General features: G+C 66.3%; 52 protein-coding genes (1 of these 52 running past the window's edge). 32 read left to right on the forward strand and 20 right to left on the reverse strand.

Going from position 1 to position 57137, the window contains the following annotated elements:
* The first annotated feature begins 41 nt into the window (after positions 1-41).
* The 3 genes from IP69_RS11745 to IP69_RS11755 all read left to right on the forward strand — a co-directional run bounded on the left by IP69_RS11745 (position 42) and on the right by IP69_RS11755 (position 3892).
* The gene (locus tag IP69_RS11745) at positions 42-1478 is read left to right on the forward strand and encodes an amidohydrolase family protein (RefSeq protein WP_054143015.1); all 1437 of its coding nucleotides are present in this window, start codon (positions 42-44) and stop codon (positions 1476-1478) included.
* A gap of 84 nt (positions 1479-1562) precedes the next feature.
* Positions 1563-2744 carry an acyl-CoA dehydrogenase family protein gene (locus IP69_RS11750; protein ID WP_054143016.1) on the forward strand — a complete coding sequence of 394 codons (1182 nt, stop codon included), beginning with the start codon at positions 1563-1565 and terminating at the stop codon, positions 2742-2744.
* 101 nt (positions 2745-2845) lie between these two features.
* Positions 2846-3892 carry a histone deacetylase family protein gene (locus tag IP69_RS11755; protein WP_054143017.1) on the forward strand — a complete coding sequence of 349 codons (1047 nt, stop codon included), beginning with the start codon at positions 2846-2848 and terminating at the stop codon, positions 3890-3892.
* Positions 3893-4017: 125 nt separating this feature from the next.
* Here the strand turns inward: IP69_RS11755 and IP69_RS11760 are convergent, their stop codons facing one another.
* Complete coding sequence (locus IP69_RS11760; RefSeq protein ID WP_054143018.1) at positions 4018-5571, reverse strand: acetolactate synthase large subunit; 1554 nt, start codon at positions 5569-5571, stop codon at positions 4018-4020.
* A 245-nt stretch (positions 5572-5816) separates the two neighbouring features.
* Here IP69_RS11760 and IP69_RS11765 point away from each other — a divergent pair, with 245 nt between their 5' ends.
* The 7 genes from IP69_RS11765 (at position 5817) to IP69_RS11795 (ending at position 12679) form a co-directional block, all read left to right on the forward strand.
* Positions 5817-6779 (forward strand): ABC transporter substrate-binding protein, encoded by a 963-nt coding sequence (locus tag IP69_RS11765; RefSeq protein ID WP_054143019.1) that lies wholly within the window; start codon positions 5817-5819, stop codon positions 6777-6779.
* A 176-nt stretch (positions 6780-6955) separates the two neighbouring features.
* Positions 6956-7729: an ABC transporter permease gene (locus IP69_RS11770; protein ID WP_054143020.1), complete on the forward strand. Its 774-nt coding sequence runs from the start codon at positions 6956-6958 to the stop codon at positions 7727-7729.
* 12 nt (positions 7730-7741) lie between these two features.
* Positions 7742-8521, forward strand: coding sequence for an ABC transporter ATP-binding protein (locus IP69_RS11775; protein ID WP_054143021.1), 780 nt, complete (start codon positions 7742-7744; stop codon positions 8519-8521).
* A 133-nt stretch (positions 8522-8654) separates the two neighbouring features.
* Positions 8655-9443: a FadR/GntR family transcriptional regulator gene (locus IP69_RS11780; RefSeq protein ID WP_054143063.1), complete on the forward strand. Its 789-nt coding sequence runs from the start codon at positions 8655-8657 to the stop codon at positions 9441-9443.
* Between the two features lie 116 nt (positions 9444-9559).
* The gene (locus IP69_RS11785) at positions 9560-10531 is read left to right on the forward strand and encodes a sialic acid TRAP transporter substrate-binding protein SiaP (protein ID WP_054143022.1); all 972 of its coding nucleotides are present in this window, start codon (positions 9560-9562) and stop codon (positions 10529-10531) included.
* A gap of 154 nt (positions 10532-10685) precedes the next feature.
* Positions 10686-11264 carry a TRAP transporter small permease gene (locus IP69_RS11790; protein ID WP_054143023.1) on the forward strand — a complete coding sequence of 193 codons (579 nt, stop codon included), beginning with the start codon at positions 10686-10688 and terminating at the stop codon, positions 11262-11264.
* Between the two features lie 8 nt (positions 11265-11272).
* Positions 11273-12679 carry a TRAP transporter large permease gene (locus IP69_RS11795; protein WP_054143024.1) on the forward strand — a complete coding sequence of 469 codons (1407 nt, stop codon included), beginning with the start codon at positions 11273-11275 and terminating at the stop codon, positions 12677-12679.
* Positions 12680-12736: 57 nt separating this feature from the next.
* On the opposite strand, the gene IP69_RS11800 is transcribed toward IP69_RS11795, so the two are convergent.
* The 6 genes from IP69_RS11800 to hutI all read right to left on the reverse strand — a co-directional run bounded on the left by IP69_RS11800 (position 12737) and on the right by hutI (position 18822).
* On the reverse strand, positions 12737-13159 hold the full coding sequence (locus IP69_RS11800; protein WP_054143025.1) for a type II toxin-antitoxin system VapC family toxin: 423 nt from the start codon (positions 13157-13159) through the stop codon (positions 12737-12739).
* Complete coding sequence (locus IP69_RS11805) at positions 13159-13428, reverse strand: type II toxin-antitoxin system Phd/YefM family antitoxin (RefSeq protein WP_054143026.1); 270 nt, start codon at positions 13426-13428, stop codon at positions 13159-13161. Before IP69_RS11805 ends, IP69_RS11800 begins: the two co-directional genes overlap by 1 nt.
* A gap of 56 nt (positions 13429-13484) precedes the next feature.
* A complete protein-coding gene (hutU, locus tag IP69_RS11810; RefSeq protein WP_054143027.1) occupies positions 13485-15155 on the reverse strand; it encodes a urocanate hydratase in 1671 nt (556 codons plus the stop codon).
* A complete protein-coding gene (gene hutG, locus IP69_RS11815) occupies positions 15155-15958 on the reverse strand; it encodes an N-formylglutamate deformylase (RefSeq protein ID WP_054143028.1) in 804 nt (267 codons plus the stop codon). Before hutG ends, hutU begins: the two co-directional genes overlap by 1 nt.
* A gap of 99 nt (positions 15959-16057) precedes the next feature.
* Positions 16058-17593: a histidine ammonia-lyase gene (hutH, locus tag IP69_RS11820; protein WP_054143029.1), complete on the reverse strand. Its 1536-nt coding sequence runs from the start codon at positions 17591-17593 to the stop codon at positions 16058-16060.
* The gene (hutI, locus tag IP69_RS11825) at positions 17590-18822 is read right to left on the reverse strand and encodes an imidazolonepropionase (RefSeq protein WP_082359248.1); all 1233 of its coding nucleotides are present in this window, start codon (positions 18820-18822) and stop codon (positions 17590-17592) included. The genes hutH and hutI overlap by 4 nt, the downstream gene beginning before the upstream one ends.
* 102 nt (positions 18823-18924) lie before the next feature.
* Between hutI and IP69_RS11830 the strand changes: the two genes are divergently transcribed.
* Positions 18925-20292, forward strand: coding sequence for a formimidoylglutamate deiminase (locus IP69_RS11830; protein ID WP_054143030.1), 1368 nt, complete (start codon positions 18925-18927; stop codon positions 20290-20292).
* A 5-nt stretch (positions 20293-20297) separates the two neighbouring features.
* Positions 20298-21050 (forward strand): histidine utilization repressor, encoded by a 753-nt coding sequence (gene hutC, locus IP69_RS11835; RefSeq protein WP_054143031.1) that lies wholly within the window; start codon positions 20298-20300, stop codon positions 21048-21050.
* Positions 21051-21117: 67 nt separating this feature from the next.
* On the opposite strand, the gene IP69_RS11840 is transcribed toward hutC, so the two are convergent.
* Positions 21118-21378: a hypothetical protein gene (locus IP69_RS11840; protein ID WP_054143032.1), complete on the reverse strand. Its 261-nt coding sequence runs from the start codon at positions 21376-21378 to the stop codon at positions 21118-21120.
* 475 nt (positions 21379-21853) lie between these two features.
* Here IP69_RS11840 and IP69_RS11845 point away from each other — a divergent pair, with 475 nt between their 5' ends.
* From IP69_RS11845 to IP69_RS22140, 5 genes are all read left to right on the forward strand, one after another.
* Positions 21854-22249, forward strand: a complete 396-nt coding sequence (locus tag IP69_RS11845) for a PRC-barrel domain-containing protein (protein WP_054143033.1) — start codon at positions 21854-21856, stop codon at positions 22247-22249.
* 235 nt (positions 22250-22484) lie between these two features.
* Positions 22485-23378: a transglutaminase family protein gene (locus IP69_RS11850; RefSeq protein ID WP_054143034.1), complete on the forward strand. Its 894-nt coding sequence runs from the start codon at positions 22485-22487 to the stop codon at positions 23376-23378.
* Positions 23379-23455: 77 nt separating this feature from the next.
* On the forward strand, positions 23456-24355 hold the full coding sequence (locus IP69_RS11855; RefSeq protein ID WP_054143035.1) for a diacylglycerol kinase family protein: 900 nt from the start codon (positions 23456-23458) through the stop codon (positions 24353-24355).
* Between the two features lie 56 nt (positions 24356-24411).
* A complete protein-coding gene (locus IP69_RS11860; RefSeq protein ID WP_156323420.1) occupies positions 24412-25104 on the forward strand; it encodes a phosphatase PAP2 family protein in 693 nt (230 codons plus the stop codon).
* An 81-nt stretch (positions 25105-25185) separates the two neighbouring features.
* Positions 25186-25338 (forward strand): hypothetical protein, encoded by a 153-nt coding sequence (locus IP69_RS22140; RefSeq protein ID WP_197279832.1) that lies wholly within the window; start codon positions 25186-25188, stop codon positions 25336-25338.
* A gap of 24 nt (positions 25339-25362) precedes the next feature.
* Here IP69_RS22140 and phaZ read toward each other — a convergent pair whose 3' ends face one another.
* On the reverse strand, positions 25363-26577 hold the full coding sequence (phaZ, locus tag IP69_RS11870; RefSeq protein WP_054143038.1) for a polyhydroxyalkanoate depolymerase: 1215 nt from the start codon (positions 26575-26577) through the stop codon (positions 25363-25365).
* A 176-nt stretch (positions 26578-26753) separates the two neighbouring features.
* Between phaZ and IP69_RS11875 the strand changes: the two genes are divergently transcribed.
* Together IP69_RS11875 and IP69_RS11880 are read left to right on the forward strand one after the other, a co-directional pair.
* Positions 26754-27410, forward strand: a complete 657-nt coding sequence (locus IP69_RS11875) for a glutathione S-transferase family protein (protein ID WP_054143065.1) — start codon at positions 26754-26756, stop codon at positions 27408-27410.
* Between the two features lie 116 nt (positions 27411-27526).
* The gene (locus IP69_RS11880; RefSeq protein WP_054143039.1) at positions 27527-28972 is read left to right on the forward strand and encodes an aldehyde dehydrogenase family protein; all 1446 of its coding nucleotides are present in this window, start codon (positions 27527-27529) and stop codon (positions 28970-28972) included.
* A 395-nt stretch (positions 28973-29367) separates the two neighbouring features.
* On the opposite strand, the gene IP69_RS11885 is transcribed toward IP69_RS11880, so the two are convergent.
* The 6 genes from IP69_RS11885 to IP69_RS11910 all read right to left on the reverse strand — a co-directional run bounded on the left by IP69_RS11885 (position 29368) and on the right by IP69_RS11910 (position 39089).
* Positions 29368-29622, reverse strand: a complete 255-nt coding sequence (locus IP69_RS11885; protein ID WP_349236294.1) for a type II toxin-antitoxin system ParD family antitoxin — start codon at positions 29620-29622, stop codon at positions 29368-29370.
* A 194-nt stretch (positions 29623-29816) separates the two neighbouring features.
* Entirely contained in the window at positions 29817-30830 is a 1014-nt protein-coding gene (locus tag IP69_RS11890; protein ID WP_054143066.1) for a zinc-binding alcohol dehydrogenase family protein, read from the reverse strand.
* A 94-nt stretch (positions 30831-30924) separates the two neighbouring features.
* Positions 30925-32097, reverse strand: a complete 1173-nt coding sequence (gene pobA / locus IP69_RS11895) for a 4-hydroxybenzoate 3-monooxygenase (protein ID WP_054143041.1) — start codon at positions 32095-32097, stop codon at positions 30925-30927.
* Positions 32098-32232: 135 nt separating this feature from the next.
* The gene (locus IP69_RS11900) at positions 32233-33111 is read right to left on the reverse strand and encodes a transglutaminase family protein (protein WP_054143042.1); all 879 of its coding nucleotides are present in this window, start codon (positions 33109-33111) and stop codon (positions 32233-32235) included.
* Positions 33108-35672, reverse strand: coding sequence for a circularly permuted type 2 ATP-grasp protein (locus tag IP69_RS11905; RefSeq protein WP_054143043.1), 2565 nt, complete (start codon positions 35670-35672; stop codon positions 33108-33110). Before IP69_RS11905 ends, IP69_RS11900 begins: the two co-directional genes overlap by 4 nt.
* A gap of 9 nt (positions 35673-35681) precedes the next feature.
* The gene (locus tag IP69_RS11910; RefSeq protein WP_054143044.1) at positions 35682-39089 is read right to left on the reverse strand and encodes a transglutaminase family protein; all 3408 of its coding nucleotides are present in this window, start codon (positions 39087-39089) and stop codon (positions 35682-35684) included.
* 242 nt (positions 39090-39331) lie between these two features.
* Between IP69_RS11910 and IP69_RS11915 the strand changes: the two genes are divergently transcribed.
* From IP69_RS11915 to eda, 8 genes are all read left to right on the forward strand, one after another.
* Positions 39332-40936, forward strand: a complete 1605-nt coding sequence (locus IP69_RS11915) for an ABC transporter substrate-binding protein (RefSeq protein WP_054143067.1) — start codon at positions 39332-39334, stop codon at positions 40934-40936.
* Positions 40937-41046: 110 nt separating this feature from the next.
* Complete coding sequence (locus IP69_RS11920) at positions 41047-42111, forward strand: ABC transporter permease (protein WP_082359249.1); 1065 nt, start codon at positions 41047-41049, stop codon at positions 42109-42111.
* A 7-nt stretch (positions 42112-42118) separates the two neighbouring features.
* The gene (gene nikC, locus IP69_RS11925) at positions 42119-43009 is read left to right on the forward strand and encodes a nickel transporter permease (protein ID WP_054143045.1); all 891 of its coding nucleotides are present in this window, start codon (positions 42119-42121) and stop codon (positions 43007-43009) included.
* Positions 43006-43866: an ABC transporter ATP-binding protein gene (locus IP69_RS11930; protein ID WP_054143046.1), complete on the forward strand. Its 861-nt coding sequence runs from the start codon at positions 43006-43008 to the stop codon at positions 43864-43866. The genes nikC and IP69_RS11930 overlap by 4 nt, the downstream gene beginning before the upstream one ends.
* Positions 43867-44023: 157 nt before the next feature.
* Positions 44024-44776, forward strand: a complete 753-nt coding sequence (locus tag IP69_RS11935) for an ABC transporter ATP-binding protein (RefSeq protein ID WP_054143047.1) — start codon at positions 44024-44026, stop codon at positions 44774-44776.
* Positions 44777-44914: 138 nt separating this feature from the next.
* Positions 44915-46417, forward strand: coding sequence for a glucose-6-phosphate dehydrogenase (gene zwf, locus IP69_RS11940; protein ID WP_054143048.1), 1503 nt, complete (start codon positions 44915-44917; stop codon positions 46415-46417).
* Positions 46417-47118 (forward strand): 6-phosphogluconolactonase, encoded by a 702-nt coding sequence (locus IP69_RS11945; RefSeq protein ID WP_082359250.1) that lies wholly within the window; start codon positions 46417-46419, stop codon positions 47116-47118. Before zwf ends, IP69_RS11945 begins: the two co-directional genes overlap by 1 nt.
* A gap of 39 nt (positions 47119-47157) precedes the next feature.
* Complete coding sequence (gene eda, locus IP69_RS11950) at positions 47158-47802, forward strand: bifunctional 4-hydroxy-2-oxoglutarate aldolase/2-dehydro-3-deoxy-phosphogluconate aldolase (RefSeq protein WP_054143050.1); 645 nt, start codon at positions 47158-47160, stop codon at positions 47800-47802.
* 99 nt (positions 47803-47901) lie between these two features.
* Here the strand turns inward: eda and IP69_RS11955 are convergent, their stop codons facing one another.
* The 4 genes from IP69_RS11955 to IP69_RS11970 all read right to left on the reverse strand — a co-directional run bounded on the left by IP69_RS11955 (position 47902) and on the right by IP69_RS11970 (position 51801).
* Positions 47902-49008 (reverse strand): NAD(P)/FAD-dependent oxidoreductase, encoded by a 1107-nt coding sequence (locus IP69_RS11955; RefSeq protein ID WP_054143051.1) that lies wholly within the window; start codon positions 49006-49008, stop codon positions 47902-47904.
* A gap of 23 nt (positions 49009-49031) precedes the next feature.
* Positions 49032-50204, reverse strand: a complete 1173-nt coding sequence (locus IP69_RS11960; RefSeq protein ID WP_054143052.1) for a M20 aminoacylase family protein — start codon at positions 50202-50204, stop codon at positions 49032-49034.
* A gap of 70 nt (positions 50205-50274) precedes the next feature.
* Complete coding sequence (locus IP69_RS11965) at positions 50275-50664, reverse strand: cupin domain-containing protein (RefSeq protein ID WP_054143053.1); 390 nt, start codon at positions 50662-50664, stop codon at positions 50275-50277.
* A 168-nt stretch (positions 50665-50832) separates the two neighbouring features.
* The gene (locus IP69_RS11970; protein ID WP_054143054.1) at positions 50833-51801 is read right to left on the reverse strand and encodes a pyridoxal-phosphate dependent enzyme; all 969 of its coding nucleotides are present in this window, start codon (positions 51799-51801) and stop codon (positions 50833-50835) included.
* 136 nt (positions 51802-51937) lie between these two features.
* Between IP69_RS11970 and argE the strand changes: the two genes are divergently transcribed.
* Positions 51938-53170, forward strand: coding sequence for an acetylornithine deacetylase (gene argE / locus IP69_RS11975; RefSeq protein WP_349236295.1), 1233 nt, complete (start codon positions 51938-51940; stop codon positions 53168-53170).
* A gap of 24 nt (positions 53171-53194) precedes the next feature.
* On the opposite strand, the gene IP69_RS11980 is transcribed toward argE, so the two are convergent.
* The gene (locus tag IP69_RS11980) at positions 53195-54442 is read right to left on the reverse strand and encodes a hypothetical protein (protein WP_054143055.1); all 1248 of its coding nucleotides are present in this window, start codon (positions 54440-54442) and stop codon (positions 53195-53197) included.
* 217 nt (positions 54443-54659) lie between these two features.
* On the opposite strand from IP69_RS11980, the gene IP69_RS11985 reads away from it, so the two are divergent.
* The 4 genes from IP69_RS11985 to mobA form a co-directional block, all read left to right on the forward strand.
* On the forward strand, positions 54660-55175 hold the full coding sequence (locus tag IP69_RS11985) for a DUF2478 domain-containing protein (protein ID WP_197279833.1): 516 nt from the start codon (positions 54660-54662) through the stop codon (positions 55173-55175).
* Between the two features lie 22 nt (positions 55176-55197).
* The gene (locus IP69_RS11990) at positions 55198-56091 is read left to right on the forward strand and encodes a formate dehydrogenase accessory sulfurtransferase FdhD (protein ID WP_248306806.1); all 894 of its coding nucleotides are present in this window, start codon (positions 55198-55200) and stop codon (positions 56089-56091) included.
* Positions 56092-56207: 116 nt separating this feature from the next.
* A complete protein-coding gene (locus IP69_RS21875; RefSeq protein WP_156323423.1) occupies positions 56208-56639 on the forward strand; it encodes a hypothetical protein in 432 nt (143 codons plus the stop codon).
* On the forward strand, positions 56636-57137 hold the 5' portion of the coding sequence (gene mobA / locus IP69_RS12000) for a molybdenum cofactor guanylyltransferase MobA (RefSeq protein ID WP_054143057.1). It continues 122 nt past the right edge of the window; only the first 502 of its 624 coding nucleotides appear in the window; its start codon is at positions 56636-56638; its stop codon lies beyond the right edge, outside the window. Before IP69_RS21875 ends, mobA begins: the two co-directional genes overlap by 4 nt.

The raw sequence follows: 57137 nt of genomic DNA on the forward strand, positions 1-57137 counted from the left end.
CTGCTCATGCCACGCCGCGACAACACCGCCGGAGCCAACCCATGCCGATCACCCTCATCGCCAATGCCAGCTGGATCGTCGCCTATGACGCCAAGGCCAAGGGCCATGTCTATCTGCGCGATGGCGACGTCGCTTTCGACGGGGACCGGATCATCCATGTCGGCGGGAGCTATCAGGGCCAGGCCGACGCCACCATCGACGGGCGCGGCAAGATGGTCATGCCGGGCCTGGTCAATATCCACTCGCACCCGTCCTCGGAGGCAATGACCAAGGGCTGGAACGACGAACTCGGCAGCCCAAAAATGTACGGCACGGCGCTCTACGAGTTCATGCCGCTGTTCCGCTGCGATGCGCGGGGCATCAAATCCTGCGCGCAGGTGACCTACTCCGAACTGCTGATGTCGGGCGTCACCACGCTGGTCGACATGTCGGTCGCCTGGGATGGCTGGCTCGAAACCTTCAAGGCCTCGGGCCTGCGGGCGGTGCTTGCGCCGATGTATCGCTCGGCGCGCTGGTACACCGACAACGGGCATCTGGCGAAGTACGAATGGGACGAGAAGGCCGGTGAGGCTGCGATGGCCGCGGCCATGAAGCTGCTCGACCAGGTCGCGGCCGATGATTCAGGCCGGCTTTCCGGCATGGTTTCGCCCTCGCAGATCGACACCTGCACGCCCGAGTTGATCCAGGCGAGCTTCGACGAGGCCGAGGCCCGCAAGCTGCCCTTCCAGATTCATGCCGCCCAGAGTGTCGTCGAGTTCCACGAGATCACCCGCCGCCACGGCATGACGCCGGTGGAATGGCTGGAGGAACTCGATGTGCTCGGGCCGTTCTCGATCATCGGCCACGGCATTTTCCTTGACCATCACTCCTCGGTGAAATGGCCGGCGACGGATGATCTCGGCTGCCTCGTCGAGACCGGCACCAACGTCGCCCACTGCCCGATCGTGTTCCAGCGTCGCGGCATCGCGATGCAGAGCTTCGGGCAATATGTCGCCGCCGGCGTCAATGTCGGCATCGGCACCGACACCTACCCCCATCACATGCTGGAAGAGCTGCGTGCCGTCTGCATCGGCTCGCGCATGATGGCGGAGGACGTCTACGATCTCAGAACCTCGGATGCCTTCAACGCCGCGACGCTCGGCAGCGCCAAGGCGCTCGGACGCGATGACATCGGCCGCCTCGCCAAGGGCGCCAAGGCCGATATCGTGCTGGCGGACGTCACCCATCCGATGATGCGCCCGCTGCGCGATCCCATCCGCAGCCTGATCTACGCGGCGGGCGAACGCGCGGTGACGACTGTCATCGTCGATGGCGTCACCGTCGTCGACAACGGCAAGGTCCTGACCATGGACTACCCGGCCGCAGCAGCCGAACTGGAGGAAGCCCAGCGCCGCGCCGAGCCCAACGTCAAGGAGCTCGACTGGGCCAAGCGCGACCATCTCGAAATCTCGCCGCTGACCTTTCCGACCAAGAGCTGAGCGCCGGGCCACCGCTTCTTGATCTCGCCACAGCGGACACCTACCGTCCGCAAAACGAATGATCAGGGAAACGCGGAGAGCGGCATGTCGGCAGTCGAAAAGATCGGCGTGGAAGGAACGGGCGCCCGCTCGCCCTATTTCACCGAAGAGCATGAGGCGCTGCGCGATCAGGTCCGTCGTTTCGTCGAGACCGATATCAAGCCCCATGCCCTGGCCTGGGAGGAGGCCGGGTTCGTGCCCCGCGATGTGCTGCGCAAGATGGGTGCGCTCGGCTTCCTCGGCATCCGCTACCCGGCCGAATATGGCGGCTCCGAGATGGACACGATGGCGACCGTCGTCTTCGCGGAGGAACTCGGCCGCTCGACCTTCTCGGGCGTGGCCATCACCGCGCTCGTTCACACCGACATGGCGTCCGTCCATATCGCCAATGCCGGCAGCAAGGCCCAGCGCGACAGGTTGATGCCCGCGATCATCGCCGGCGAGAAGATCGTCGCGGTCGCGGTCACCGAGCCTGATGCCGGCTCCGACGTGAAAGGCATCCGCACCACGGCCCGGCGCGAGGGCGACAGTTACGTCCTCAACGGCGCCAAGGTCTACATAACCAACGGCGTCCATGCCGATCTCTACTGCGTCGCCGCCAAGACCGACCTGTCGGCCAAGCCCTCGCAATCGGTCTCGATCTTTCTGGTCGAGAAGGGCACGCCGGGCTTCCGCGTCGCGCGCGAACTCGACAAGCATGGCTGGCGCTCCTCCGACACGGCGGAACTCGTCTTCGAGGATTGCCGCATCCCGGCCGAGAACCTGCTCGGGCAGGAGGGGCGCGGCTTCTACGCGATCATGAGCAATTTCCAGAACGAACGCACCGTGATCGGCGCGATGGCGATCGGCGAGGCGCAGGCGGCGATCGACCTGACGCTGGACTACGTCAAGACGCGCAAGGCCTTTGGCGCACCCCTCTGGGACAAGCAGGTGATCCGCCAGAAGCTCGCCATGCTGGCGGCCCGGGTCGAGGCTGGGCGCCAGCTCGTCTATCACGCCGCCTGGCTCGACGCGCAGGGGCGCGACGCCACCCGCGAGGTCTCGATGGTCAAGGCGCTCTGCGGCGAGTTGGTCAACGAGGTGATGTATGCCTGCCTGCAGTTCCATGGCGGCATGGGCTATATGCGCGAAAGCACGATCGAGCGCATGACCCGCGACGCCCGCGTGCAGTCGATCGGCGGCGGGGCCACCGAGGTCATGCTCGAGGAGGTCGCCAAACGCATGTGAGCGCGGCTTTGCGAGCGGTGACGGATCGCCATTGAGACGCTAGCCTTGTCTGTGAGCCTGGTGCGTGAATGCGCCGGCGGATCAGAGGACAACCGGCCAGCATGCGCGCTTTCTATCATCCCGATCAGTCGCTGCACGATCCCAAGCAGTATCTGCGCTTTGGCGCCGTCGTCGCGCCCAAGGACCTGCCGGAGCGTACGGCGCGCCTGCTGGCTGCGCTCGCGAAACACGGCATCGCGCCCGAGCGGCCGGCCTCGCATGGTACCGCGCCTGTCCTTGCAATCCATGATGCCGGATTCGTCGCATTCCTGGAAACCGCCTGGGCGCGCTGGCAGGAATTGCCGGCTGAGCGTGGTCCCGAGGTCTGGCCCAGCACCTTCCCCTATTGGAGCGGCCGCCCCGATGAGGATGTCCGCCCGCCCTGCCGCCCCACGGGCTTCATCGGCCAGCTCGGCTGGTATCTTGGTGACATGTCGGTGCCGATCGGCGAGCATTGCTGGCATTCGACGCTGCTCTCGGCCGAGACGGCGGTGACGGCGGCCGACGCGATCCTGGCCGGCGAAAAGGCTGTCTATTCGCTCTGCCGCCCCTCGGGCCACCACGCCCGTGCCGACCGCGCGACGGGCTTCTGCTACCTCAACAACACCGCGATCGCCGCCCAGCGACTGCGCTCGAAATTCAAGAAGGTCGCGATCCTCGACGTCGATGCCCATCATGGCGACGGAACGCAGCAGATTTTCTATCGTCGCGACGACGTGCTGACGATCTCGGTCCATGCAGACCCGTCGAACTATTACCCGTTCTATACCGGCTACGAAGACGAGCGCGGCAACGGGCCGGGCGAAGGCTTCAACCTCAACCTGCCGCTGGCGCATGGTGCAGGCGGCGCCGAGATGGCTGCGGCCGTCGACCGGGCCGGAAAGGCGATCCGCGAGTTCGGCGCCGACGTGGTCATCGTCGCGCTGGGCTACGACGCCCACAAGGACGACCCGATCGGCGTCCTCAAGCTGGACGCCGCCGATTTCGGCACCATCGCCAGCAAGGTGAAGAGCTTTGGCCTGCCGACGCTGGTGGTGCAGGAGGGCGGCTACGCGATCGAGGCGATCGGCGAGTGCCTGGATGCGTTTCTGGGTGGGTTCAAGTCGTAGCCAAAGGCGTCATGGTCGGGCTTGACCCGACCATCTCGTGGCCAGAGGAGCCTGCCAGTTCAGGGAACTCATTCGCCAAGAGATTCTCGGGTCGCCCGATGGTCGCCCGAGAATGACGCGTCGGCTCAGATCACCGCCTCGATCAGGAACGGGCCTTTGCGCGAAAGCGCCCCCTTGAATAGCTTGGTGAACTCCTCGGCTGTTGTCGCGCGTGCCGCTTCCACGCCCATACCGCGCGCCATCGAAACCCAGTCCAGCGCCGGCTCGTCGAGATTGAGCATCAGCGTCGCATTGCGCCCGAAGTCGTTGACGCCGACGGCGCGCATTTCGCCATGCAGAATCGCATAGGTCCGGTTGGCGAAGATCACCGTGACGATGTCGAGCTTCTCGCGCGCCTGCGTCCACAGGCCCTGAACCGTGTACATGCCCGAGCCGTCGGCCTGCATGCCGATGACCTTGCGGTCGGGGCAGGCGACCGCCGCGCCGACGCACATCGGGATGCCTTCGCCGATCGCCCCGCCGGTGAGCTGGAGATAGTCGTGCTGCGGCGCGTTGTGGCATTGCTGGTAGAAGACGCGCCCCGACGAGACCGATTCGTCACAGATGATCGCGTTCTCCGGCAAAAGCCGCGCCACGATGGTGCAGACCTTGTCGGCGTCGAGATCGCCTGTCGGCAGCGCCGTTTCGGTCTGGGCCCTGGCAATGAAGGCAGGTTCGACCTTCGTCGCGCCGGTTTCCTCGGCCAGCGCATCGAGCGCGCCGACGAGATCGTCGCCCATCACGCCGAGCGTGGTGACGATGCAGCCATCATGGATCAATCGGCCGGGCTTGCCCGGATAGGCGAAGAAGCCGACCGGGATCTGCGCGCCGACCAGTACCAGCAGGTCGATGTCCTTCAACTGCTCGAGCGCCATGTCGACGGGGTAGAACACCTTGGGGATCGCGACGCGCCCTGCGCCGCGCTCGATCCGCCCGTTCGACATCTGTCCATACATCTTGCAGCCGGTTGCCGCGCAGATCCGCGCCGCCGTCTCCAGTGGCCCCTCGCGCAGCGATGCGCCGGTCATCATCAAAGCCGCCCGTGCGCCATGCTTGCGCAGCGCGGCCGCGACTTCGCGCATGGTCTCGGCGGCAACCGTCTTGAACGCTGGAACGGGTGTCGCATTCACTTCGGCCGGCTCGACACTGCCCCAGGCGCAATCGCCCGGCAGGATCACCGTCGCGACGCCCGGCAGTGACATCGCGGCGGCATAGGCTTCGCCGATTGCGGGCCCGACATCCTCCGGCGTGGTGATCCGGTGGACGTAGTGAGACATCGGCCGGGCCAGGCTTTCGATGTCGCTGGTCAGCGGCGCATCGTGCTGGAGATGGTAGGTCGCGTGGTCACCGACGACATTGATCATCGGGGTCCAGGCGCGCCTGGCATTGTGCATGTTGGCCAGCGCATTCGCCATGCCGGGCCCGCAATGCAGCAGGGTCGCGGCCGGCTTGTCGGCCATGCGCGCATAGCCATCGGCGGCGCCCGTTACCACGCCCTCGAACAGGCCGAGCACGCAGCGCATTTCCGGCTTGCGGTCGAGCGCCGCGACGAAATGCATCTCGGAGGTGCCGGGATTGGCGAAGCAGACATCAACGCCGTTGACGAGCAGCGTGTCGCAGAGGCGGTCGGCACCGTTCATTCTGATGATTCCTGGACGAAGGACAAACAGGTCGTTGAAAGGGCGCTCAGGGGAAGGGATGTTCCCGCGCCTGTCAAACGAGAGAATGTCATAGCCGTCCCCAGTCACGCTGATCGACTGCTTGACGGATTTGCATATGCATTTAACCTCGGCTGGAACGAAGGTTGCATCCGGCTGCGCCATGCGGTGCGATGGATGTCAGTCCTCGCACCGAAGCCGGACATCACAAGGGGAAGGGTCGCGTCATGACGACATCGAAGCGTTTGGGAACAGTGGCGGGTCTGGGTCTGGCCGCGGCACTTCTGGCCGGCGGCGCGCAGGCGCAGACCAAGGTCAATATCGGCATCTCCGGCTGGACCGGCTTCGCGCCGCTGGTGCTGGCGAAGGAGGCCGGCATCTTCGCCAAGAACGGCCTGGATGTGACCATCAAGAAGATCCCGCAGAAGGACCGCCACCTCGCCATCGCCTCGGGCGACATCCAGTGCGCGGCGACGACGGTCGAGACCTGGATCGGCTGGGATGCCGCGGGCGTGAAGACCAAGCAGATCTTCCAGCTCGACAAGAGCTATGGCGCCGACGGCATGGTGACGCGCAACGCGACCGCCTCGATCAAGGATCTGAAGGGCAAGACGATCGCGGCGTCCGCGCCCGGCACGTCGCCCTATTTCGCGCTGGCCTGGTTCCTCAAGGAGAACGGAATGTCCGTGAAGGACGTCACGGTGGTCAACATGGAGCCCGGCCCGGCGGCGCAGGCCTTCATCGCCGGCCAGAACGACGCCGCCATGACCTATGAGCCCTATCTCTCGGCCGTGCGCGAGAAGCCCGAGGCCGGCAAGATCATCGCCACCACGCTCGACTATCCGATGGTGATGGACACCTTCGGCTGCACCCCGGCCTTCCTGGCGGCCAATGACGCGGGTGCCGCCGCGCTGACGAAGAGCTATTTCGAGGCTCTCGACATGATCAAGGCCGATCAGGCCAAGGCCTTCGGCATCATGGGCGCGGATGTGAAGCAGTCCGGCGAGCAGTTCGGCAAGTCGGCCGCTTTCCTGCGCTGGTCGGACGCGGCGGGCAACAAGGCCTTCTTCTCCGGCGAATGGCAGGCCTTCTCGGCCAAGGCTGCCGATCTGCTGCTCGAGATCGGCCTGATCAAGACCAAGCCCGATTTGGCTTCGCTGGTGGAAACAAAATACGTCGCCGGCAAATGAGCTGATTCCCACGCGTCATGCCCGGGCTTGACCCGGGCATCTCGTCCCCAACCACTCCACGTCATCCCGGACAAGCCGCGTAGCGGCGCTGATCCGGGATCCATGCCTGAAGCGTTCAGGCATGGATCCCGGGTCTCCCTACGGTCGCCCGGGATGACGCAGCGGATCATCGTCTGATGAAACCCCTCCAGCCGGTCTCCGCGTCCTCGCGCGTCGCCTACGGCATCGCCTTCTTCGCGCTGTTCGTGGCGCTGTGGTCGGTTGCGACCTTTGGTGGCTATGTCCAGAGGCTGTTCCTCGCCGACCCCATCACGATGGTGCGCGAGGGCTACAACCTGATGGTCGAGTACGGCTTCGCCTACGACATCGGCATGACGATCTGGCGCGTCGTCGGCGGCTTCGTGCTGGCGGCTCTCGTTGCCCTGCCGCTCGGTATCGCCATGGGCGCCTACAAGCCGATCGAGGCGCTGCTCGAGCCCTTTGTCTCCTTCGCGCGCTACCTGCCGGCCTCGGCCTTTATCCCGCTGCTGATTCTCTGGGCAGGGCTGGGCGAGGCGCAGAAGCTGCTCGTCATCTTCATCGGCTCGGTCTTCCAGTTGATCCTCATGATCGCGGTCGCGGTCGGCGGGATCCGGCGCGACCTGGTCGACGCCGCTTATACGCTGGGCGCGACCGACACCTCGGTCGTGCGCCGCGTGCTGTTGCCCAACGCCGCCCCCGAGATCGCCGAGATCCTGCGCCTCGTGCTCGGCTGGGCCTGGACCTATGTCATCGTCGCCGAGCTGATCGGCTCGTCCTCGGGCATCGGCCATATGATCACCAACAGCCAGGCGCTGCTCAACACCGGGCAGATCATCTTCGGCATCATCGTCATCGGCCTGATCGGGCTGGTTTCGGATTTTCTGTTCAAGGCGGTCAACCAGCGCCTGTTTCCTTGGGCGCAGAGGTAGTTGGGCGCATAGATGAGCAAGCTTCTTGTGGAGAATGTCGGGAAAGTGTTCCCGGCCCAGCGCGGCGGCCAGCCGACGCGCGCCCTGATGCCGACCTCGCTCAGCGTCGGCGACAACGACTTCATCGCCATCCTTGGCCCCTCAGGCTGCGGCAAGTCCACTTTGCTGCGCATCATCGGCGGGCTCGAGACGGCCAGTGAAGGCCGCATCATGCTCGATGGCGTGCCCGTCTCGGGACCGGGTGCAGATCGCGGCTTCGTCTTCCAGAGCTACACGCTGTTCCCCTGGCTGACGGTCGGCCAGAACATCGCCTTCGGCCTGCGCGAGAAAGGCGTGTCCGAGCGCGAGCGGATGGATATCGCGCGCCAATGGGCCGACCGCGTCGGCCTGTCGAGCTTCGTCGACCATTTTCCCAAGCAGCTCTCGGGCGGCATGCAGCAGCGCACCGCGATCGCCCGCGCGCTCGCCAACGACCCCAAAATCCTGCTGCTCGACGAGCCTTTCGGCGCGCTCGACAACCAGACCCGCGCCCTGATGCAGGAAATGCTGCTCGGCATCTGGGAGCGCGAGCGCAAGACCGTTCTCTTCGTCACCCACGACATCGAGGAGGCGATCTTCGTCGGCTCTCGCGTCGTGGTGATGAGCGCGCGGCCCGGCCGCATCAAGGCTGACATCGCGGTCGATCTGCCCCATCCGCGTCCCTACACCATCAAGACGAGCCCGGAATTCGTCGCGCTGAAGGAGAGGCTGGTCGAGGAGATCCGCGCCGAGGTGATGGCGAGCGAGCATTGAGCGAAGGGGCTGATCGTCAGGCTGATTGACAGGCCTGCGCGATGATGGTTGTCTCTAGGTCAATTGGCCTGACCAAATGGCCAAATCGAGCGCCCGATCACGGGAGCCGGGGATGGAAAACCGGGAGCAAGCTGTGCCGCTCGAGGCTGTCGGGTCGCCACGTCTGTATCGTCAGATCGCCGACCAACTGCGCCATCTCATCGATCGGCGCGAATATCCGGTGGGCGGAAGGCTGCCGCCTGAACGCGAGCTGGCGGAGAAGCTCGGCGTGTCGCGCCCCTCCGTGCGCGAGGCCCTGATCGCGCTCGAGGTCGAGGGCCGGGTCCGGATCCGCATGGGATCGGGCGTTTATGTCATCGACCGGCCAGCGGGGGATCTCGCGATCGCGGCCCTGACCGACGAGGCTCCAGAGGGCCCGTTCGAGGTTCTCAAAGCGCGCGAACTGATCGAAAGTGCCGTCTGCGCCGAAGCCGGTGCCACTGCAGGTTCCCAGGATATCGCCATACTCGACGACATTCTCGCGCAGATGGAAAATCCGGAACTGACGGGAGACGATCTCGTTGCGCTCGACCGCGCTTTCCATGTCGGCATTGCCGCGGTGCTCGGCAATGCCGTGCTGGCGCGCTTCGTCGGCATGCTGTTCGACCAGCGCATCAACCCGTATTTCCGCCAGCTTGCGAGCCATTTCGAGAACGCCGAATCGTGGAGCGAGGCTCTGAGCGAGCATCGCGAAATCCGCGACGCCATCGCCGCGGGACGGGGCCACGCGGCGCAGGCCGCGATGCGCCGCCACCTGCAGCGCTCGCAGGAGCGGTTCTCACAGAGCTTCGGCGAAGGGCCGGCTCCGGGGGTGCAGGCGGCGAGACGAGGTCAGGCAAGCGAGCGGGAGAGTGTCGTGACCCGGCTCATCAGGAAAAACTGACGCGACAAGACGGCAGGACGAAAAGCTGCAAAAGAAGACAGCAGGCTACAGACCACCATAAGCAGACCAAGAAAACGACCAGCCAACAAAACCGATCCCATGGGAGGGACAACGCGATGAAGACCTATCTGACGATGGCGGCCGTGGCCGCGAGCCTGATCGTCGCCGGCGCGCCGGCGCAGGCGCAGACCAAGCTGAAATGGGCCCATGTCTACGAGACCTCCGAGCCCTTCCACACCGAATCGGTCTGGGCGGCCGAGGAGTTCAAGAAGCGCACCAATGGCCGCTACGAGATCACCGTCTATCCGGCCTCGCAGCTGGGCAAGGAAACCGACATCAACCAGGGCCTGACGCTGGGCACGGTCGACATCATCATCTCCGGGTCGAGCTTCGCCGCGCGCGCCTTTCCGCCGATCGGCGTGACCTACTACCCCTTCACCTTCCGCAGCCCCGAGCATCTGCTCGCCTACACCAAGAGCGATGTCTTCACAGATATGGCCAAGGGCTATCAGGAGAAGAGCGGCCACCAGATCGTCTCCGTGACGTATTACGGCACGCGCCACACCACCTCGAACAAGCCGATCAAGAGCTGCGCCGACATGAAGGGCCTCAAGATCCGCGTGCCCGACGTGCCGGCCTATCTCGCCATGCCGCGCGCCTGCGGCGCCAACACCGCGCCGATCGCCTTCGCCGAGGTCTATCTCGCGCTGCAGAACGGCACGGTCGAGGCGCAGGAGAACCCGCTGACCACCATCGAGGCCAAGAAGTTCTACGAGGTCCAGAAGCACATCGTCCTGACCGGCCACATCGTCGACCATCTCAACACGGTCGTCGCCAAGCAACTCTGGGACAAGCTCTCGCCCGAGGACCGCAAGATCTTCAGCGAGGTCGCCCAGGAGGCGGCTGCCCGCGCGACGAAGCAGATCCAGTCTTCCGAGGTCAAGCTCGTCCAGTTCTTCAAGGACAAGGGCCTGACGGTCACCGAAGTCGACAAGGCGGACTTCCTGGCGAACGTGCAGAAGAACGTCACCTTCGAGCAGTTCGGCTACCGCAAGGCCGACTGGGACCGCATCCAGGCGGTCAAGTAAGCCACCAATCTGCCTCCTCGCGACGGTGTGTTCGTCATGGCGAGGAGGCAAAGCCGACGAATCCATCCAGGGCCGCTGAGCGAGACCTCTGGATGGCTTCGCTGCGCTATCAATGACGGCCATGCCGTCGCCCGACCGACGACTGGACCAGCCTATGACCGCGACGCCTGAAATCCACACCCCCGTCACCGGCGAGGAACTCGCCCATGTCTTCGACGAGGCGGCGCCGCCGGCGGATCTCTCCGTCTACGGCGTCGAGGACTGGATCACGCTGGCCGCGTTCTGGGTCATGGTCGGCTGTGTCATCCTGCAGTTCTTCACCCGCTATGTGCTCAATAACTCCTTCGCCTGGACGGAGGAGATCGCGATCAACGCGCTCGTCGTGGTGGTCTTCCTGGGCGCCTCGCTCTGCGTGCGGGCCTCGCGGCATATCCAGGTCGATTTCCTCTACCGCTACATGTCGCCTGGCCTGGGCCGGATCATGGCGACCTTCGTCGATGTCGTGCGCATCGGCTTCTTCGCCTACGGAACCTGGCTGATGTACAAATACGCCTCGCTGATCCCCGACGAGATGATGACGACGGTCGATCTGCCGAAATCGATCGTCTTCAACGCGGTCGTTCTCGCCTTCGCGCTGATGACCCTGCGGGCGCTCCATGTCGCCTGGCAGAATGCGCGCCGCGGCTATTCCGTGCTGGAAAAGCCGGAAGCCTTCGACGGCTCGGAGGCCTGAGACCTGACATGCTGATCCTGCTCGGTTCCTTTCTCGGTCTGATGATTCTCGGCGTGCCCGTGGCGATCGCCATGGCCGTCGCCTCGCTGGCCTTCATCATCATCTCGGGCACCGTGCCCGACGTCATTCTCGCCCAGCGCATGATCGCGGGCGTCGAAAGCTTCCCGCTGCTCGCCGTGCCGTTCTTCATCCTGGCCGGCAACCTGATGAACATCGCCGGCGTCACCGGGCGCATCTATGCCTTCGCGGTCGCGCTCGTCGGCTGGATGCGCGGTGGCCTCGCGCAGGTCAACATCATCGGCTCGGTGATCTTCTCGGGCATGTCGGGCACGGCCATCGCGGACGCAGCCGGCATCGGCACGATCGAGATCAAGGCGATGAAGGACCATGGCTACCCGACCGAGGTCGCCGTCGGCGTCACGGCGGCCTCGGCCACGCTGGGGCCGATCATCCCGCCCTCGCTGCCCTTCGTCATCTACGGGATGATGTCGAACACCTCGATCGGCGCGCTGTTCCTCGCCGGCGTCGTGCCGGGCGTGATGATGACGCTGTTCATGATGATCACCGTCGCGATCTTCGCGCGGATCTACAAATGGGGCTCGGACGCCACCTTTTCGCTGCGCGAAATCGGGACCGCCGGCATCGAGATCGCCGTCGTGCTCGGCTTCCCGCTTTTGGCCTATGGTCTGCTCTGGGCCGGACTGCCGGACAACCTCGCCATCGGCCTGGCGCTCGCCGTGCTGCTCGGCCTCGACTACTATTTCGACTTCTCGGCCGTCATGGCGCTGATGACGCCGGTCATCCTGATCGGCGGCATGACCATGGGCTGGTTCACGCCGACGGAGGCCGCCGCTGCGGCGGTGATCTGGTCGCTCTTCCTCGGCCTCGTCCGCTATCGCTCGATGACCATGCGCAGCCTGACCAAGGCGACCTTCGACACCATCGAGACCACGGCCTCCGTGCTCTTCATTGTCACGGCCGCCTCGATCTTCGCCTGGCTGCTGACGGTCTCCAACACGGCTCAGATCCTCTCGGACCTGATCCTCAGCCTGACCCAGGACAAATGGGTCTTCCTGATCCTGGTCAACATCCTGCTGCTGTTCATCGGCTGCTTCCTCGACACCATTGCCGCCATCACCATCGTGGTGCCGATCCTGCTCCCGATCGCGCTGAAGCTCGGCGTCGACCCGATCCATTTCGGGCTGATCATGGTGCTGAACCTGATGATCGGGCTGTTGCACCCGCCGCTGGGCATGGTGCTCTTCGTGCTATCGCGCGTCGCCAAGCTCTCGGTCGAGCGCACCACCATGGCGATCCTGCCCTGGCTGGTGCCGCTCTTCGCCGCGTTGATCGCGATCACCTTCATCCCCGAGCTGACGCTGTGGTTGCCGCGGCAGATGGGGATGGTGCGGTAGGGGCAATCCCGCGCTGCTCCGTTAGAGCTGGGGCCACAGGGGACCAGATCCGTTCGCTTAGCGGCCTGGAAGAGCCGGGTCGGGGTCCCAAGGGTTCAGCACCGCGATGGGAATATCCCAGAAGTCGCGAACGTTGCGCGTCACCAAGGTGAGATCGTGGATACGCGCTGTGGCACCCAACAGCGCATCCGGCGCGCTGCGGCTGCGTCCGGCCGCGATCCGCCCCCAGGCGAACGCGATGTCGAGCGTGATCGGCAAAATCCGGTTGTCATAGGCCTCGTGAAGCCCATCCAGCCAATGCAGCAGGCGGCGGGAGAACTGAGGATCGCGGTGCATCTGCATCTCCGCACCCTTCATGATCTCGCCGAGCGAAATCACGCTGATATAGATAGCCGTGGGATCGACGCTCGCCATCCAGGACATGGCTGCGGGTGTTTTGCGACGAACCTCCGACAGGACGTTTGTATCGACCAGATACATCAGAATTCGATATCGCGGCCGGGATCAGGCGAACGTCGGTTGACAAGTTCGACGAAATCGTCGGGCCAGGGATCGCCTTCCATCAGAAATTCCGCGAGGTTCTTCTTCGGCTTGATCCCCTTGGCGGCTTTCAACTCGTCGAACTCGACCTTGGAGATCACGACCGCTGTCGGCTCGCCGCGCACGGTGACCTCCTGCGGCCCCTCGCTGAGCGCGAGTTTCACGACTTCGCTGAACTTCGCCTTGGCATCCTGCAGCGCCCAAGCCATTAGCTGATTCTCCGACTAGTCAGACTAGTCAGATACTAGCGCCGCCGGTCAGGACGTCAACCGATCCCCATCCCCGGCAACCGCAACCCCTTCTCCTTCGCGCACTCCACCGCGATCTCGTAGCCTGCATCGGCATGGCGCATGACGCCTGTCGCCGGGTCGTTCCAAAGCACGCGCTCCAGCCGCTTGGCGGCCTCCGGCGTGCCGTCGGCGACGATGACGACGCCCGAATGCTGCGAATAGCCCATGCCGACGCCGCCGCCATGATGCAGCGAAACCCAGGTCGCGCCGCCGGCCGTATTGAGCAGCGCGTTGAGCAGCGGCCAGTCGGAGACCGCGTCCGAGCCGTCCTTCATCGCCTCCGTCTCGCGGTTGGGCGAGGCGACGGAGCCAGAGTCGAGATGGTCGCGGCCGATCACGACCGGCGCCTTCAACTCGCCCTTCGCCACCATCTCGTTGAAGGCGAGGCCTAAGCGGTGCCGGTCGCCCAGCCCGACCCAGCAGATGCGCGCGGGCAGACCCTGGAACTGGATGCGCTCGCGCGCCATGTCGAGCCAGTTGTGCAGATGCGCGTCGTCGGGCATCAGCTTCTTCACCTTGGCGTCGGTCTTGTAGATGTCCTCCGGATCGCCCGAGAGCGCCGCCCAGCGGAACGGCCCGATGCCCCGGCAGAACAGCGGGCGGATATAGGCCGGCACGAAGCCGGGGAAGTCGAAGGCATCGGTGACGCCCATATCCTTCGCCATCTGGCGGATGTTGTTGCCATAGTCGAGCGTCGGCACGCCCATCCGGTGGAAGTCCAGCATGGCGCCGACATGCACCGCCATCGACTCCTTCGCCGCCTGGATCGTGGCGGCCGGATCGCGCTCCTTGCGCTCCTCCCATTCGGCCAGCGTCCAGCCCGCCGGCAGATAGCCGTTGAGCGGATCATGCGCCGAGGTCTGGTCGGTGACGACATCGGGGCGCATGCCGCGTTCCACCATGTCGGGAAACACCTCCGCCGCATTGCCGAGCACGCCGACCGAGACGGCTTTGCCGGCCTTATGCGCGCGCTCGACGATCTCCAGCGCCTCGTCGATGCTGTCGGCCTTCTCGTCGAGATAGCCGGTGCGCAGACGGAACTCGATCGAGGACGGCTTGCACTCGACCGCGATCATCGAGGCGCCGGCCATGGTCGCGGCCAGCGGCTGCGCCCCGCCCATGCCGCCGAGCCCCCCGGTCAGAATCCACTTGCCCTTGAGCGAGCCGCCGAAATGCTGCCGACCAACCTCGACGAAGGTCTCGTAGGTGCCCTGAACGATGCCCTGCGTGCCGATATAGATCCAGGAGCCGGCCGTCATCTGGCCGTACATCATCAGCCCGAGCTTATCGAGATGGTGGAAATGCTCCCAGTTCGCATAGGCCGGGACGAGGTTGGAGTTAGCGATCAGCACGCGCGGCGCGTCCGGATGCGTCTTGAAAATGCCGACCGGCTTGCCCGACTGCACGAGCAGCGTCTCGTCGGCCTCCAGCGACCGCAGCGACGCACAGATCCGGTCGAAGTCCTCCCAGGTCCGGGCGGCACGGCCGATGCCGCCATAGACCACGAGCTCGCCCGGCTTCTCTGCGACGTCCGGGTCGAGATTGTTCATCAGCATGCGCAGCGGCGCTTCGGTCAGCCAGCTTTTGGCGGAAAGCTCCGTGCCATGGGGTGAGCGGATGACGCGGCTGTTGTCGATGCGGGTCATTAACGGCTCCGTTCGTGCTGGGCCGCGGCGTCCAGCGCGGCGGCGATGATGGCGGAGAGGGCGGATTTCAGGGGCGCGGCTATGATTGCATCGAAGGCCCAGGGCGCTTCTTCGGCGGCGAGATAGGCCGACAGCGCCTTCTCCATCTGGAGCGCATGGACGTGGGCGTCGGGCTGGCCGTAATGGCGCGTGATCCAGCCGCCCTTGAAGCGGCCGTTGACGACATGGGTGAGGGGCTGCGCCGCCATCGCCGCCGCTGCGGCGGCCTCGACGGCGGGCGCGCAGCTCGCGCCCGAATTCGTGCCGAGATTGAGCGTCGGCAGCGTGCCGGGAAACAGGCGCGGTATCACTGACTTGATTGAGTGGCAGTCCCACAGCACGGCATAGCCATGGGCGGCCTTTACCCGTGCGATCTCGGCTGCGAGCGCCTCGTGATAGGGCTGGAAATAGGCGACGCGGCGCCGCTCGATCTCGGCCGCGTCAGGTGGTGTGATCCAGATCGGCGCGCCGTCGAAGGTCGTCGTCGGCACCAGCTCGGTCGTCGCCTGCCCCGGATAGAGCGAGACGCCGGACGGATCGCGGTTCAGGTCGATGACATAGCGCGAGAGCTGCGCCTCGACGATCGTCGGCTGGAAGCGCTCCGCGAAGGCATAGACCTCGCGCATATGCCAGTCGGTGTCCTCGACCAGCCGCCCGCGCTCGTTCAGCGTGGCCTCGACTTCAGAGGGCAGCCCGATGCCGGGATGCGGCATCGAGAGGATGAGCGGGGAGGGGCCCCGGGTGACGGTGACGATCGAGGTCATGCATTCATACTCCGTCATGCTCGGGCTCGACCCGAGCATCTCCTGCCCGAGATTCTCGGGTCTGCGCTGCGCTCCGCCCGAGAATGACGCGCGCGAGCCTCACGCCGAAAACTCCGCAAACGAATCCAGCCCCGCCGCCCGGCCCACAGCCCCCGAAAGCACCAGCTCCGTCGCCGCCGCGAGATCCGGCGCGAGATAGCGGTCCTCTGTCAGCGGCGCGATCTTGCCGCGCAGCAAGGCGAGCACCGGCTCGAGCCTTGGGCTCGTCGTCATCGGACGATGATGCTCGATCGCTTCTGCCGCCGCCATCAGCTCGACGCCGATGATGCTCGCGGCGTTCGCCGCCATGTCGAGCAGGCGATAGGCGCCATGCGTCGCCATCGAGACATGGTCTTCCTGATTGGCCGAGGTCGGGATCGTGTCGACCGAAGCCGGATAGGCCTTCTGCTTGTTCTCCGACGCCAGTGCGGCCGCCGTCACCTGAGCGATCATGAAACCGGAATTGAGCCCCGCATCACGCGCCAGGAAGGGCGGCAGGCCGCTCATCACGGGGTCGACCAGAAGCGCGATCCGCCGCTCGGAGAGATTGCCGATCTCGCACAGCCCCATGGCCAGCATGTCGGCGGCGAAGGCGACCGGCTCGGCGTGGAAGTTTCCGCCCGAGACGACCTCGCCCGGCCCCAGCACCAGCGGGTTGTCGGTGACCGCGTTGGCTTCGATGGTAAGCGTCGTCGCTGCATTGGCGAGCAGGTCGCGCACCGCCCCCATCACCTGCGGCTGGCAGCGCAGCGAATAGGGGTCCTGAACCTTTGAATCGCCGAAGCGGTGGCTGTCGCGGATCTCGCTGCCGGCAATCAGTTCGAGCAGCAGCGCCGCGACGCGGATCTGGCCGGGCTGCCCGCGCAATTGCTGGATGCGCGGGTCGAACGGTGTGTCGGAGCCCTTCAGCGCATCGACCGAGAGCGCGCCGGCGACCAGCGCAGAGTCGAACACCCGCGCCATGGCGGTGAGCCCTGCCAGCGCCAGCGCGGTCGAGACCTGCGTCCCGTTGATCAGCGCCAGCCCCTCCTTGGGCCCGAGCGCCAGTGGCGCCTGGCCGATCCGCGCGAGCGCGTCCGCAGCCGGCATGACCTCGCCCTTCAGCCTGATCTCGCCGACGCCCATCAGCGCGGCGGTGAGATGGGCGAGCGGTGCGAGGTCACCGGAGGCGCCGACCGAGCCCTTGGCCGGAACGACCGGCAGGGCGTCGGCCGTGAGCGCGCCGAGCAACGCCTCGACCACAACCGGTCGCACGCCCGACGCGCCACGCGCCAGGCTCGCTGCCTTCATCGCGAGGATCAGCCGCACCACACCATCCGGCAGGGCAGGCCCGGTGCCGACCGCATGCGACAGGATAAGATTCCGCTGGAGCGTCGCGAGGTCGCCATCCGCGATCCGCACGCTGGCGAGCTTGCCGAAGCCGGTGTTGACGCCATAGGTCACGGTGCCCGCCGCGACGATGTCGTCGACGATCGCCTGGGCGGCACGGATCGCATCCGCACTCGTCTCCGACAGCGCAATCGAGGCGCCGTCGATCACGTCGCGCCATTGCGTCAGGGCGGCATGGCCGGGATCCAGGAGAAGGGGCGTGCTCATTGTCCGTTCCAGATCCGGGCGTGAAGCGGGTTGAAGCCGATGCGGTAGGCGAGTTCGGCCGGGCGCTCGATGTCCCAGATCGCGAGGTCGCAGGCCTTGCCGGCCTCCAGCGTGCCGATCTCGTCGGCGAGGCCGAGCGCCTGCGCGGCATGGCGGGTCAAACCCGTCAGCGCCTCCTCCGGCGTCAGGCGAAACAGGGTGCAGGCCATGTTCATCACCAGCAGCGGCGAGGTCAAAGGCGAGGAGCCGGGGTTGGCGTCGGTCGCCAGCGCGATCGGCACGCCATGCCGGCGCAGAAGGTCGATCGGCGGCTTCTGCGTCTCGCGCAGGAAATAGAAGGCGCCGGGCAGAACGACCGCGACCGTGCCGGCCTTGGCCATCGCGATCACGCCGGCCTCGTCGAGATATTCGAGATGATCCGCCGACAGGGCGCCCATGCCGGCAGCCAGCGCCGCGCCGCCGAGATTGGAGAGCTGCTCGGCATGGATCTTGATCGCCAGGCCCATGGCTTTGGCCGCTTCGAAGACCGCCCGCGTCTCCTCTGGCGAAAACGCGATGCCCTCGCAGAAGACATCGACCGCATCCGCCAGCCCCTCAGCCACGATCGCGTCGAGCATCGGCCCGGCGACGAGCGCGGTATAGTCGCCGGAGCGACCCTTGAATTCGGGGGGCACGGCATGAGCACCGAGGAAGGTCGTGCGTACCCGCACCGGCCGCTCGCGCCCGATCCTGCGCGCGACACGCAGCGTCTTCACCTCGGCCTCGATCTCCAGCCCATAGCCGGACTTGATCTCGACCGTAGTGACGCCCTCCGCCAGCAGCGCCGCGAGCCTCCGGTCGGCGCTGGCGAACAGCGCGTCCTCGCTCGCCGCCCGCGTCGCGGTCACCGTGGAGAGAATGCCGCCGCCGGCGCGCGCGATCTCCTCATAGCTCGCGCCCTGCAGGCGCAGCTCGAATTCATGGGCGCGGTCGCCGCCATAAACGAGATGGGTGTGGCAGTCGATCAGCCCCGGCGTGATCCAGCGTCCGCCGCAATCGATCGTCTCGGTGGAGTGGAAGGCCGGCGCCTCGGCGCGAGGCCCGGCATAGAGGATGCGCCCATCGCGGGCCGCCACGACGCCGTCCTCGATCGCGCCATAAGGAGCAGGGATGGCAGGCGACATCGTCGCCAGCCTTGCCCGGGTCCAGAGCCTGTCGCAGGTCGGGGTCTCAGCCGACATCGTCGCCATGTCGCGTCCTCTCGACTATCCTTGATTGCCGAGTATGCTAGCTAATTGCATATGCAAATGACAAGCCCCTAATTGCATAGGCAATTAGACAGGAGAGACGCCGTGACCCTGACCCTGCATCTGCAGCAGGCCCTGTTGCCAGACGGCTTTGCCGAGAATGTGAGATTGACTGTCTCGGGGGGGACGATCGCGACCGTCGAGCCCGGCGTCGCGGCCCAGCCCGGCGACATCAGCCTTTCGGGCCTTGCGCTCCCTGGCATGCCCAACCTGCACAGCCACGCCTTTCAGCGCGGCATGGCCGGCCTGTCGGAGCGTCGCGGCGCCGGCGAGGATTCGTTCTGGACCTGGCGCGAGGTGATGTATCGCTTCCTCGACCGGCTTGATCCTGACGACGTTCAGGCGCTGGCCGCGCAGGCCTTCGTCGAGATGCTGGAGGGCGGTTTCACGGCGCTCGCCGAGTTCCACTACCTTCACCACGACAAGGATGGCCGCCCCTATGCGGACATCGCCGCGATGGGCGGCGCCATCGCCGCTGCGGCCGAGGAAACCGGGCTCGGCCTGACGCTGCTGCCGGTGCTCTACCGCTTCGGCAATTTCGGCCAGGCGCCGTCGGTCCACGGCCAGCGCCGCTTCGTCAACACGCGCGATTCCTATCTGAAGCTGGTCGAGGCCAGCGAGGCGGCGATCCGCGATCTGCCCGACGCCAGGCTGGGCCTTGCCCCGCATTCGCTGCGTGCGGTCGCACTCGACGATCTGGATTGGCTCTCGGCGCTTCGCCCGGATGCTCCTCTCCACATCCACGTCGCCGAGCAGATGCGTGAGGTCGAGGATTCGATCGCCATCATGGGCCGCCGTCCCGTCGCCCTGCTGGCGAACACGGTTGCGCTCGACGAACGCTGGTGCCTGATCCACGCCACCCATCTCGACGATGCCGAGCGTGATGCGATTGCGGCCAGCGGCGCCGTCGCGGGCCTGTGCCCCATCACCGAAGCCAGTCTGGGCGACGGCATCTTCGACGGCGTGCGCTACCGGGCCTCCGGCGGTCGCTACGGCGTTGGCAGCGATTCCAACATCCAGATCGATGCTGCGTCCGAACTGCGCCTGCTGGAATATTCGCAGCGCTTCCGCGACCGCCGCCGCGCGCTGATGGCCGAGCCGGATGCCTCGGCGGGCGTCGCGCTATGGCGCGCGGCTGCCACAGGCGGCGCGCAGGCCTGTGGCCGCGCGCTCGGCGCGCTCGCGCCCGGCCTGCGCGCGGATCTGGTAACGCTCGATCCGGAGAATCCTGCCATCATCGGCAAGACAGGAGAGGCGGCGCTCGACAGCGCGGTCTTCGCGACCAATGCGCTGCCCGTGCGCGACGTCTTCGTCGGCGGCCGGCAGGTGGTGGTGGAGGGGCGGCATCCTGCCCGCGCGACAGTGAAAGCGCGTTTCGCCGCCGTCATGCGCAAGCTGCTCGCGGCGCTGTAGCAGCCATGACCCAGGAAACACGGCTCGATGCGGTGAAGCTGGATGGTTCTGGGCCGATCTACGACCAGATCCGGCGCGCTGTCCGCGATCTGATCCTGAACGGAACCTGGCCGCCGGGAACCTCGGTTCCTCCGGAGCATGCCCTCATGGAGCAGCTCGGCGCCTCGCGGATGACCGTGCATCGCGCGCTCGTGCAACTGGCGCGCGAAGGCCTGATCACGCGCCGCAGGCGATCAGGCACGATCGTCGCAAGCCCGCCGGCGAGCCACGCCATGCTGGACATCCTGTCGATCCCGGCCGAGGTCGAAAAGCTCGGGCGCCGTTATGATTACACGGTGCTGTCACGAGCGAACGGCCGACCAACGGCGGAACTGTCCCTGCGTTTCGGCCTGAAGCGCGGCGAAAAGATCATCCATCTCGTCGCGCTGCATCGCGCCGATGGCAAGCCGCATGTGCTGGAGGAGCGGGTCATCCATCTGGCGACCGTGCCGGCTGCCGCGCAGGAAACGTTCGAGACCACGCCGCCCGGCGATTGGCTCCTGGGCCATAGCCTGTGGTCCCAGGCGGAGCATGCCATCAGCGCCATCCCGGCCGAGCCCGATGATGCCCAATTGCTCGACATAAAGCCCGGCGAAGCCTGCCTGCTGATCGAACGCAAGACTTGGAACCAAGACGCACCCGTGACGGCGGTGCGCCTGCTATACCCAGGCAACAGACATCGCTTCATCGGTCGCTTCGGGCCCTATGGTGAGGTGTGAACCTCGCCTCTGGCTTGGACAAAGAACACCGGGCGGCCCGGAAAGGCCGCCCGGCTCAGTCGAATGATCAGCAATCGTAGCGGAAGCGGCGGCCATACTCGTCGCGGCCAACGCAGGTGCGCGGCGCCGTGGCACCACCGATGATCGCGCCGCCGGCGCCGCCGATCGCGGCTCCAGCCAGCGCACCGCCGGCGCGGCCCGTCGCCAGACCGCCGATGACGGCACCCGTGCCGGCGCCGATCAGCGCGCCGCCGCCGATGCGTTCTTCCTGCGCCGTGCAGGCGCCGAGCGAGGCCGCGATGGCCGCGATGATCATGATCTTTTTCATTGGATTGTTCCCTGGCGCTTCGTGATGTGTGAGCAACAGCCGCGCATTCATAGCAGTTGAAGGCGTCGAGCGGTGCGGAGATCCGACCGTTGTCTCCAAACGTCCAAGCCGGGGGAAAGTTCCCGTCGCGGCGCCGTGGCAACTCGAACCTTGAGCCACATGCCGCATCTGCTGTGAAAAACCGCCGGCTCATGCCCAAGCCAACGGCGCCTGCTCACCCAGGGACCTTCCACCGTTTTGCATGAACGGAACTTGAATGCGGGCAGCGGCGCTGCATCCGGCTGGGCGGTGCAGGTGCTGAGCGATTTATCGGGCCTGCCCCCAAAGCTGGATCGCAGTCCCCATCAGTACGCACGCCCCGAACTCGACCCCTGATGCGGCGAACGGCGATTTCGTCGGAACCTTCTCGGGCCAGGCAACGTTGTTCCGGCAATCCGCAGCATGACAGGCTGCATACTTGTCGGAGGCAGTGATCATGACCCTGATCGACACACCCCACGAACTCGATGGCGATCGCTCAGCAAACCCGCTGATCGCCGGCGCGCGCGTCGCTGGAACCGACGTCTACAACGCAGCAGGCGATCATCTGGGCGAGATCTACGACGTCATGCTGGATAAGCGCACCGGCAAGGTTGCTTATGCGATTTTGTCTTTTGGCGGTTTTCTGGGGCTGGGTGAGAAATATCATCCAATTCCCTGGGGAATTCTCGATTACGATGCCGCTCGCAGCGGCTATGTCGTCCCGCTGACCAAGGACAAGCTTGAGGCCGCGCCGATGTATGACAGTCAAGGCGAGCCCGATTGGGACGACAGAGCTTATGGCAAGCGCGTCCATGACTATTACGGCACCATGCCCTACTGGATGATGTAGGAGCAGACCAGTCGCAGGTCGCGGCGGTTGCTATCCCCCCAGCCGAACCGTCGTGATGGCGGGATGCGGGCCGAAAGGCCCGCATCTTCCGTTTTATAAGAGGGTTGGTCCAACGGATTCGCCCTCGCCACCGCTGACGTTCCGGCCAAGCCGGAACGAGGCACCGGCAGACCCCGGAACACTGTGTCCGGCATCGAAGGCGGAAGGCCACTCGATGCGAACCCGTGAGAGCGTCATGCGCATTCGCTACGGCTACAACATCGAGATCGTTTGCCAGCAGGATCTGCCGTTGATCACCTTGCTGGATGTGCATCCGTCGCGCCGACACGACCTCGTTGCACCCGATGACATGCAGGTGACTTCGCTTCTCGAGCCGTCCCGCCCCGTGCCATCATCGCAGTATATCGACCAGTTCGGCAACATCTGCCGCCGCATCACCGCGCCGGCCGGCGGTATCGCGCTGCGGGCCGAAGGTATCGTTCAGGATTCAGGCGAACTCGACCCGATCAACCCCACGGCCGGCGAAGTGCCGCCATCGCGCCTGCCCGACGATGCTCTGGTTTATCTGCTGGGCAGCCGCTACTGCGAGACCGACAAGCTGTCGGCCCAGGCCTGGAGCCTTTTCGGCCATATCGCACCCGGCTGGCCGCGGGTTCAGGCGATCGTCGATTTCGTCCATAACCACTTGACCTTTGGTTATCATTTCGCCCGCAGCACCCGCACCGCCGCCGAAGCCTTCGACGAGCGCATCGGCGTCTGTCGCGACTTCGCCCATCTCGCTGTGGCGTTGTGCCGCTGCGTGAACATTCCGGCACGCTACTGCAACGGCTATCTCGGCGACATCGGAGTGCCGCGCGATCCGGCGCCGATGGACTTCAACGCTTGGTTCGAGGTCTATCTCGGCGGCCGCTGGTACACCTTCGATGCCCGGCACAACATGCGCCGTATCGGGCGCGTGGTGATCGCCAGGGGGCGCGATGCGACCGACGTTGCGATGGTCAGTTCTTTTGGACCTCATACGCTGCAGCGCTTCGAGGTGATCACCGAAGAGGTCGAGGAGGCTCATGGACAGGTGACGTCGCCGGCCTTTCATGGCACTCAACAGCAAATGGGTTCGGCCAGCGCCTGACGCGATCGATCGGATCGTGCCAGATTGGGGTCGCGTCGCGTTAATCCGGCCCGGATGGGCCCTCTCTTGCGGCCATCATGCGCTACACCGTCATCGTTAATGCCAAAGCCGGCACCGTCCTTGAAGCTGGGGCCGATGCGTTCTCCGCCCGTATCATCGCGGCCTTCGATGCCAATGGCTGTTCGGCCAATGTGCACATGGTGCATCCGCGCGAGCTCGACAGTGCTCTGTCGCTCGCGATCGAGGATGGCGATTGTATTCCGGTCATCGCCGGCGGTGACGGCACCATCAATGGTGTGCTGCCGGTCCTCATGGTCGCGGGTCGTCCGGTTGGGGTGCTGCCTCTCGGCACGGTGAACGTGCTTGGTCGCGATCTCGGCCTGGCGGGCGCGATCGAGCAGCAGATCGCCGCCCTTTGCCAGGGCGAGCCGGTGGTGATGGATGTCGGCAGCGTCAACGATCGCCTGTTTCATTCATTGTCGGGCATGGGTTTCTTCAGCCTGATGGCCCGAGAGCGCGAGCAGGCGCGCCGGCGTTTTCCGTTCAGCCGGGCGCTGGCCTTCGCTGTGGCGGCAACGCGCTCGATCCTCTTCACGCGTGCGATCACCGTCGATGTCGGAATCGGGCCTGATCGGCGCGTGGTCGAGGCCGATGCGGTGCTGGTCACGGTCAACGCCTTCGAGGGGGCCGACTGGCGCAGGCCTGCATTGAATGGCGGTGTTTTCGAGGTTCACATTCTGAATGCGGGTGGGCTCTATTCCCGGTGCAAGGCGGCTTTTTCGATCGTATCGGGAGCCTGGCGGACCTCGCCCAATCTGGAATCCTTCACTGGATCGCAGGTGACCCTGACGCGCCGGGACAAGCGCAGCGGCCACATCACCTTCGACGGTGAGGTCGAGCGCAAGCGCGGTCCTCTCGAGTACAAGCTGTTGCCGGGCGCGGTCACGCTGATCGCGGCCCGCGACAGGGTTGCCTGATCAGCGCGGTTTTCGCGCCGTCTTTCGTTACAGTCTGTCCCGGGGTGGTCGTTCTCTTGTTTCAGTCGCGCATCTTCATTCCGGTCGCCGCCGGGGTCGCCTTCCTGGCGCTGGCGCTGTTCATCGGGTCCGGCCGCAACTTCGCCTTCGATCGCAGCCTGGTGCTGCTCTTTCGCGAGGCAGGCAATCCGTCGGTTCCCATCGGCCCGGCCTGGCTCCGCGAGGCCATGCGCGACATCACGGCCTTTGGCAGCTTCGTCGGCCTGGGTTTGATGACGATCGCGGCCAGCTTGACGCTGTGGCTGTGCCGTCACCGGCCGCTGGCGCTGGGTCTGATCTTGACGGTGCTCTCCGCGACGCTGGTTTCGACCGGGCTGAAGATCTGGATCGGCCGCGACCGGCCGGATATCGTCGAGCATGCGGCCCTGACCTTCACCGCGAGCTTCCCGAGCGGCCACGCCTTTTTGTCGGCGGCAACGCTTCTGAGCATCGCGGGTTTCGTCGGGCTGGCGGCACGTCGCGATGATATCACCCGGCTCTGCGTCATCCTCGCCTGGGTGATGCTCGTGGTGATCGGCGTCAGCCGCGTCTATCTTGGCGTGCATTGGCCGACCGACGTGATCGGTGGTTGGTGCCTTGGTATCGCCTGGGCAGGCCTGGCGGTGGCGGTGCTGGGCCGCAGGATGGCCCAGGCCGAAGCGCGGGCGGCGAAATCTCCCGCAAGCGTCGCTGGCCTCCCTCGATCGTGATGCTGCGGTGCGGGAACATTCGGCCTGATGGCGGGTTTTGAACGCGCCGCGCTCGACGCGGTTTTCAGTCGGAAGCCTTCCATGCCCGCATCGCGTAACCTTCTTGTTGCCCTCGTCGTCCTTCTCGTCGCGGGCCTCGCCGCCACGGGCTATGCGCTCTATCAGGAAAAGAAGCAGCCCGAGGGTGTCGAGATCTCCGTCGGCAAGAATGGCCTGTCGATCAAGGAGAAATAAGCGTCCAGGCCGTCCGGTCGCCGCTTAACTGTTGGCGAGGATCATGTTGCGGACGATCGGGTAGATCTGTCCATCCCATTTGCGGCCCGAGAACACGCCGTAATGTCCGACGCCGGCCTGCATGTGGTGGCGTTTGCGAAACGGCTTCAGACCTGAGCAGAGCTCGTGGGCCGCCGACGTCTGCCCGAGTGCGCAGATGTCGTCGCGCTCGCCTTCGACCGTCAGGAGCGCGGTTTTCCGGATCGCTCCGCAATCGACGATCTCGCCGCGATAGGTCAACGTCCGCGCCGCCAGACGCGCCTCCTGGAAAATCCATTCGACGGTTTCGAGATAGAATTCCGCCGGCAGATCGAGCACGGCAAAATATTCGTCGTAGAAGGATTTGATCTTCTCCGCCTCTTCCGTTTCGCCGGCCGCGATATGGGTGAACAGGTCGATATGGGCGTTGACATGCCGCTGCATGTTCATCGCCAGGAACGCACCAAGCTGGATGAAGCCGGGATAAACCTTGCGACCGCCGCCCGCATAGCGCGAGGGAACGGTCGCGATCAGGTTCTGGCGGAACCACGCGATCGGCTTGTCCATGGCAAGCTTGTTGACCGTCGTCGGGTTGACCCGCGTATCGACGGGCCCGGCCATCAGCGTCATGCTGCGCGGCTGGAACGCGTTTCCCGCTTGCGCCATCACGGCAGCGGCGGTGAGCACCTGCACGCAGGGCTGACACACCGCGACGACATGCGTCTGGTCGCCCAGCGTCTCGATGAAGCGGATCAGCGTATCGACATAATCGTCATAGCCGAAGGGGCCGGCCTCCAGGCTGACGTCGCGGGCATTGTGCCAGTCGGTGATGTAGACGTCGTGATCGCGCAGCAGCGTCGCGACCGTGTTGCGCAAGAGCGTGGCGAAATGGCCCGACATCGGCGCGACCACCAGCACCTTCGCCTGGGGTGTGTCGCTATCCTTCCTGAAGCGCAGCAGGCTGCCGAACGGGAGGTGCAGCACGATTTCCTCGGTCACGGGGACATCGCGGTTGCCCTCGCGCACGCTGTCGATCTGGTAGGAGGGCCGTTCATGCGTCAGGCCGGCGCGCGTCACCATCTCATAGGCAGCTGCTGTCGCACGGAAATCCACGGGCTGCCCCGTCATCGCCCGCGCGCCGAGCGCCGCCAGCGCCGAATGGGCCAGCATGCGCGCGGGGTTCATCAGGTCGGACTGGGCCTGGTAGGCAAGATAGAGCATCGGCGTGCGACCTCGGCTGGACGGAACGCCAGCCGCCGCCGGGCATGGTTCGGCGGCGCTGTCGTCCTGACGCTATGTTGCACTGCAAAAGCTCGGTTCCGCAAGATTGTTCTATTGTTGTGGCGTCAATGGAATGCCTCTTGCTAGATTTGGAACGGCCGCAGAGGATGCCTGTCATGACACTCGCTACCCTGACCATCAGCAGCAAGAACTACTCGTCCTGGTCGCTGCGCGGCTGGCTGCTCTGCGTCATGGCCGGGCTCGAGGTCGAGGAACTCATGCTGTCGGCCGATGAGCCGTCGGCGCGCGCCGAACTGCTGCTGCTGTCGCCGTCCTTTCTCGTACCCTGCCTGAGGCATGACGGGATCACGGTCTGGGATACGCTCGCCATCGCCGCCTATCTCGACGAGATCAAACCCAATGCCGGCCTCGTGCCGAAGGACCCTTCCGCGCGGGCGCATTGCCGGGCGATCTGCGGCGAGATGCATTCGGGCTTTGCCAATCTGCGCTCGGCCCTGCCGATGAACCTCAAGGCGCATTATCCCGGCTTCAAGGTCTGGGCCGGCGCCCAGGCGGACATCGACCGCGTCACGCAGATCTGGCGCGAATGCCTGGGGAGCTATGGCGGGCCCTATCTCTTCGGCAAGACGCAGACGATGGCGGACGCGATGTATGCGCCCGTGTGCATGCGCTTCCAGACCTATGATGTGGCGCTGGACCCGGTCTGTGAGGCCTATGGCCGCACGATCGCGGCCTGGCCGGCGCTTCAGCGCTGGATAGAGGCCGCCAAGGCAGAGCCGGACGACATGGAAGAACTCGACGCCGAGTTCTGACGTTTTGCTCTCATCATGCATGGCGGGACTTGCTCGATCCCGCAGCGGCATTGGCCATCGCACGCCAAAGCGGCTAAACCCCCCACGAACCGAATAACAGCCGTGGGAGGCCGCACATGACCGAGATGTTCAAGAACCTGATCGCCGGCGAATGGGCCGGTGGCACCAACGCATCGCGCAACATCAACCCGTCCGACACCAACGACGTTGTCGGCGAATATGCGCAGGGCACGGTCGATCAGCTCAATGACGCCGTGGCCGCTGCCAAGGCGGCCTTCCCGGCCTGGAGCCGCTCGGGCCCGCAGGAGCGCTACGAGATTCTGAAGAAGGCTTCCGACGAGGTCTTCGCCCGCAAGGAGGAACTCGGCCGCCTGCTCTCGCGCGAAGAGGGCAAGACCCTGGCCGAGGGCATTGGCGAGGCCGGCCGCGCCGGCCAGGTGCTGGCCTTCTTCGCCGGAGAGGCCCTGCGGCTGACCGGTGAGATGCTGCCTTCGGTGCGTCCCGGTGTCGGCGTCGAGATCACCCGTGAGCCCATGGGCATCATCGGCATGATCACGCCCTGGAACTTCCCGATCGCGATCCCGGCCTGGAAAATCGCGCCGGCGCTGGCCTATGGCAACTGCGTCGTGATCAAGCCGGCCGATCTCGTCCCGGGCTCCGCCTGGGCGTTGGTCGACATCCTGCATCGCGCCGGCCTGCCCAAGGGCGTGCTCAACCTTGTCATGGGCCGCGGCTCGGTCGTCGGCCAGGCGCTGCTGCAGCACAAGGACGTTCACGCCATCTCCTTCACCGGCTCGGTCGCGACCGGCCGCAAGGTGGCCGAGGCCTGCATCGCCTCCTCGCCGATGAAGAAGGTTCAGCTCGAAATGGGCGGCAAGAACCCGCTCGTCGTGCTCGACGATGCCGATCTGAAGATCGCGGTCGAATGCGCGGTGCAGGGCGCCTTCTTCTCGACCGGCCAGCGCTGCACGGCCTCCTCGCGCCTGATCGTCCAGGCCGGCATTCACGACAAATTCGTCGAGGCCTGCGTGGAGCGGATGAAGGGCCTGACGATCGATGACGCGTTGAAGGCCGGCACCCATATCGGCCCGGTCGTCGATCAGAGCCAGCTCGACCAGGACCTGAAATACATCCAGATCGCCAAGGACGAGGGCGGCAAGCTGGTCTGGGGCGGCGAATTGCTCAACCGCGAGACGCCTGGCTTCTATCTCCAGCCCGCGCTCTTCACCGAGACCACCAACGCCATGCGGATTTCGCGCGAGGAGGTCTTCGGGCCTGTCGCCAACATCATCCGCGTCAAGGACTATGAGGAAGCGCTCAGCGTCGCCAACGACACCGAGTTTGGCCTGTCCTCGGGCATCTGCACGACCTCGCTGAAGCATGCGACGCATTTCAAGCGCAATGCCGAGGCCGGCATGGTGATGGTCAACCTCGCCACGGCGGGCGTCGACTACCATGTGCCCTTCGGCGGAAGGAAGGGCTCGAGCTACGGCCCCCGCGAGCAGGGCGCCTACGCGAAGGAGTTCTACACCACGGTGAAGACGGCCTACACGCTGGCGTGAGGCATTAGCAGGGATATATTCAGGATCGTCATGGAAGCGTTCGGGCGAAGGCGCCCGGACGTTTCGAGCGCGCAGCAGCCATACGCAGCGATCCGCTCAAACGTCCGAACCCAGGATCGCCTTGGCGTCGCGGGCTCCATGGATGATGTGGACGATTTCGACGACGTCTGATTTGACCCGATAGAAAATCAGATACCGCCGGTAAACTTTCCTGCGAATGCCTTGATTTTAGAGCCCTTCGGCCAACGGCGATGCCAAAGGAACGGCGCCGATCGCGTGGCAGGCAGACTGTATCTCAAGGAGAAAGCGCGCTGCGCGAAATGGGCTGTCTGATGCGATATAGGCGCCAATCGCTGCCAGATCGGCTTCCGCCTCGACAGTGAGCGCGACGGGTATCATTCGGCCGCTTGCGCCAACGCTTCATATTTAGCGATCAGCCTCGCAAACACTTCGTCTGCCGGCGAAACGCGGCCGGCGTCGGCGTCAGCGATGCCACGCGCGATGGCGGCATGGATTTCAGCGCGTCGCTCCTCCTGGAGTCGGACGAGTTTGACAGCCTGCTGAATGACCGCGCCGGACGAGGCGTAGCGTCCGGCAGTCACGAGGCTGCTTACGAACGCCTCGTCATCCTCGTCGAGCTGGACTGACATGGACATCGTTCTCCCGCCTCCACGCAAGTATAGGCGATCCGCGATCGGGCTGCCATCATCGTTTCTTGAACCATCCGACCTACAGCGTTGGATGCCTGGCAAAATCCTGCATCAGGATTGTGGGCGATCCCCAAGGGCAGCCTGAATTCCCTGGTCAACTGGACCAGGGCCGGATTTACAGCGCCGTCTGCGCTTCAGAACCCCTCCAGCACGATCTTGCCCCGGGCCGTGCCGCTTTCGAGCAGGGCGTGAGCCCGTTTGAGATTGGCGGCGTCGATCGTGCCGTAGGTTTCCGTCAGCGTCGTGCGGATGTCGCCGGCATCGACCAGCCGCGAGACCTCGTTCAGGAGATCGCCCTGCGCCTGCATGTCGGCCGTCTGGTGAAGCGAGCGGGTGAACATCAGCTCCCAGTGCAGCGACAGAGCCTTGTTCTTCAGTGGCATCACGTCGAGCGTGGCGGGGTCGTCGATCACGCCGATGCGGCCCTGCGGCGCGATCAGCTTCAGCACCTCCGGCAGATGCTCGCTGGTGTGGGTAGTGATGAAGACGAAACCGGGTGCGCTAAGCCCCAGCGCCGCAATCTCGTCGGACAACGGCTTGCCATGGTCGACGACATGATGCGCGCCGAGCTCTTGAGCCCAGGCTTGCGTCTCCGGCCGCGACGCGGTGGCGATGACGGTCAGATCGGTGAGCTTGCGGGCGAGCTGGATCGCGATCGAGCCGACGCCGCCGGCTCCTCCGATAATCAGCAGGGCAGGGGCAGCGCCGGGAACCGTGTCGCGGACCTTGAGCCGGTCGAACAGCATCTCCCAGGCGGTGATCGCGGTCAGCGGCAAGGCGGCGGCTTCGGCGAAGGACAAGGTGGCGGGCTTGGCGCCGACGATGCGCTCATCGACCAGATGGAACTGCATATTGGCGCCGGGCCGGTCGAGCGCGCCGGCATAGAACACGGCGTCGCCCGGCTTGAAGGCGGTGACATCGGGGCCGACGGCCTTGACGATGCCGGCTGCGTCCCAGCCGAGGATGCGCGCCTCGCCGGCCGGAGGCTTTGCATTGCGCCGCACCTTCGTGTCGACCGGATTGACCGAGATCGCCTTGACCTCGACGAGCAGATCGCGCCCGGTGGCAACCGGATCGGGAAGCTCCAGGTCGATCAGGCTGGTCTCGGCGGTGATGGCTTGCGGTTCGCGATAGCCGATGGCGCGCATGGTGGCATCCTCCTCGATGGTGATAGCGGCGACATGCGCCCTATGCAGGGTCGGTTCAAGGACGCAGGTGCCGCAGGCGATCTGACGACGCCCCTCAATAAGCCAGCCCGACATAGTTCTCCGCCAGCGCCGCCATGGCGTGGTCGGAGGAGACGAGATAGTCGAGTTCGGCCTGCTGCATCCGCTGTTCGAACGGGCTTTGCTCGGGAAACTGATGCATCAACGAGGTCAGCCACCAGGAGAAGCGCTCCGCCTTCCAGACCCGCGCCAAAGCCTTTTGCGAATAGGCGTCGATCCCGGCTTCCGAGCGGTCGAGGAAGAGTTCGCGCAGTGCCTCGAATAGGTAGTGGATGTCGCCGGCGGCGAGGTTGAGCCCCTTGGCGCCCGTGGGCGGTACGATATGGGCGGCGTCTCCCGCCAGGAACAGCCGCCCGAAGCGCATCGGCTCGGCCACGAAGGAGCGCAGCGGCGCGATCGATTTCTCGATCGAAGGGCCCGTCGTCAGGCAAGCCGCGGTTGCGGGGTCGAGCCGGCGGCGCAACTCGTCCCAGAAGCGCTGATCCGACCAGGCATCGACGCGCTCATCCTGGGCGCATTGCACGTAGTAGCGGCTGCGCGCCGCCGAGCGCATCGAGCACAGCGCAAAGCCGCGCTGGCTGCGGGCATAGATGAGTTCGTCGGAGACCGGCGGCACGTCGGCCAGGATGCCGAGCCAGCCGAAAGGGTAGACCCGCTCGAAGATCCGCAGCGCGCTGGCCGGGATGCTGGCGCGCGAGACCCCATGATAACCGTCGCAGCCGGCGATGACGTCGCAGTCAAGCCGCTTGGGAATGCCGCTGTCGAGATAGGTCACATAGGGGCTGGCGCCGTCGAAGCCGTGCAGCGTCACGTCGTCGGCCTCGAAGATCGTTTGCCCGTTCTGCGCGGCGCGCTGGTCCATCAGGTCGCGCGTGACCTCGGTCTGCCCATAGACGGTGACATGCTTGCCGCCGGTCAATTCGCCGAGCGCGATGCGGTGGCGGGCCTCGCCGAACAACAGGTCGAAGCCGTCATGGACCAGCCCCTCCGCATGCAGCCGCGCGCTGGCGCCGACCTGGTCGAGCAGCCCGACGGTCCCCTGTTCGAGAACCCCGGCCCTGATCCGCGACAGGACATAGTCGCGGCTCTTGCGCTCGAGGATCACGCTGTCGATGCCGGACTGGTGCAGCAACTGCCCCAGCAGCAGACCCGACGGACCCGCTCCGATGATGGCGACCTGGGTTCGCATGCGTCCTCCCGCGCGGGCCATGACGAGACCCTTGGCAACAAGTTGCCATGGCAACCAATCGAAGGGAAGAGATGCGGTGGCGAGGCCGATCCGCGCAGTTCAGCTCACGGGCGCGGTTCAGATCGCGGGCGAGGTTCAGATCACGGGAATGACATCGACGGCGATGCCGATCTTCTGCGAGCCTGCGCCGATCACGACGCCGTCCAGCGGCGAGACATCGGCATAGTCGCGGCCCAGCGCGGTGACGATGTGGTCGTCGGCGACGATCAGATCGTTGGTCGGGTCGAGGCCGATCCAGCCCGTCTCGGGCCCGCACCAGATCATCACCCAGGCATGGCTGGCATCGGCGCCTTCCAGCCGCTTCTCGCCCGGTGGCGGGATGGTCCGGATATAGCCGCTGACATAGGCCGCCGGCAGGCCGAGCCCGCGCAGACCGGCGATCATCACATGGGCGAAATCCTGGCAGACCCCATGGCGTTCGCGGAAGGCCTCCTCCAGCGGGGTCGAGACCTCCGTTGCCTCGGGGTCATAGGTAAATTCGCGGCGGATCCGGCCCATCAGCTCGGCCGCGGCTTCCAGCACGGGGCGCCTGGGCGAAAAGCTCGCACGCGCATAATCCGTGACGGCGGCCACCACCGGTACCAGCCGGCTTGGATGCAGGTGATGCGCCGGCGACTCGGGCGCCAGGCTGGCCGAGGCCAGCGCCAGGGCCCCGACCTCCTCCCAGCGCCGTGTCAGGCCCGGGAAGGGCGCGGGCGGCCGCCTCACCTCGACGCGCGCCCGCATCTCGACCTTGAGTTCGCGATGCGGCTTCGAGATCGTCAGCGTGGTCATGCGGTTGCCGAAAAAGCAGCTGCCGTCGCTGCGTTCCGCCGGGCGCGGCGTCACGCTGAGCTCGCTGCTGACGACGCTCTGGCCGCCATCATTGCGCGGCTCCAGCCGCAGGATGCAGCGCGCGAACGGGACCTGGCGGCTATAGCCGTAGGTGGTGATGTGCCGGACGTCGTAGATCACGCGATGCCTGTCAGCCGCGAGCCTTCGGGGCCGCTGTTCTGGAGGAAATAGCGGTCGGCGATGGCGCTGGAGACGCCCATCAGCAGCTGCTCGAACAGGAGGATGCTGGCCCGGTCGAGCCTTGACGCTTCCGAGGTGCGGCATTCGGCGGCGAGCTTCAGGATCAGCCGGCGCGGTGCCTCCAGCATGCCGTCTTCGGTGACAGAAGGCAGGTCGCGGATCTCGGTGTCGAGCCGATCGATCTGGAAGGCCACCGAGCGCGGGTTGTAGGGGTCGAGCATCACCAGATCGAGCACGGGCTGCAGGCTGGCGCCGATCATGTAGCGCGAGCGATAGGTGATCTGCGAATCGGTCAGGTCGAGCAGGGCATCGAGCCCGTCGCTGGGCGCGCTGGCCTCGGCAAAATGCCGCGCAAAGCGGCAGGTCGCGATGCCGCGCTCGATCCGCCGGCCGATATCGAGAAACCGCCAGCCCGGGCCCCGCACCATGTTTTCCTGGCTGAGGCCCGAGAACGCCGCCAGAGTCTTGAGCGCCCGGTCGGCAACCTCATAGACCTCGCCCTCGCTCGACTTTGCCCCGGCCTCGAGAGTCAGCTGGCGCTGCAGGTCGCCAAACAGCCGCCACGCATCGATCGAAAGCCGCTCGCGAATGACCGAGGCCGTGCGCCGGGCCTCGCCGATATTGGCGCGGGCCGAGCCGTATTCGCCAGCATCGTAGAGGGCTGCGGTCGCTTGGGCCAGTGCCGAGGAGACCTTGCCAGTCGCGCTGGCGCCCCGGATACGGGTCCCAGATCCCTTGCCGCTGGGCGCAGCACCCCAGGCGACCAGCAGATTGGCCAAGCGCCGCACCGTCTCGGGACGGGCGGGGTTGGTGACGTCGGCATCGATCAGCCGGCCGAGCAGCGCCCGCACCAGCCGCAGCGTCGCCTCCGTGCGCTCGAGATAGCGCCCGAGCCAGAACAGGTTGTCGGCGGCGCGGCTCGGCAGCGTGCCGGTGATGCGGCGGATCGGAATGCGATCGGGCGTCGGCAACAGCGACACCTGCTCGACGGGTGCGTCTGACGTCACCCAGACGTCGGACGAGCGCACGCCGCTGCGCATGCTCACCGCGCGTGCATCGGGCTCGTCGGAGATCCGGCAGAAGCCGCCCGGCATCACCTTCCAGCCATCGGGCGTCGCGGCGGCGAAGACGCGCAAGGTCATCGGGCGCGGCTGCAGGCGCCCGTTCTGGAAGACCGGCGTCGTCGAGAGCCGCACGACCTCCTGCCCGACATAGTCCATGCCGCGCGCCTCGACCCGCTGGCGCAGCGCGTCGCGCTCCGCAGCCGGGAGGTCGGCCACGACCACCGGCCCGCCATCAAGCCCGCCGCCGGCGCTGCGAAAGGCTGGCGCGATGCTCATCTCGTCGAACCGGTTCAGGACGGCGGCGCGCTCGCGCGGCTGGCCGCACCACCAGGTCGCGACATTGGGCAGGATCATCTTCTCGCCGAGGAGCTTCTCGCCCAGCGCCGGCAGGAAACCCATCAGCGCCCGTGCTTCCACCACGCCGGAGCCGAGCCCGTTGGCGATATGAACGCTGCCCTTGCGCACCGCCTGCACGAGCCCTGCCACGCCCAGCGCTGAGCGTGCATTGAGTTCGAGCGGATCGGCGAAGTCGCCGTCGATGCGTCGCCAGATCACGTCGGCGCGTTTGAGCCCCGCGATGGTGCGCACATGCACGCGCCCCTCGCGCATGACGAGATCGCCGCCCTCCACCAGCAGGAAGCCGAGATAGCGCGCGAGATAGGTCTGCTCGAAATAGCTTTCGTTGAGCGGGCCTGGTGTCAGCAGGCAGATGCGCGGCTCGACGCGCTTCGACCGCGCCACCAGCCCGGCCCGGAAGCCCTGGAAGAAGGTCGCCAGCCGCTCGATGTTCATCGTCCGGAACATGTCGGGGAAGGCGCGCGACAAGGCGAGCCGGTTTTCCAGTGCATAGCCGGTGCCCGAGGGCGCCTGCGTCCGGTCGCCGAGAATCCACCAGCGCCCATCGGGGCCGCGTCCGAGATCGGCGGCGTAGAGCTGCAGCGCGCCACCGCCCGGCGCTCCATGCAGCGGCCTCAGATAGTCGGGGCTGCCGGTGACGACCGAAGCCGGCAGCAGCCCGTTGGCGATCATCTCGCCCGGGCCGTAGATGTCGTCGAGCAGCGTGCTCAGAAGCTGCGCCCTCTGGGCGACGCCGGCCGCGATCGTTTCCCATTCGGAGCCCGGGATCACCAGAGGCACATGCGAGAGCGGCCAGGCCCGCTCACCGCCCGCCGGGTCGTGCTCGTCCTGATCGCCATGGACGCGGTAGGAGACGCCGGTGTCGTTGACGTGCCGGTCTGCGAGGCCGAAGCGCTGGTTCAGCTCGTCGGGCGAAAAGGCGCACCACTCCGACAGGAAGGGCTCCCAATGCGCGCGCACCTGGCCGTCGGGGCCGATGAGCTCGTCGCGCACGCCCGGTAGCGGCCGATAGCCCGCCAGCAGGGCGTTGCGCCGCTCCGTCCGGGTGCGCGCCGATGGTGATCGCCCCTGCAATGCCATCGCTTGCGTCTACACTCCGGGAGGACGCCGCAAATCCAGTGTCAGCGGGAATTCGGCGCTGCGCTCTTCGGGCGGAATCACCAGCGCGCCGGGAGTATGACCGATCGCTTCGAAACGTGCGAGCCGCCGCGCCTCGGCTTCGTAGGAATTCACAGGCGGAGTCTCATAATTGCGACCGCCGGGATGGACGACATGATAGACGCAGCCGCCGAGCGAGCGCCCGACCCAGGTATCCACGATGTCGAAGGTCAATGGCGCATGCACCGGAATCGTCGGATGCAGGCCCGAGGCCGGTTGCCAGGCCTTGAAGCGCAGACCAGCGACGCTCTCGCCCGAGGTGCCGGCCGCAGCCATCGGCAGGCGCCGCCCGTTGCAGGTGATCAGGTGGCGGCCGGGAACCAGCCCCTTCGCCTTGACCTGAAGCCGCTCCACGGATGAATCGACATAGCGCACGGTGCCGCCGATCGCGCCCTCCTCGCCCATGACGTGCCAGGGTTCGAGCGCCTGCCGAATCTCGATCTCGACACCGCCATGCTCGACCTTCCCGAAGAATGGGAAGCGGAACTCGGCCTGCGCCTCGAACCAGACCGGGTCGAAGGCATAGCCGGCGCGCCCGAGATCGCCGAGCACGTCCTTGAAATCCTGCCAGACCATCTCCGGCAGCATGAAGCGGTCATGCAGCGTCGTGCCCCAGCGGACCAGCCCGCCGGTCTGCGGCTCGCGCCAGAACCAGGCGATCAGCGCCCGCACCAGAAGCTGCTGCGCCAGGCTCATGCGCGCATCCGGCGGCATCTCGAAACCACGGAACTCGATCAGCCCGAGCCGCCCCGTCGGTCCGTCGGGCGAATAGAGCTTGTCGATGCAGATCTCGCTGCGATGCGTGTTGCCGGAGACATCGACCAGCAGGTTGCGCAGCAGCCGGTCCACCAGCCAGAGCGGGATCGCAGGCTCCCCCGGCTTGGGGATCTTCGCCAGCGCGATTTCGAGTTCGTAGAGCGAATCGTGGCGGCCCTCGTCGATGCGCGGCGCCTGGCTGGTCGGGCCGATGAACAGACCGGAGAACAGATAGGACAGCGACGGGTGGCGGTTCCAGTAGAGCACGATGCTCTTGAGCAGGTCCGGCCGGCGCAGGAAGGGCGAGTCCGGCGGGGTGATGCCACCGAGCACGACATGGTTGCCGCCGCCGGTGCCGGTATGGCGCCCGTCGACCATGAACTTCTCGGCGCAGAGCCGCGACTGCCGCGCCTCCTCATAGACGCCGCGCGTGATCTCGACCGCCTCGCGCCAGTTCCGGGCAGGGTGGATGTTGACCTCGATCACGCCGGGATCGGGCGTAACCTTGACGACGTTGAGGCGCGGATCGTTGGGCGGCGGATAGCCCTCGATATGGACCGGCTGGTTGCGCTCGCGCGCCACCTGTTCGACGCTGGCGATCAGGTCGATATAGTCCTCCAGCCGCTCCACCGGCGGCAGGAACACGCACAGCACCCCGTCGCGGATTTCGAGGCTGATCGCGGTGCGCACATGCTCGCCGCCGATTTCCTGTTCCGTGCGATCCTGGGCGCTCGCGCCGCTGGCCTCGACCGAGCGCGACATCTGGTGGGGTGATGTAGCTTGGTAGGAGGGAGGCTCCGCCTGGAACGGCGCCCCGGGCGCCGGCGGATCGGCGACCTGGCCAAAGCCCCCGGCGGAACGCGGCAGCGGCGGGCGTGCCTCCATTGGATCCTGCGGATGGATATGCGGATATTCAGCCTTCGGCACCACCGGCAGCGAACCCAGCGGCAGCCGGTAGCCCACGGGTGAATCGCCCGGCACGAGGAAGAGCTTGCCGCGCCTGAGCTTCCACTTTTCCGAGCGCCAGCGCTTGTCGCCCGCCTGGCTCTGCCAGCGCTGGACCGGGATCACATAGCCGCGCGGCTTGCCCAGCCCGAGCTGGAAGACCTGCTGCATCCGCGCCCGCTCTTCCGGGTCGGCCAGGCGCGGGTCGAGCGGATCGACATTGTCGGGAAGCTGGGCCTCCTTCAACAGCCAGTAGCCGGTGTCCTCATAGGCGGGCACGATGTAGTCGGCGCCCAGGCCGAGCTTGTCGGACAGCCCCTCGGCCAGAGCCTCGACCTCCGCCATGGTCGCGCCGGCTTCCAGCTCACGGTCGCCGCCCGTCGGCGCGCCCGGCTCGCGGGCGATCAGCGCCGCATCCCGCCAGATCGGCTCGCCATCCTGGCGCCAATACAGCGCGAAGGCCCAGCGCGGCAGGCTCTCGCCCGGATACCACTTGCCCTGCCCGTAATGCAGCATGCCACCGGGTGCGAAACGTTCGCGCAGCTTACGGATCATCACGTCGGCGCGCTGGCGCTTGGTTGGCCCGACAGCGGCGATGTTCCATTCCTCGCCGGTTTGGTCGTCGACCGAGACGAAGGTCGGCTCGCCGCCCATGGTCAGGCGCACATCGCCGGCCTGAAGATCGGCCTCGACCTGCTCGCCCAGCGCATCGAGCCGCTGCCACGATTCATCCGAGAAGGGCAGGGTGATGCGCGGCACCTCATGCACGCGCGCCACGCTCATCTCGAAATCGAAGGTCGTCTCGGCATAGCTGGCGACGCCCGAGACGGGCGCGGCCGAACGGTAATGCGGTGTCGCGGCCAGCGGCAGATGGCCCTCACCGGTCAAAAGCCCCGAGGTGGGGTCGAGCCCGATCCAGCCGGCGCCGGGAATATAAACCTCCGCCCAGGCATGAAGATCGGTGAAGTCCTTGTCGGTTCCGGCCGGCCCCTCCAGCGGGTCGATATCCGCCTTCATCTGGATCAGGTAGCCGGAGACGAAGCGGGCCGCGAGGCCGAGCTGCCGCAGGATCTGGACCAGCAGCCAGCTCGAATCGCGGCAGGAGCCGGATTTGATGTCGAGCGTGTGCTCGGGCTCCTGGACGCCCGCCTCCATGCGGATGCCATAGGCGATCGCGCCGGAAAGCCTTGCGTTCAGATCGACGACGAAATTGACCGTGTTGGTCGGCTCGCGCGGGATCGTGGCGAGAAAGGCCTGGAGCAGCGGCCCGGCCGGCTCGGTGACGAGATAGGGCGCGAGCTCCGCCCGGAGCTCTTCTGGGTAGGTGAAAGGGAAGATCTCGGCATCGGTCTCGACGAAGAAGTCGAACGGATTGATGATCGACAGTTCGGTGACGAGATCGACCTCGATGCGGAATTCGCTGACCGGCTCGGGGAAGACATAGCGCGCCAGCCAGTTGCCGCTGGGATCCTGCTGCCAGTTCACGAAATGCTCGGCCGGCGAGACCTTCAGCGCATAGCTGTTGATCGCGGCGCGGCAATGCGGCGCCGGCCGAAGCCGGATGATCTGCGGCCCGAGCGTGACAGGCCTGTCATAGCGGTAATGGGTGACGTGATGGAGCGCGGCAATGATGGCCAAGAGCTTGATACCTGCTGGTCATGACAGGGCGGGACGCCGAGGGGACACACGTTAGCGGCGCGCGGGAAGAGCGCAAAGCAGCATCTCGCCGCTGTCTGCGCCAACCGCGCCAGCGAGATGCACAAGAATTATGCAGGCGGCTCTGGGCTTCGACCCCGCCCTGCTGGACAGAAGCGTCCAACTGGTCTCACATTCAGCAACAAGGGCCGGGCCACGGTCCAACTGAACCGATGGGGATTTTCATGCGTCACGTAGCGAAATTGATGGTGGCGTCGGCCTTCACCGCCCTGCTGGCGACGACCGCCCAGACCACGGTGGCCTTCGCCCAGACGCCAAAGGACACGGTGGTCATGGCCAAGCAGATCGACGACATCATCTCGCTGGATCCGGCCGAGGCTTTCGAGTTCTCCGGCGTCGAGGTCGTCACGAACGTCTACGACAAGCTGATGGGCGTCGATCTCGCCAAGAACAACGAGTTGGTCCCGGAACTGGCCCAGAGCTGGACGGTGAGCCCCGACAACCTCACCTACACCTTCAAGCTTCGCCCCGGCGTCAAGTTTCATTCCGGCAACCCGCTGACGGCCGCCGACGTGGTCTATTCCTTCCAGCGCGCCGTGACGCTCAACAAGTCGCCGGGCTTCATCCTGGCGCAGTTCGGCTTCACCAAGGACAACGTCCTGGAGAAGGTGAAGGCGACCGACGACAACACGCTGGTCATCACGGTCTCGAAGCCCTTCGCGCCGACCTTCTTCCTGAACTGCCTGACGTCGGGCGTCGCCTCGATCGTCGACACCAAGCTGGTCAAGGCCAATGAGAAGGACGGCGACTGGGGCAATGGCTGGCTGAAGCAGAACTCGGCCGGCTCCGGCGCCTACAAGGTCCGCGCCTATCGCCCCAACGAGCAATATGCGCTCGACGCCAATGAGAGCTGGTACAAGGGCGCCCCAAAAAACAAGCGCATCGTCGTGCGCCATGTCGCCGAGCCGGCCTCGCAGCGCCTGCTGCTGGAGAAGGGTGACATCGACATCGCCCGCAACCTCTCCAAGGACCAGCTCGCCGCGGTCAAATCCAACAAGGACGTCGAGATCGTCCAGGGCGACAAGGGCTACATCCTCTATCTCGGGCTCAACACCAAGAACCCCAACTTCGCCAAGCCAGAGGTGCGCGAGGCGCTGAAATACCTGGTCGACTACGCCTCGATCGAGCGCAACATCGTCGAGGGCACCTACAAGGCGCATCAATCCTTCCTGCCCAAGGGCTTCCTGGGCGCGATCGACGACAGGCCCTACGGATTTAATCCGGCCAAGGCCAAGGAACTGCTCGCCAAGGCAGGCCTCCCCAATGGCTTCAGCGTCACCATGGACGTCCGCTCGGTCAGCCCGATCACCGACATCGCGCAGGCGATCCAGGCAAACTGGGCACAGGCCGGCATCAAGCTCGAACTGCTCCCCGGCGACGGCAAGCAGACGCTGACCAAGTATCGTGCCCGCACCCATGACATCTATATCGGCCAGTGGGGCCCGGATTATCTCGATCCGCACACCAACGCCGAGACCTTCGCCATCAACGAGAACAATGCCGAAGACGCCAGGTCGAAGACACTGGCCTGGCGCAATGCCTGGGACATCCCGGAGATGACCAAGGTCACCCAGGCCAACGTGCTGGAGACCGACGCGGCCAAGCGCGCCGCCGTCTATGGCACCCTTCAGCGCGATCACCAGAAGGTCTCGCCCTTCGTCATCATGTTCCAGCAGGTCGAGGTTTCGGCCGATCGCAAGAACGTCAAGGGCTGGGTCATCGGGCCGAGCTCGGATACCAACTTCTACGCGCCGATCTCGAAGAACTGAGATTATCTGACCAACCAGCCCCGCCTCGGCCTCTTAGGGCTGCGGCGGGGCTTTTGCTTCCGGTTGGCCTGCAGGGCCGGTCCCGGTCCCAGAAACGGAAACAAGCTGGCATGACGAGCGTGGTGGAGAGCCCGGTTCGCAGGCGCTCATGGGGCGAAACGGCAGGACGCTGGGCGAAAATCGCCTCGCGCGAGCTCGTGACGGTCGCGATCACCATCTTCGGCCTGCTGCTGATCACCTTCTTCATCGCCCGCGTCATCCCGATCGATCCGGTTCTTGCGGTCGTCGGCGACAATGCCCGCCCCGAGACCTATGAGGCCGCGCGCATCGAACTCGGGCTCGACAAGCCGCTCTGGCAGCAATTCGCGATCTATGTCGGCAAGGTCTTTTCCGGCGATCTCGGTCGTTCGGTCCTGACCTCCAATACGGTCGTCGACGACATCAAGCGCGTCTTTCCCGCGACGCTCGAACTGGCCACGCTCGGCACCTTGATCGGCTGCCTGCTCGGCATTCCGCTGGGCGTCGTGGCAGCGGTCTATCAGGGCCGCTGGCCTGACCAGGTCGCCCGCGTGATCGGCCTGTTCGGCTATTCTATCCCCGTCTTCTGGCTCGGGCTGATGGGTCTTTTGCTGTTCTACGCCAAGCTCGGCTGGGTCGGCGGACCCGGCCGCGCCGGCATCGCCTTCCAGGACCTCATCACCCCGATCACCGGCATTCTGGTGATCGACGCTGCCATCGAGGGCGACTGGGAGGCGTTCCGCGACGCCTGGTCCCACCTCATCCTGCCCTCGGCCGTGCTCGGCATCCTGAGCGTGGCCTATATCAGCCGCATGACCCGCAGCTTCATGATCACCGAGCTGCAGCAGCAATACGTCATCGCCGCCCGCGTAAAGGGGCTGTCCGAGTTCCGCGTCGTCTGGCGCCACGCCATGCACAACGCCTTCGTGCCGCTGGTGACCGTGATCGCCGTCTCCTACATGCATCTGCTCGAAGGCTCCGTGCTGACCGAGACGATCTTCGCCTGGCCCGGCCTCGGCCGCTACCTCACCCATTCCCTGCTGAACGCCGACATGAACGCTGTGCTCGGCGGCACGCTGGTGATTGGGGCGGTCTTCATCGCGGTCAACCTGCTGTCCGACATCCTCGGCCGGCTGGTCGATCCGCGGACGCGATGAGGCGCTCATGACCACCTGGACCGACTACCTCCTCTCCGATTCGCCGGCCTCGCGCCGTCAGGCCCGCCTGGGCCAGGCCTATCGCAAATGGCTCGCCTTCCGCCGCAACCCGCTCGCCATGGTCGGGCTTTGCATCATCGTCGCGCTGCTGCTCGTCGCGGCCTTCGCGCCGCTGATCGCCACCGCCGACCCGCTGGCGCAAAACCTCGACTGGCGCCTGCTGCCCCCTTCGGGCACGAATGTCTTCGGCACCGATTCGCTCGGCCGCGACATCTTCAGCCGCATCGTCTACGGCACCCGCGTCACGCTGGTGATCGTGCTGCTCGTCGTCGTCACGGTCGGGCCGATCGGCCTGCTGATCGGCGCAGCCTCGGGCTATCTCGGCGGCTGGGTCGACCGCCTGCTGATGCGCATCACCGACGTCTTCCTGGCTTTTCCCCGGCTCGTGCTGGCGCTTGCGTTCGTGGCCGCGCTCGGCCCCGGTCTGGAGAATGCGGTCATCGCCATCGCCATCACCGCCTGGCCGCCCTATGCCCGCGTCGCCCGCGCCGAGACGCTGATCATCCGCCAGCAGGACTATATCGCCGCGATCCGCCTTCAGGGTGCCTCGCAATGGCGCATCGTCTGGAAGCATGTCGTGCCGATGTGCCTGCCCTCGCTGATCGTGCGCACCACGCTCGACATGGCCGGCATCATCCTGATCGCGGCAGGCCTCGGCTTTCTGGGCCTTGGCGCTCAGCCGCCGATCCCGGAATGGGGCGCAATGATCTCGGCCGGCCGCGAGCAGATCTTCGATCAGTGGTGGGTCGCGACCTTCCCCGGCCTGGCGATCTGCGTGGTCGCGCTCGGATTCAACCTGCTCGGCGACGGCCTGCGCGACGTCATGGATGCCCGATGAGCGTGATCGAACCGCCCCTCCTCGAACTCGACAATCTGCGCGTGGATTTCCACACGCCGACCGGCATCGTCCAGGCCGTGCGTGGCCTGTCCTTCACGCTCGGCCGCGAGCGGCTCGGCATCGTCGGTGAATCCGGCTCCGGCAAGTCGATGACCGGCCGCGCGATCCTCGATCTGATCCCGCCGCCTGGCTTGGTGATGGCTGACCGCATGACCTATCGCGGCCGGGATCTGCTGACGATGGACAAGCGCGAACGCCGCAAGCTGCGCGGCCGCCACATCTCGATGGTGATGCAGGACCCGAAATTCTCGCTCAACCCGGTCCGCACGGTCGGCGACCAGATCGCCGAGGCCTACCGCGTCCACCACAAGGCCAGCGCCCGCGAGGCGAAGGAGCGTTCGCTGGCCATGCTGGAGCAGGTCCAGATTCGCGAGCCGGCCCGCGTCTACGAACTCTACCCGCACGAGGTTTCGGGCGGCATGGGCCAGCGCGTCATGATCGCGATGATGCTGATCGCCGAGCCCGACATCCTGATCGCCGACGAGCCGACCTCGGCGCTCGATGTCACCGTGCAACTCCAGATCCTGAAGATCCTCGACGATCTCGTCAGCCAGCGCGGCATGGGGCTGATCTTCATCAGCCATGATCTGCATCTGGTGCAGTCCTTTTGCGACCGCGTCATCGTCATGTATGGCGGCAAGGCGATGGAGACGCTGCCGGCGGCCGAACTCGCCGATGAGGCCGCCCGGGCCCGCCGCCACCCCTATACGCTCGGCCTGCTCGGCTGCCTGCCCGATCTCGATCACCCGAAGGCGGAGCTCGCGACCCTCACCCGCGACCCGGCCTGGCTGGCATGATGTGCACGACCGTCCTCTGTCATTCCGGGGCGCTGCGCAGCAGCGAACCCGGAACCCACGACCGGGTTGAACGTGCATGCAGTCCGACTGGTGCGCCCCGTCGTGGGTTCCGGGTTCTTCGCTGCGCGAAGCCCCGGAATGACAGCGAGTTGCCCGCATGACCGAACACCCCGCCATCCGCGTCGACAAACTCAACGTCTCCTTCGGCGATTCCCATGTCGTGAAGGATCTCTCCTTCACCGTCGCGTCCGGCGAGAGCTATGGCATCGTCGGCGAGTCCGGCTCTGGCAAATCGACCGTGCTGCGCGTGCTGTCGGGGCTGAACCGCGACTGGAGCGGCACGGTCGAGATCGCCGGGCAGGCCCAGCCGAAGGTCCGCGACAAGGCGTTCTATCGCGCCGTCCAGATGGTCTTCCAGGACCCCTATGGCTCGCTCCACCCCAAGAAAACCGTCGACGACGCGCTGGCCGAGCCTCTCGCCATTCACGGCATAGACGATGCCGAAAAACGCATCGCTCGTGCCATGTCCGAGGTGGGCCTGCCCAGCTCCTTCCGCTTTCGCTATCCGCATCAGCTGTCGGGCGGCCAGCGCCAGCGTGTGGCGATCGCGCGCGCGCTCGTGCTCGAACCCGCGATCCTGCTGCTCGACGAGCCGACCTCGGCGCTCGACGTCTCGATCCAGGCCGAGGTTTTGAACCTGCTGCAGGCGCTGCGCCGGGAACGGAAGCTTACCTATATCCTGGTGAGCCACGATCTCGCGGTCGTCGCGCATATGTGCCAGCGCCTGCTGGTCATGCAGTTTGGGCAGGGCGTCGAGGAAATGTCCGCGGGGACGCTCGCCGCCCGCACGCCGCGCACGGATTATGCAAGGCAGTTGCTGACGGCCAGCGAGGGCTTCAGGCGCGGCTGATGGTGAGCGGCCCCGCACCGGCCGCATTTGGCAATCGAGCGTCTTGGTCGCATTCTCGTCGCAAGTCGGGAGTCCTGATGGGCCGCCGGGTCGCCGCGGCCGGAGCGGAATCGAAACCGGCATGGAGACGTGAGAGATATGGATGCCATCGCCGACCGGGACCTGCGGCCCGAGACGATTCCCGAGCGGACGCCGGTTCCGTCCTTCGATCTGGTGATCTTCGGCGCGGGCGGGGACCTCGCCTTGCGCAAGCTGTTTCCGGCCCTGGCGCAGCGCAGCCGCGAGGGTGTGCTGCCCGATGAAAGCCGCATCATCGGCATCGTCCGCAAGGAGGAGGATGTCGAGGGTCTGCCCCGGCAGATCGCCAAGCGGCTGGGCGAGGAAGGCCTGTCGAAGGCCGATGTCCATGCCTTCCTGAAGCGCCTGACCATCGTCATGCTCGATGCCGTCAAGCCCGAGACCTTCAAGGCGCTGAAGACCGCGCTCGGCGACAATGAGCGCGTGCGCTCCTTCTATCTCTCGACGCCGCCGGATCTGTTCATCCCGATCTGCGAGAACCTCGCCGCTGCCGATATCCTGACGCCGACCTCGCGCGTCATTCTGGAGAAGCCGCTCGGCCGCGATCTCGCCTCGGCCCGCGAGATCAACGACGCGGTGGCGCGCATCCTGCCCGAAAGCCGGACCTACCGGATCGACCATTATCTCGGCAAGGAAACGGTCCAGAACCTGCTGGTGCTGCGCTTCGCCAACACGTTGTTCGAGCGCTCCTGGTCGAGCCGCGACATCGACAACGTCCAGATCACGGTGGCCGAGACGGTCGGTCTGGAGACGCGCGCGGGCTATTACGACAAGGCCGGCCATATGCGCGACATGGTGCAGAACCATCTCATGCAGCTGCTGACGCTGTTTGCCATCGAGCCGCCCAACATGCTCGAGGCAGGCGCGGTCCGCGACGAGAAAATCAAGGTTCTCAAGGCTCTGCGGCCGATCGTCGGTCCCGATGTCCAGCGCTACACCGTGCGGGGGCAATACGTCGCCGGCCAGATCGACGGGCAGCGCGTGCGCGGCTATGCCGAGGAACTCGGCCGTGCCAGCAATATCGAGACCTTCGTCGCCATCCGCTGCGAGATCGACACCTGGCGCTGGGCCGGCGTGCCGATCTATCTGCGCACCGGCAAGCGCATGGCGCAGCGTTATTCCGAGATCGCGGTCACCTTCAAGCCTGTGCCGCATTCGATCTTCGGCGGCGGCATGGGCGACCGGCTCGATGCCAACCGCCTCGTCATCCGGCTGCAGCCCAATGACGGCGTCCAGCTCCAGCTGATGATGAAGGTGCCGGGTTCGGGCCGCCTCAAGGTCGTGCCGCGCCAGCTCGACCTGCGCTATTCGACCGCCTTCGACGAGCGCACGCCCGACGCCTATGAGCGGCTGCTGACGGATGTCATCCGCGGCGACCAGACACTCTTCATGCATCGCGACGAGGTCGAGCAGGCCTGGACCTGGGTCGATCCGATCATCGCCGGCTGGCAGGACTACGCGCCCCATCCCCATCGCTATGCCGCAGGCTCCTGGGGGCCCTCGCAGGCGATCGGCCTGATCGAGCGCGAGGGCCGCTCCTGGGCCGATCCGGACCTGGTTTGATGGCTCCCCATCCCATGACCGGCGGCATCGTCGCCTGGCATCGCTTCACCACCTTGGCGGATGCCTCCGAGGCGCTGGCGGAAGCCGTCGCCATTCGGCTGCGTGCCCTGCTCGCGGAGCAGGGCCGGGCCTCGCTTGCCGTGCCCGGCGGCACCACCCCGGCGCGATTCCTCGCCGCCCTCGGCGAGCATGATCTCGCCTGGGACAACATCACGCTGATGCCGACCGACGAGCGTTTCGTCGCGGCCGATGACGCAGCCTCGAACGAGCGCATGATCCGCGCGCAGTTCGCGCCGCTGCGCGACGGGCGGGTCGGGTTCCTCTCCTTCCACGACCATGGCAGCGATATCGAGTCTGCCGCTGCCGCGCTTTGCGCCGAACTGGCGCAACTGCCCCCGCTCGACCTTCTCGTCAGCGGCATGGGGACCGACGGCCACATCGCCTCGCTGTTTCCCGGCGAGGAGGCGGGCTTCGCGGCCTCGCCAGACAGCGGCATCAGCGTCGCCCATCCGCCCGGCCTGCCGCCGCGGTTGTCGCTGTCGCCCGGGCGTCTGACGGGAGCCGGCTGGGCGAGCCTGCTGGTGTCGGGCGACGCCAAGGACGGGGTTCTCAAGACCGCCGAGGCGCGCGAGGCCCCGCTGCCGGTCGATCTCCTCCTGGGCCGCAGCCAGGGCCTCGACGTCTACTGGGCGAAAGAGTAGACCGCCCGCACCCGTTCAAACGATTGAAAGACGCCAACCATGGACGAGACTGCCGCGATTGCCCGCCTCCAAGCCTGTGGCGTGATTCCGGTCGTGGTGATCGAGGATGCCTCGCGCGCCATCGATCTGGCGCACGCTCTCGTCGCCGGCGGCATTGACGTCGTCGAGGTCACGTTGCGCCGCCCGGCCGGGCTGGCTGCGCTGGAAGCCATTGCCAAATCGGTGCCTGGCGCGCTGCCGGTTGCGGGCACGGTCGTCACCCCGGCGCAGGTTCAGCAGGTCAAGGATGCTGGCGCGAAAGCCGTGGTCAGCCCCGGCTTCAGCGAGGCGGTCGACGAGGCGCTGAAGGCCGCCGGCCTGCCCTGGCTGCCGGGCGTCGCCACGGCCTCCGATTGCATGCGCGCGGTCGCCGCCGGCCGTGTTGTCGCAAAATTCTTCCCCGCCGAGACGGCGGGCGGGCCGCCCGCGCTGAAGGCGCTGTCGGGCCCGTTCCCGCAGATGCGCTTCTGCCCGACCGGCGGCGTCGGCCTGAACAACCTCGCCAGCTACCTCGCCTTGCCGCAGGTCATCTGCGTCGGCGGCTCCTGGCTGGTCCCGGCGGACGCGATCGCGGCCGGCGACTGGAAGCGCGTGACGCAGCTCGCGAAAGAGGCCAGCGAGACGTTCAAGGCGTTGCGGGGCTGACCGCTCGCATCATTCTCGGGCGAAGCGCAGCGCAGACCCGAGAATCTCTTGCAAGGTAAGCACTGGCTTGACGACTGACCGGCCCAAGCATGACGCGCGTTACGCCGCCAGTCGATCCACCACCAGATCCGCGATCGCCAGCGAACTTGTCAGGCCGGGGCTCTCGATGCCCAGCAGATTGACCAGCCCGTTCACGCCATGGACGGCCGGCCCGTCGATCCGGAAATCCGGCATCGGCTGCGTCGAATCATGCAGCTTCGGCCGGATGCCGGCATAATCAGCGACGAGCGCGCCATCGGGCAGCGCCGGCCAATAGGTGCGAATGGCGGCGTAGAACCGGTCCGCCCGCTGCGGATCGACGACCAGATCCTGGTCGTGCTCAACCCATTCGACATCCGGTCCAAACTTGACGCGACCACCCATGTCGATCGTGGCGTGGATGCCGAGGCCTGCGGCTTCAGGAACCGGATAGACCAGATGCGAGAAGGGCTGCTTGCCCAGAAGGGCGAAGTAATTGCCCTTGGCATAGTGCTGCACCGGCACATGCGCGGGCGGGAAACCCTCCAACTGCCCGAGCAGCTTCGGCGCGCCATGGCCGGCCGAGTTGACGATCGTCTTCACCGAATAGGTCGCCGGATCCTCGCCGCCGAAATCGACGCTGAAGCCGTCCGCCTCGCGGCGCCAGCCGGCGATCGGCGTGTTGAGCGCCAGCGATCCGCCGGCCGCCTCGCACTCGCCGAGCAGCGACAGCATGAAGGCGTGGCTGTCGACGACGCCGGTCTCCGGAGAGAGCAGCGCAATCTCGCAGCGCACCTCCGGCTCCATCGCCTTCGCCTCGGCCGCGTCGAGCCAGCGCAGCGTGTCCACACCCGATGCCTGCGCACGGGCCATGATCGTCTCCAGCGCCGGCCTCTGCGCGGCGGATGTGGCCACGATCAGCTTGCCGCAGGCCTTGTGGGGCAGACCCCGCTCTCGGAGATAAGCATACAGCCGCTGGCGCCCCTCGACGCAGACCTTCGCCTTCAGCGAGCCCGGCGGGTAGTAGATGCCCGCATGGATGACCTCGCTATTGCGCGCCGAGGTCTGCGTGCCGATGCCGTCCGCCGCCTCCGCGATGACGACCTCGCGCCCCGCCAGCGCCAGGGCGCGAGCCGTCGCGAGGCCGACGACGCCGGCCCCGATCACCAGGCAATCGATGTCATGCATGCCGAAGGCCTCTCAAACCTACCTCAGGCCTTCGCCGGCATCGCGGTTTCGATCAGGTTCGCCCAATAGGTCACGCCGACCGGGATCACCGCATCGTTGAACTCATAGGCCGGGTGGTGGAGACCTGCCGATTCGCCATTGCCGATATTGATGAAGGCGCCGGGGCGCTCCTCCAGCATGTAGGAGAAATCCTCCGAGCCCATCGTCGGTGGCACGGTGGTGTCGACCTTGCCCGCGCCGAAGGCGGCCTCGATCGTGCCGACGACGAAGTCCGCCTGCTCGGCATGGTTGAAGGTCACGGGGTAGCCGTGGAGATAGTCGCAGACGCAGGTCATGCCGAAGGCGGCCACGATGCCGGCGGTGACTTCCTTGATCCGCTTCTCGGCGAGTTCGCGCATCTGCGGCGTCAGCGTCCGCACCGAACCCTTGAGCTCGACGCTCTGAGGAATGACGTTGAAAGCCTCGCCGGCATTGATGGCGGTCACCGAGACGACGATCGAATCCAGCGGGTCGGCATTGCGCGATGAGATCGTCTGCAGCGCGGTGACGAGCTGGCAGGCGGCGACGATCGGGTCGTTGACCCGGTGCGGCGCCGCGGCATGCCCGCCCTTGCCCTCGATCTTGATGTGGATACGGTCGGCGGCGGCCATGGTCGGGCCCTTGCGCACATCGAACTGGCCGATGGGAAGCCCCGGCTTGTTGTGCATGCCGTAGACCTGCTGGATGCCGAAGCGGGTCATCAGCCCGTCCTCGATCATCGCCTTGGCGCCGGCGCCGCCTTCCTCCGCCGGCTGAAAGATCACCACCGCCGTGCCATCGAAATCGCGCGTTTCGGCGAGGTATTTGGCGGCGCCGAGCAGCATGGCGGTGTGGCCGTCATGGCCGCAGGCGTGCATCTTGCCCGGTACGGTCGAGCGATGCTCGAGATTGGTCTCCTCATGGATCGGCAGCGCGTCCATGTCGGCGCGCATGGCGATCACCTTGCCGGAGTCCTGATTGCGGCCCTTGATCACGCCGACGACGCCTGTCTTCCCAATGCCGGCCACAACCTCGTCGACGCCCCATTCCGTCAGCTTCTGCGCGACGACGCCGGCCGTGCGGTGCACATCGTACATCAGCTCGGGATGGCGGTGCAGATCGCGGCGGATCGCGGTGAGTTCGGGATGGATCGCGGCGATCAGTTCGGCTTTGGGCATCGTGACCTCAAAAAGGGCAGCGCGGTCCGCCGGCGGCGGTTCGTTGGATCGTCAGGCTATCAGCGTGTCGTCAGGCATCGGTAGGGACATAGCGGCGCGACAATTCGTTGCGGTCGTCATAGGACGCCTCGAAGATCGCCGCCGCCAGCGTCGCGCGCACATGCAGCGTGTCGGTGCCGATATTCTTGAAGCCATGGCGCGCGCCGGCCGGGATCAGTACCGACTGGTTGGCGGTGACGACCATGGTCTGGTCGCGCAGATAGATTTCGGCCGTGCCGCCCATCACCTCGAGCACCTCCTCGACCGCATGCAGATGCATCGGCGCGCCCAGGCCCGGCTCGCAGAACTGCTCGAAGATGCAGAGCTGCTTGCTCTGGACGAGAGCCGAGACCCGCATTTCGGTCATCACGCCGTCGCGCCATTTGTCCTGCGGCTGCGTCTTGTGGTCGAGGATCGTCATCGTGAAGTCCTTAACGTTGGTCCGCGCCCCGTCGAGACGGCCCCCCGCCGGATCGGGCAAGCGCGGCACATCCTCCCAAAACCCGAACGCGGCGCAGCGTCAAGGCCGGGCACCGCGACCCTGCCGCGCGCTTGCGTCACGTCGCCCGGTGGCAAGGCCATGCGAGCCTTAGACTTCGAACTGCGTGCGCCAGGCGGCGATATCGTCCAGCGCGACATTCGAGCCGCAGAGCACGAGGCCGACGCGCTCGCCCGGCTTGAACAGATCCTTGCGCGCCAGCGCGGCGGCCACCACGCAGGAGGCGGCCGGCTCCAGCAGCACGCGCCCGTTCTGCAGCACCCAGCTGATCTCGCGCACGGCTTCCGCATCGGGCACGATCACGATGTCTTCCAGGAACTGGCGGGCGGCGGCCATGGTGCGCTCGGTCGCGAAGGGGGCGCCCAGCGTCCGGGCGATCGAGGTCGGGCGGATCGGCACCGGCTTGCCCGCCTCCAGCGCCTGCGTCATGGCGGTCGCGCCTTCCGTCTCCACGCCATGGATGCGCAGCGCCGGATCGAGCCCCTTCATCGCCGCGCCGACGCCGGCCGCGAAGCCGCCGCCGCCGATCGAGATGAAGACATGGTCGAGCCGCCCGCCGGCATCGTTGTTCATCTCCAGCCCGAGCGAGCCATGCCCGGCAATGATCGCCGGATCGTCGAAGGAGTGGATGTTGGTCATGCCGCTGGCGGCGTAATCGTCGGCCCGGGCGAAGGCTTCGATCGAATCCGCGCAAAGCTCGACCTCGGCCCCAAGCGAGCGCGCCATCTCGACATTGAAGGCGGCGGCATTCTGCGGCATCAGCACCAGCGCGCGGCAGCCCAGGCTCTTGGCCACCAGCGCCACCGCAATCGCGTGGTTTCCGCCCGACACGGTGACGACGCCGCGCGCGAGCTCCCTGTCGCTCAGGCCCATCAGCTTGTTGAAGCAGCCGCGCACCTTGAACGAGCCGCCGAGCTGCAGGCTCTCGACCTTGACCACTGTCTCAACCCCGAGCCGCGCCGAGAGACCGGCACTGTGATAGGTCGGCGTGCGCCGGATCTTGCCGGCGATGCGCGCCGCTGCGGCCTGGATATCGGCGAGGGTGACGTCGAAATTCATGGATACGCCTCTTGCTGGATCGACCCTTATAGGTGTCGGCGGCCCGCACGGAAACGCTATCGTTGGCAGCCGGGCTGCGGGGGCGTACGACATATATCAGGTGGCCGGGGTCAGACCTGCCGGCACGAAACCTGCCTTGCGCCGCCTTTTGGAGAACCGCCTCGTGACGATGATGCCGCAGACCAGGACACCGAAGACCGAAACGCCGCAGATCATGACGCCCAAGGAGATGCTGGCGAAGCTGGTGTCGTTCAACACGGAATCGCAGCGCAGCAATCTGGATCTGATCCATTTCTGCCGGGACTATCTGGCCGGCCTCGGCGTCGAAAGCACGCTCGCCCACAATGCCGAGGGCAATAAGGCCAATCTCTATGCCACGATCGGCCCCAAGATCGATGGCGGCGTGGTGTTGTCGGGGCATACCGATGTCGTGCCGGTGGCGGGCCAGGACTGGACCTCCGACCCCTGGACGCTGACCGAGCGCGACGGCAGGCTCCATGGCCGCGGCACCTGCGACATGAAGGGCTTCGACGCCATCGCGCTCGCGCTCGTGCCGGAGATGCTGGCCGCACCGTTGAAGCGGCCGATCCACATCGCTTTGTCCTATGACGAGGAGGTCGGCTGCCAGGGCGCCCGCGTCATGATCGCGGCGATGGCCGCCGACGGCTTGAAGCCCGCCGCCGTCATCGTCGGCGAGCCCTCGATGATGCAGGTGGTCACCGGCCACAAGGGCGGCCTGCGGATGAGGACGACTGTGCGCGGCCACGCCGTCCACTCCAGCCGCGTCGACGTCGGTGTTCCCGCCGTCATGGTCGCCGGGCGCCTGATCGATTGGCACAATCAGGTGATGGCGCAGAACAAGACGAAGGCCGACGCCGGCAACGGCTTCGAGCCGCCCTACACCACGCTGCATGTCGGCGTCGTCCAGGGCGGCACGGCGGTCAACATCACCGCCGAGCATTGCAGCTTCACCCATGAGGTCCGCTGCATCCCCGGCGAGAGCTTCGAAACCTATGCACAGCGCTACGGCGCCGAAGTCGCCGCGCTGGAGGCGCAGATGCAGGCGATCGCGCCGCAGACCGGCATCGATTTCGTCGTCACCTCCGACACCCCGGCGATGGGGCCCGAGGAGAACGGCGCGGCCGAAGAACTCTGCCGCCGCCTGACCGGCGACAATGGCCGCCATGTCGTCGCCTATGGCACGGAGGGCGGGCTGTTCCAGCGCGCCGGCTGGTCCACCGTGGTCTGTGGCCCCGGCGATATCGCCCAGGCCCATCAGCCCGACGAGTTCATCACGGTCGCGCAGCTCGATGCAGGAACGGCATTCGTGCGGCGGCTGATCGCGGATCTGGCGCGGCCGGCGCCCTGAAGCCAACGCAGCCGGAGCCGGTCTTCAGGCCGCGCCATCGGCCCGGGGCCGGATCGTGCCGGCGGTCGGCAGCGAAAGCGGTGCGACGGGTCGGTCGGTGCGATACTGCCCCCGGGCGATCGCGCCGAACATCAGCACGACGGCGGTCAGCGTCATCAGCCACCAGGGCTGAAGCGTGGCGAAGCCTAGGGCCGACAACGCAAACGCCGTGGTGAACGCGGCGACGCCGCCGGCGGCCAGCGCTCCGGGCATGCGCCCCGCAGCCCGGATCGCGATGTAAAGGCTCACCGACGCCGCCACCGCGCCGACGAGGCCGAGTTCGTACCAGATCTCGAACAGGAACGTCGTGGGGCTCGTTTGCGGCAGCGCCCCGATAAGTCGGCCGCGCAGCACGGTGTCGAGGCCATGGCCGGTGACGAGCTGGATCGGCGCGCTGCTCACGACATCGGCCCAGACCGCCAGCATCTGCGCGAACTCGCCTGTGCCCTGCGGGAAGAGCGAGACGATCGGTCTCAGCAGGAACGGAAGGATGGGCGCGATCATGATCAGCCCGGCGATACTGGTGGCGATGATCGCTGACGCCCCCCTGCGGTTGGCGCTGACGGCCCCGAACGCCACCGCGCCGCAGATCATGGCCACCGCCTCGCCATCCTCGAAACGCGTCAAGGCCAGCAATCCGACCACAGCCGCGAGCGCCACCGCGCTCAAGCCCCGTTCGCGCGAGAGCAGCCAGGCAAGCGCCGGCCAGGCCATGATCAGGATGACGCTGACGCCGCGCTCCACGCCCGCATCGGTTTCGGTGTGGCGCAGCGCCGTGATCACGATCAGCCCCAGCGCGAAGGCGCCCGCAATGCCGGTGCCCAGTGCCGCGAGGTTCAGGTTGGAGGCCCGCATGCGTTCCGGCATCGCCGCATTGCCGCAGAAGCCGAGCACGACGGCCAGCACCAGGTTCCCGGCCTTTTCGGTGGCGGACGCGGTATAGGGGCTCCACACCAGCGAGAGCACGGACCAGGCGACGAGACCGATGACGATCATGCCCGGCAGGCTCAGCACGGCGCGCTTCAGCATCGTGACGAAGCCGCCAGGCTCCTCGATCAGCGCGGCGATGATCAACAGGACGACACCGATCGGCACCAGCACGACGGCGGCGCGGCGAGAAACCAGCGAGGCGATCGGCAGCACGAGCGCGATGGTGCCAAAGCCGATGCGGCGCAGCAGCAAAGCGGCGTCGGTGGCGGGATCGAGCGTGGGCTGGATGTGACGATGGGGCATGGATCGCGGAACCGGACGTGGGTCTGCGCCGGAAACGGGCCGGAGCTGGACGGTTGCGACCGTAGCGGCCCGGCGCGGTTGCGACTGTAGGGCGCGCGCAACACTCGCCTGCAACTCGTTCGCGACGAAAGGCAGGCGATGCGGCGAAAACGCTTCTGTTGTCGACACGCCCCAGCGGACCCTTTCACCCCGCGCTCTTTCATGGGATGAGGGTCAGATGACGCTGCTGGCCGCCATTTCCTATTCGTCCGGATTTCAGATCGACCAGTTCATGGCCGATCTGGCCGCGCGGTTGAAGGCTCGCGGCCTGCGCCTCGGCGGCGTGGTGCAGCACAATGACGGGGCTTGCGACCAGGGCTGCCTGTCGATGGCGCTGGAGGATCTCGCCAGCGGGGCGCGCTTTCCGATCAGCGAGAACCGGGGAGCGGCATCGACCGGTTGCCGGCTCGACGCGCGCGGCCTCGCTGCAGCCGGTGGCGCCTTGACCGCCGCGCTCGCCGACGGGACGGACCTCGTCATCGTCAATAAATTCGGCCGGCAGGAGGTTCTGGGGCAGGGCCTGCGCCAGGAAATCGCCGCCGCCCTTCTGGCCGACGTGCCTTTGCTGATCGCCGTGCGGGAGGATTTCCTGCCCGCCTGGCGCGAGTTCGCCGGCGACGACTGGATGCCGCTTCCCGCCGAGGCGGACGTCGTGGAAGCCTGGGCGCTGTCGCTGGCGCGCGTCACGGCCTGAGCGCCCCGTTGGAGCAGCCGCCATGGCGCAGGATATGAGCTTCCTCGACGATTATCTCGTCCGGCCCGATCCGCAGGCGGCCCGCCTGGGCGCGACCGTGTCGGGCGTCGACCAGACTGGCGCCACGGTCGAGACCCGCGTCGTCACCGAGCGCGCGCTGACGCTCTATCTCAACGCCCAGGAGATCGTCACGATGATGACGATCGGCGACCATCCTGACGCGCTCGCCCTCGGCTACCTGCTGAACCAGAACATGCTGAAGCGCGGCGATGTGGTGGACGCCGTCGATTACGACGAGGAACTCGAGGTCGTGGTCGTCCGCACCCCGGAGCGCACCAATTTTGAAGAAAAGCTGAAGAAGAAGACGCTGACCTCTGGCTGTGCCCAGGGCACCGCTTTCGGCGACCTCATGGAAGCGATCGACGAGATTGAGCTGCCCAGGGCTGAGCTGCGCACGAGCTGGCTCTATGCCCTGACGAAGAAGATCAACACCACGCCCTCGCTCTATCTGGAGGCCGGCGCCATTCATGGCTGCGTGCTCTGCGAAGGCGACAAGCCGCTCGTCTATATGGAGGATGTCGGCCGCCACAACGCCGTCGACAAGGTCGCCGGCTGGATGTTCCGGCACGACGTCGATCCCGCGAAGATGATCTTCTACACCACCGGCCGCCTGACCTCGGAGATGGTGATTAAGACGGTGCGCATGGGCATCCCCGTGCTGGTCTCGCGCTCGGGTTTTACCGAATGGGGCGTCGAACTGGCGCGGAAAGCCGGGCTGACCCTGATCGGCCGCGCACGCGGCAAGCGCTTTGTCGCGCTGGCGGGAGAAGAGAACATCGTCTTCGACCAGGATCCGGACACGGTCGAGGAGGAGGGCGGCAGGAGCCGGCGCAAGGGGGCGGGGGGCGACGATTGAGCGGCCTTGCACCCCGAGCGGATTTGCCGTGTCCCACGCATTTGCTTGATCCCGGCGAGCAGGCAATCTGGTGGGGTCGGCCTGATCCTTGGCGCTACGGTCAGAGACAGGCGTGGGTGGCGCTGCTGGTTGGCTCAGGGGTATTTGTTGTTGCGGGGCTTATTGCAGCTCAATCTTTTTGGGAAGGACGCTGGAGCGGCGTCGGTATGGTCGTTCCGGTATTCTGCGCGTTCCTCGCAGCGTGCGGTGTGCTTGCTATGAGCTGGCCGGCAGTTCGATTTCGGCGTGCGAGGAGGCTGACATACCTCCTGACCGACCGTCGAGCGATCATCGTGGAAGGAAGCGCAGTGACTGATGCTCGTCTCGCTGCGATCCGCTCGATCGAGGTTGAAAACAGCGGTAAGCTGATTGGAAGCGTCATTTTTCTGGATCGTCCGGCGCCTGCCAGTGACAGCGGTCCTGACATCATCAGGGACGGCTTCATCGGCATCCCCGACGCCGAGGCGGTCGCCCGCGAGATGCGCCGCCTGCAGGCTGCCACGTCATGACCGCACCAACCCTCGGTCTGCTCCTCGCCGGCGGTCTCGCGCGGCGCATGGGCGGCGGCGACAAGCCGCTGCGGATCATCGCCGGCCGCACCATCCTCGCCCATGTCATCGAGCGTCTTGCCCCGCAATGCGAGAGCCTGCTGATCAACGCCAATGGCGATCCCGCCCGCTTCGCCGATTACGGCCTGCCGGTCGCAGCCGACAGCGTGCCGGATTTCGCCGGCCCGCTGGCCGGCATCCTCGCCGGGCTCGACTGGATGGCGGAAAACCGTCCCGAGCTGGACTGGCTCGTCAGCGTCGCGGCCGACACGCCCTTCATTCCGCGCGATCTCGTCGCCCGCCTGCACGAGGCGCGGGAGGCGCAGGGCGTTCCGCTGGCCTGCGCGGCGTCGGGCGGCTGGACGCACCCCGTCATCGGGCTCTGGCCGTTGTCCCTGCGCGACGATCTGCGTCACGCTTTGACGGTCGAGGACGAGCGCAAGATCGACCGCTGGACCG

It is taken from the genome of Allobosea sp. AAP35, from assembly GCF_001295925.1.
Classification (GTDB): Bacteria; Pseudomonadota; Alphaproteobacteria; order Rhizobiales; family Beijerinckiaceae; genus Allobosea.

Bases quoted from the DNA above. Each gene is read 5' to 3' on its own strand.
- IP69_RS11890 (WP_054143066.1), bottom strand. From the start codon at position 30,830: ATGCGCGCCATCGGCTATCGCGAACCGCAAGCCATCACCGCCGAGACC.
- IP69_RS11770 (WP_054143020.1), top strand. From the start codon at position 6,956: ATGAAACCCCTCCAGCCGGTCTCCGCGTCCTCGCGCGTCGCCTACGGC.
- IP69_RS11745 (WP_054143015.1), top strand. From the start codon at position 42: ATGCCGATCACCCTCATCGCCAATGCCAGCTGGATCGTCGCCTATGAC.
- IP69_RS11915 (WP_054143067.1), top strand. From the start codon at position 39,332: ATGCGTCACGTAGCGAAATTGATGGTGGCGTCGGCCTTCACCGCCCTG.
- IP69_RS11785 (WP_054143022.1), top strand. From the start codon at position 9,560: ATGAAGACCTATCTGACGATGGCGGCCGTGGCCGCGAGCCTGATCGTC.
- phaZ (WP_054143038.1), bottom strand. From the start codon at position 26,577: ATGCTCTATCTTGCCTACCAGGCCCAGTCCGACCTGATGAACCCCGCG.
- IP69_RS11875 (WP_054143065.1), top strand. From the start codon at position 26,754: ATGACACTCGCTACCCTGACCATCAGCAGCAAGAACTACTCGTCCTGG.
- IP69_RS11795 (WP_054143024.1), top strand. From the start codon at position 11,273: ATGCTGATCCTGCTCGGTTCCTTTCTCGGTCTGATGATTCTCGGCGTG.
- IP69_RS11765 (WP_054143019.1), top strand. From the start codon at position 5,817: ATGACGACATCGAAGCGTTTGGGAACAGTGGCGGGTCTGGGTCTGGCC.
- IP69_RS11840 (WP_054143032.1), bottom strand. From the start codon at position 21,378: ATGAAAAAGATCATGATCATCGCGGCCATCGCGGCCTCGCTCGGCGCC.
- IP69_RS11805 (WP_054143026.1), bottom strand. From the start codon at position 13,428: ATGGCTTGGGCGCTGCAGGATGCCAAGGCGAAGTTCAGCGAAGTCGTG.
- IP69_RS11960 (WP_054143052.1), bottom strand. From the start codon at position 50,204: ATGCCCAAAGCCGAACTGATCGCCGCGATCCATCCCGAACTCACCGCG.
- IP69_RS11800 (WP_054143025.1), bottom strand. From the start codon at position 13,159: ATGTATCTGGTCGATACAAACGTCCTGTCGGAGGTTCGTCGCAAAACA.
- IP69_RS11920 (WP_082359249.1), top strand. From the start codon at position 41,047: ATGACGAGCGTGGTGGAGAGCCCGGTTCGCAGGCGCTCATGGGGCGAA.
- IP69_RS11880 (WP_054143039.1), top strand. From the start codon at position 27,527: ATGACCGAGATGTTCAAGAACCTGATCGCCGGCGAATGGGCCGGTGGC.
- IP69_RS11980 (WP_054143055.1), bottom strand. From the start codon at position 54,442: ATGCCCCATCGTCACATCCAGCCCACGCTCGATCCCGCCACCGACGCC.
- zwf (WP_054143048.1), top strand. From the start codon at position 44,915: ATGGATGCCATCGCCGACCGGGACCTGCGGCCCGAGACGATTCCCGAG.
- nikC (WP_054143045.1), top strand. From the start codon at position 42,119: ATGACCACCTGGACCGACTACCTCCTCTCCGATTCGCCGGCCTCGCGC.
- IP69_RS11760 (WP_054143018.1), bottom strand. From the start codon at position 5,571: ATGAACGGTGCCGACCGCCTCTGCGACACGCTGCTCGTCAACGGCGTT.
- IP69_RS11750 (WP_054143016.1), top strand. From the start codon at position 1,563: ATGTCGGCAGTCGAAAAGATCGGCGTGGAAGGAACGGGCGCCCGCTCG.
- IP69_RS11850 (WP_054143034.1), top strand. From the start codon at position 22,485: ATGCGCATTCGCTACGGCTACAACATCGAGATCGTTTGCCAGCAGGAT.
- IP69_RS11905 (WP_054143043.1), bottom strand. From the start codon at position 35,672: ATGGCATTGCAGGGGCGATCACCATCGGCGCGCACCCGGACGGAGCGG.
- IP69_RS22140 (WP_197279832.1), top strand. From the start codon at position 25,186: ATGCCCGCATCGCGTAACCTTCTTGTTGCCCTCGTCGTCCTTCTCGTC.
- IP69_RS11935 (WP_054143047.1), top strand. From the start codon at position 44,024: ATGACCGAACACCCCGCCATCCGCGTCGACAAACTCAACGTCTCCTTC.
- IP69_RS11965 (WP_054143053.1), bottom strand. From the start codon at position 50,664: ATGACGATCCTCGACCACAAGACGCAGCCGCAGGACAAATGGCGCGAC.
- IP69_RS11945 (WP_082359250.1), top strand. From the start codon at position 46,417: ATGGCTCCCCATCCCATGACCGGCGGCATCGTCGCCTGGCATCGCTTC.
- eda (WP_054143050.1), top strand. From the start codon at position 47,158: ATGGACGAGACTGCCGCGATTGCCCGCCTCCAAGCCTGTGGCGTGATT.
- IP69_RS11855 (WP_054143035.1), top strand. From the start codon at position 23,456: ATGCGCTACACCGTCATCGTTAATGCCAAAGCCGGCACCGTCCTTGAA.
- IP69_RS11755 (WP_054143017.1), top strand. From the start codon at position 2,846: ATGCGCGCTTTCTATCATCCCGATCAGTCGCTGCACGATCCCAAGCAG.
- IP69_RS11790 (WP_054143023.1), top strand. From the start codon at position 10,686: ATGACCGCGACGCCTGAAATCCACACCCCCGTCACCGGCGAGGAACTC.
- hutG (WP_054143028.1), bottom strand. From the start codon at position 15,958: ATGACCTCGATCGTCACCGTCACCCGGGGCCCCTCCCCGCTCATCCTC.
- hutU (WP_054143027.1), bottom strand. From the start codon at position 15,155: ATGACCCGCATCGACAACAGCCGCGTCATCCGCTCACCCCATGGCACG.
- IP69_RS11845 (WP_054143033.1), top strand. From the start codon at position 21,854: ATGACCCTGATCGACACACCCCACGAACTCGATGGCGATCGCTCAGCA.
- IP69_RS11885 (WP_349236294.1), bottom strand. From the start codon at position 29,622: ATGTCAGTCCAGCTCGACGAGGATGACGAGGCGTTCGTAAGCAGCCTC.
- IP69_RS11930 (WP_054143046.1), top strand. From the start codon at position 43,006: ATGAGCGTGATCGAACCGCCCCTCCTCGAACTCGACAATCTGCGCGTG.
- IP69_RS11990 (WP_248306806.1), top strand. From the start codon at position 55,198: ATGGCGCAGGATATGAGCTTCCTCGACGATTATCTCGTCCGGCCCGAT.
- hutI (WP_082359248.1), bottom strand. From the start codon at position 18,822: ATGGCGACGATGTCGGCTGAGACCCCGACCTGCGACAGGCTCTGGACC.
- hutH (WP_054143029.1), bottom strand. From the start codon at position 17,593: ATGAGCACGCCCCTTCTCCTGGATCCCGGCCATGCCGCCCTGACGCAA.
- IP69_RS11955 (WP_054143051.1), bottom strand. From the start codon at position 49,008: ATGCATGACATCGATTGCCTGGTGATCGGGGCCGGCGTCGTCGGCCTC.
- hutC (WP_054143031.1), top strand. From the start codon at position 20,298: ATGACCCAGGAAACACGGCTCGATGCGGTGAAGCTGGATGGTTCTGGG.
- IP69_RS11775 (WP_054143021.1), top strand. From the start codon at position 7,742: ATGAGCAAGCTTCTTGTGGAGAATGTCGGGAAAGTGTTCCCGGCCCAG.
- IP69_RS11970 (WP_054143054.1), bottom strand. From the start codon at position 51,801: ATGAATTTCGACGTCACCCTCGCCGATATCCAGGCCGCAGCGGCGCGC.
- pobA (WP_054143041.1), bottom strand. From the start codon at position 32,097: ATGCGAACCCAGGTCGCCATCATCGGAGCGGGTCCGTCGGGTCTGCTG.
- IP69_RS11985 (WP_197279833.1), top strand. From the start codon at position 54,660: ATGACGCTGCTGGCCGCCATTTCCTATTCGTCCGGATTTCAGATCGAC.